Here is a 56,891-nt window from a genome sequence, read left to right on the forward strand (position 1 = left end):
TTGAACTTGTGGATGAAAATCCTGATTTCGTTGTTGTTGGTTTAGATCGTGACATCACATATGAAAAATTAGCAAAAGCGTGTCTTGCTGTGCGTAACGGCGCGACGTTTATTTCTACAAATGGAGACATTGCCATTCCGACTGAGCGCGGATTGTTACCAGGTAACGGCTCATTAACATCAGTTGTAGCAGTATCAACAGGTGTGGATCCAATCTTTATCGGAAAACCAGAATCAATCATTATGGAACAAGCTTTAAAAGTTCTTGGCATAGAAAAAAATGAAGCATTAATGGTTGGGGATAACTATGATACAGACATTTTAGCAGGAATAAATGCTGGCATGCATACGCTTCTTGTCCACACTGGAGTCACAACTGTGGAGAAGTTAACAGAATATGAAGTACAACCAACGCAAGTTGTGCATAACTTGACGGAGTGGATTGAGAAGATGTAATGAAAAACAGGTAACCGAAGAGGTTACCTGTTTTTTTTATTAAAACGCACGATTCACAACATCTTTAACTTCTTCAAGATATTGTTTACGCACACCATCATCCACAGAAGGGACACTCGTATAGAATGTGTGCTCAATTGTTTCAATGCCTGTAAATTCAAAAATACCAACATCCACTGTTTTCTTCATTGCGTCAAACATCCCGCCTGCTGTGTATGCTTCTTTCGTATTGCCCATTGTAGATAATAACAATCCTTTTTTACCGCTTAATAACTTTTCAATGCCTTTTTCACCATAAGCATAAGCAAAGCCGTGGCTAAATACACGGTCAACGTATCCTTTTAAAATAGCAGGAAGTCCCGCCCACCAAACTGGATAAATGAATGTAATGCTATCAGCCCAAGAGATATGCTCTTGCTCTTCTTTAATATCTTCTGGTGTGTTTCCTTGAGAAAATGAGATGAAATCGGAAGCGCCTAATACTGGATTGAAGTTTAATTCGTATAGATCGCGAACGCGTACTTCATGACCTTTTTCTTCTAATTCACTTTTTACCGTTTCTAAAATTGCATGGTTGAAGCTTTCTGTATTTGGGTGTGCATAAACGATTACATGTTTCATTGTTCTTCCTCCTATTTTGTGGATATGTGAATAGTTATTTGTATATATGTAACCATTATGGTTACTCCTTTTATGGAAGTCAAGTAATACATATGTATAAAAAGACGCTCAAAAATCGCCTTTTTATACCCCGCTCATACAAAGTACAAAGAAGACAAATAAAATAATGACAAGACCAATGCCGAAGTTAAATACGAGAGTGCTATCCATATATGTAGCCTCCTTGTTTGAAAGTAAAAAGCACTCTAGTTAAGAGTGCTTTTTTATTTTGAATCTACTTTATAACTTTTAGAAAGTGATTCATGCTTGTAATGATTTACATTATTTTATGTATTTATACTTTGAAATGAGTAAGTCCTTGTGGGATATAGAAAAAAAGACACTCTTTCGAGTGTCTTTTAAGATGACAAAATGTGCCAATTGCTTGAGGTTGATAAGACGCTAATTTCCGTGTTAGCGCCTTTTCTTTAATCAAGAAGTGTAGCAACAGCGATTCAAATAAATTGTACCATTTGTTTAATTGTGGTGCGTATGCAATTGTGCATATTTTAATCATGAGGTAGGTAATGAACTGTGAATAATTTGAAGTGATTTATTTACGATTTCTTCTGCGGCATATATGCCGATTGCGTCTGTTTTTAAAATATAGGATTGTAAGTTATCATGCATTGCTCCTAACTCACCATGAAGTGGTGCGAAGGCATGGTTCGCCTTTTCAAGCATGCATAAATCAAGTAAAGAATCCCCAGCTGTAATAATCGTATCTATTTGCAAAATTTCTTTTATATATTGCACGGCATCCCATTTGTTAATTGGTTTTGGTACAAAGTATAGCTTCCTACCTTGAAGTGAATGATTCCAGCCTTGTTTGTCTAACCAGGAAGTGAAGGATGATAATTCATCATAAGGAATGTTCTCCCGTTTAATGATGCAATAATGGAATAGATCATCGGCTGTTTTTTGTGATATAACCCAATCTTTATGAGCAATTTGTCCAAACTCCTTTAGTATGTCGTTTCTCTCTATACATTCAACCGATAGTCTTTCTTTTACTGTCCTGTTCCAAGTACCATCTTGTTTACCGTTATGAAGGATATTACCGCCGTTACTTGTAATGGCGTATTCGGGAATGATTTCGTTTTGGAATAAAGTAATACGCTGAAACTGCTCAATAGTTCTTGTTGTAACTGGGATGAAATGTGAGTGCAGTTGTAATTTTTTTAGTAGTGAAATGGTTTTATGTGATATGAAAGAAATTTCTTTCCCATCTAAAGTTTCAATGAGTTGAATTGATTCATCTTCTATAGGGGCACGAAACGATTTCCGGGAATAAATAAGCGTTTGATCAAGATCACTGGCAAAAATCATAACGTTTCCCTCCTAAGAGGCTTAATGAGCCCGCAACATGAATAAGTCATATTCTCATAGATTTCAATAGGGACATTCTTTTCTTTAGCGAGAAGTAAAATATGCTTTAAATCGGGATTGTTTTGCTTACATATTAAAATTTTCCACGGTATTCTCCGGAGTAATACGCGAGTTGTTTCGCCGACTCCTGGTTTAATTAAGTTAATATCGTCAATTTCAAAGTGACTTTGGATAGACTGTATATCTTTTAATCCTTGCCAAGAGGGATCAGTGTAAGTTGAAGTAATATAACGTAATTGATTATCTATATGAGAATGAACAGAAGGGAATAAATCTGTCACCTCATCAACGAAGAAATTTGATAAGTCTTCTTGTTCTAGCTCTTTATAATATTTAACACCATGAAAATCATTTGGACCAATATAGGTATTATTTAGTACAGTGCGGCTAATGAGTCCAGAGACGGTTGCATTTAAGCAAGCGCTAGGAATAAGAAAATCTTCACGTGTACCGTAAATTGAAGTACAGTAACCGGGATCAGCAAGCACAGCCATACAATGAGAAATGTGTGTATTATTTCGTTCGTTAAATGTGTGTACTGCATATTCTAATTCTTTTTTTATTGCACCTTTCCCAGTCCATCCATCAATGAATTGAATTGTTTCTTTAGGGTGATGTTCCAAAATATAATGGAGTGCATTTTCATCAATACCGCGTCCGCGAACAATAGAAATACAATAGTGAGGTACATCAAGGTTGTATTGATAGCGTATGTAGCGTTTTATAAGAATGCCAATAGGTGTACCAGCACGAGCTAATGAAACGAGGACAAGGTTAGTTCCTTTAGTCTGTATAATTTGTTCGGCGACAACTCCAACAGCGATGGCTAGTTTGTGTTTGTATTGTTGCAGAGAAGAAAAGAATAAATCCATATACGCTTTAGATGGTTTATATTCCATTGGTAACATTTCAGAATAATGTGTGCCAGCTTGAATTGCTTGTTCTCTAGTTTCTGTGGAACTTTCTTTCATTAAATCACTAATATCTTTTAATAGAAAAATAGCATCATTTGGATCATAACTACTAATGTGAGAATTTACTTTTACCATAATTATCAACCTTCCTTTTCTATGCTATTTGAAAATGAGACGATATGAATAAAAGGAATAACTGTTTGTAACTGCTGTAGAAGAGGAGATAGGGCCTCTTCTCCTAAATCACGTTCAATAAAAACAAATACTTCATCGTAATCATGAGGTGAAATATTATAAAAGTAATTTGTAATAGTAGAATCTTCAGGACTTGGATATGAGAAATGATTATGAATGGCGTAGTTCACATCATTTGAAACAGGATGGATAGGGCTTCTTGTTGTAGATTGATATAAAATATTATCACCCATTTCAGCAGCAATTTTCATTGGGATATACATAAATTCACCCGTTCCGAGGCAGAGTGTTCGTTTTCCACTTCTTTCTCTTTTTAAAGTTTTTCCTGCTTCTTGAGCGAAAGAATGAATGTGCTGTTGTTCATATGCTGAAATGCCAAATCGCCCAGTATATTTTATATAATTTGATGTATAGGGTAATTTTGGGCAGGTAAGGGTATGTTTTTTGAAATCAGGTTTTGTTTCTTCAATTTGAATATCTGTTTTGGCAATATTCAATGGTTGGCCAGTTGTATGAATACTGCCTTCTAATAAAGAAATAACATGAATCTTAATTTGAAGTTCGTCTTCTAATTGTTTAAATTGTCTTCTATTAGTATGAGAACGCCAGTCTAATAAAGAAGCAATAATATATTCTTCTCGTGGGAATTTATTTTGAATCGATCTAATAATATTTAATGCTGTTTTTCCTGTTGTCATCTCATCATCTACGAGAACAATAGGATTGCTGTTTTGAAAAAAGCTTTCATCCACATAACAACGGTGCGATGTTGCATGAGAATGTTCTTCCTCAAATGTAATGACAGATTCTAGGTGGGGTATCGATTCCCTAGTTGTATGTACATACTTTGCATTTTGAAAGCATTGAAACATAGAATGACCAAGTGCTGTCGCTGTCTCAGCGAATCCGATGAACAAAACTTCTTCTTGCAGAGGATATTGATAACGAAATACTTCCTCTGGGATTTCATGAATTTCTAATGAAATGAGATTTAAAATTTCTTTTTGAAATGGATGAGAAGTATTATGTAGCATTTCCATATATCTTGTAGCGAGAGCAAATCCACTTGATAGAGAGACTGCAGGTTTAATAGGAAGATGCTTTCCAAGGATTGTACTCACAAATAAAAAACTACGTTTCTTATTTATTCTAGCAGCCATTTGAAAAAGATTGTCTAGCGCTAAGTTATATGGATTATCACGTACTTCTACATGAACTTGTATATTATTTAAAACGTTATACGTGTTGCTTTGCGTTTGTAATAAGGAGATCGGTGAATTGTTTGTTTTCATGTAGCACCCCATAAATATTAGATTTTAAAATGGTTTTGCGAGCCCAGCCATAATGCGGCTTTACTTCATTCATTTTGTTAGAAAAACTGCTTTTTAGCACTCCATTATACGTATCTGCATTTTGTAAAATTGACCTCGCATCTAAATAATCTTCCATTGTGACAATGTGCATTGCCTGTACAACTTTAATATGAGATGGGTGAATAACTGTCTTTCCGATTAAGCCATTTGCATGGTCAAGTGATACCTCTTGAATGAGCCCTTCTTCATGATCATTAGAAAAATATTCCCATACACATCCTGAAATAATATATTCATTTGTTGCCCTTGAGAAAACGTTAATAATGTCTGAAATACAATCACGGACAACAGTAATATGATAGATAGGTGTGTATTTATTGCGCCGAATACTAAATATACTTGAAAAATCAGTAGCACCAATACGTACATTTAAGATGTAATCGTGATAAGAATCTAGTAAATCTTTTATTTGTAATAATGATTCTGCCCGTGTTTCCTTATACATAATTTCTGGTGATTCTAAAATCGGCATGCCATATAGCGATAATGAGTATAACTCGTTTATACATGCAAGCTGATCGATATAAGTCTTTCCGTTAATCGGTGTGAATTTTGGAAAGACAAAACCACATAAACAATGAACAGCACTACCTAATTCAGTAACAATTGTCTTCATTTGACTTGGCTGTCGAACTCTAATAAAAAGAAGTGGGATGTCTGCTTGATTTAGTATGTTGGCACTGACTAAGTTGGCTATTTGCTGTATTTGAACGACGATGTTTTGCTCTGCAAGTTTTACTTCTTCATCGCTGATAGCGTCCTCTAGACAAAGAATAATTGAGGTAGCATCCACATGTTTCTTTCTAATTATATCTTCCGCAATCGTTTCTTTCGTGCCAGGAGTATATAGTGTAGCGCCTAGTGCGTAAGCTAGTTGTTCTTTTCCTATATTTTTTGAAAAACTAAGAGGTTCTTTATAGAAAAAATTTTGCCGTTCTTCTGAGGAGAGATAAGAAAAGTAATTCAAATTGTCACCACCTTATTTGTAATGATTCTGTTTAATCGTAACATAATAAGAGAAATCTTCCATAAAATGAAGCGAGAAATTAAAAAAATATATTGAGAAAGATGAATTATAAGATGAATATCGAATATTGTTAATAGAAATATAATAGGGGGAAAGAGAAAGTGGATATACATAAGTTAACAGAGGAAGAAGCAAATGAGATAAATACGTGGGCGTACGAGGAACCATATAATTTATATAGTTTTTCAGGCGAGAAAGAAGTAATAAGAGAATTATTAGATGGAACTTATTATGGCTGTTGTAACGATCAAGAAGAGTTCATCGGCTATTTTTGTTTTGGAGAAAATGCACAAGTACCAGGTGGAAGAGATGCTAATTTATATGGTGGAGAAGATGTGATTGATATCGGAATTGGCATGAAGCCAGATTTAACAGGGAAGGGAATGGGAGAAATGTTTTTTCAAGCTGGAATAGCGTTTGCTGCTAAGGAATTTAATTCGAAGATGTTTCGATTAAGTGTAGCAACATTTAATACAAGAGCGATTACGTTATATAAAAATATCGGATTTAAGCAAGGGTCTATTTTTTTGAGTCGTGGAAGAGAATTTATGCTTATGGAATACGAAAGACCGTCAGCATGAAACTGACGGTCTAGAAAACATTATTATTCCGAGTGATCAGCTCGGTGCGCTAAACGGCTTGAGGCAGCGGCAGCAATTCCGCCAACGATATCGTCAAGGAACGTGTGCACTTTTCCAGTTGATTTATCATTTAAGTATTCTAAAATACCAGGTTTTAATTTATCGATATATCCAAAGTTCGTGAAACCGATAGATCCGTATACATTCACGATAGAAAGTGCGATAACTTCATCAATTCCGTATAAGCCTTCATCACGTTTTACGATATCTTGTAACGGCTCACTTAGCATTCCTTTTTCAGCAAGAACATCGAGTTCGATACCTGTAATCAGTGCGTTTTGTACTTCACGTTTTGATAGTACACGTTCTACATTATAACGGCATTCTGACATCTCTAAATTTGGATGATATTTTTTTTGAAGAAAATGAACAAGTTCAGCAATATCGTCAATTGTTACACCGCGTTCTTGTAATAGTTGTAATGCTCTTTCTTGTAGTTGATTTGATTCTTTCATGTTTATCACCTTTTTTTCTTTTTAGTATTTGTATACGTTTCGTTGCTTTATCATGTGCATAGGAATGAAAGGCGAGCACAAGCTCATATATATAAAGAAAAACCATAGGTGGCGACTGCGATGATTCAGCATATTTATGAGCATTATCACATGCATGTTAAAGAATTAATCCCCCTTGGCCCCTATAAAAGCTTTTGGATTCGCAACAAAATTTATGTACTTGTTCCAATTGGAGAAATGGAGGAAGAAGTACTTGTAGAGATGAAAAAGCTCAGTGATTATATGAACCAGCAAGGGGATATAACTGTAGCGACTTTCGTTCCGACTATACACGGCTACTATGTAAGTGAGATAGAAGAACAAAATTACTGCTTATTAAAAGGTATGCGCACGTTAGAACGACATGCTATGTCATTAGGAAGTGAGCTTTCTATATTCCATAAACGAGGTGCATTCTTTCCAGAAGAAATTGAGCAATTAAGCCGTATTGGTGAATGGAAAGCGTTATGGGAAAAAAGGCTCGATCAATTAGAAAAGTTTTGGCAATCACAAGTGATGAACCACCCTTCAGATGTATTCGATCAATTGTTTATTGAATCCTTCCCGTATTACTTAGGAGTTGCAGAAAATGCAATTCAATATGTTGTCGATACAGAAATGGATGATACGCCGCAACTAACGGATGCAGCAACAATTTGCCAAGAACGATTCACACCTTTATTATGGCATCAAACGAAGCGGCTCAAACTTCCTTTTGATTGGGTGTATGATCACCCAACTCGAGATATGGCAGAATTAATTCGCTATATGATGATAGAAAAAAAGAAAGACTGGGAGCAAACAATAATTCAATTTGTTACAGATTATGAACGTAATTATTCGCTATCCTCATTTGGCTGGCGCTTATTATTTGCAAGGCTCTTGTTCCCGCTGCACTATTTTGAAACGGTCGAACGATATTACCAAACTGGAAACGAAGAACAAAAAAGCATATATAGAGATCGCTTAGAAGCCATTTTACACGATGTGAACCGCTCAGAGCAATTTATGAAGCATTTTTATGGCTCACTTCGTTTACCAGTAGATAAGCTTGGGATTAGAAAATTAGATTGGCTATCTTAAACGTATAAAAAAGAGACCGCTGGAGGTCTCTTTTTTATACCACAATTTTATGTAATACATTATGCCCCTACCTGTTGATCTGTACATATATTTAAAACGAATTGATGTTTTTCGAGTTTTTCATTTACTTTACCCAATAATTCTTGCTGGATTTCTTTAAATAAAAATTGATAGCTTGTATTCCATGTTGGTATAACGGATGAAAGGCCTAATAAATACTCTTTTTTCTTTTCTAGTTCTTGAATTGTTAAAAAAGTGTTCCCCATTTTTGGCATGTGTCATCCCCCTATGTTTTCTTACTGTATATGTGTGAACGATTCACTATATAGTATTAATTATCGCATTTTTTGAGAAGGATTTCCAATTTTGTTTTATGATGTTAACGGATAAATGTGATTTGAATAAAAAAAGGAGACCAAATTTGGTCTCCTTTTAGAAGGCGATTCTGAACGAGCCGCTTCCGCTTTTAGATTAAAATACTTGTTCTACTTCGATAACGCCTGGTACTTCTTCAAGTAACGCGCGCTCGATACCAGCTTTTAGTGTGATTGTAGAACTTGGGCAGCTTCCGCATGCACCCATAAGGCGTAGTTTTACGATACCTTCTTCAATGTCTACTAATTCAACGTCTCCGCCATCGCGAAGTAAGAATGGACGTAATTTATCTAATACTTCTAATACTTGTTCTTGCATATGTGGGTTTTCCATTTTTATCGACTCCTTTCATCAGTTTTATTATAATCAAGATAGAGGGGAAAATCTATTTTTTCTCTTCTTGTTTTATTGTCGAAATATTGTATCGTGTTTTTTCAGTATAGGGGTATGGAATAAGTTTGTAAAATGATGTGCTTATGTAATAAGACATCTGAATATACTGTTGGAACAAGAAGTGGGGGAGAAGAAATGGTTAATGTGCAAGTGTATGGGACGAAAGTAATTTGTGCGAGCTGCGTCGGAATGCCATCTTCAACAGAAACGTTTGAATGGTTACAAGCGGCAATTGGTCGTAAATATGAAGGACAAGAAAATAAATTTAATTTCGAGTATATTGATTTTCAAGAAGAACAAGAAGATGAAGATAAGAAAGCATTCGCTGAGCGCGTAGTGGAAGAAGATTTATTTTATCCGGTCGTTCTTATAAATGGAGAAATTGTTGGAGAAGGAAATCCTCGCTTGAAGGATGTTTACGAAGAAATCGAGAAATATTTATAAAACAAGAAGTCTTTGCGAATTTGCAAAGGCTTTTTTTATTGGAGGGATAGATGTGAAAAATGGAGTGAAGCATGCGTTACCAACGGAAGTACAACAGTTAATGGAGCGGTACACAGTAGAATTAAAAGAAATTTTTTTAGATGAAAAAATAGTCGGGGTATATATTTACGGATCCATCGCACTAGGTGCATTTCATAAGGAAACGAGCGATGTTGATTTTGTTACAGTGATAAGTGATTCCGTGAATGAAGCTGAAAAACAGCAGCTTGTGGAACTACATAAGAAACTTAGTGATAATACGCTAGGTAAAAGAATGGACGGTATGTATATTCCGCTTGTTGATTTAGGGAAATACAATGATGAAATAAACGAGTATGTGTATTGTGCAGATGGTAAAGCTAATGTTGGTCATTGGGACATTAATGCGGTCACATGGTGGACGTTGAAAAATCAAGGCATTACAGTTACCGGAAAAGAAGCAGAAGATCTTCCGTTGCAAATACAATGGAATGATGTAGTAAATACGATGAAATATAACGTAGAACAGTACTGGAGTGAAAAGGCGAAACAACCATATTTATTCTTTGTAGAAGAGTGGGTAGAATCAGCTGTCGTTACGATGGGACGTATTTTATATACACTAGATTATAAAACAATCGTTTCAAAAGATAGAGGATTGCAATACTTGTTAGAAAGTTCAGCGGAAGAATGGGAGCTTTTATTAAAAGAAGTAGAGCGAATACGGCACAATCCAAAAGAAAAGCGAATGCTCTCAAGGTGGAGAAGGGCAGATATGACGAAGAGGTACTTACTGCATTTAATTGAGACGTGTAGAGAGAAATGGTAGTAGCTTTTTATTTTGCATAATTTCATTTGCAAAAATGTCCTATATAGTTGAGGTAGGACTTATAATAAGTCCTATTTTTTGAAAAATTAAAAATAGATTAACGAAATGTGGAATTAAAGTTATGAAATAACAAATTGTAACCCCCTGTTTTTATTTAACAAATCTAAAAATTAAATCATCCCCTAAACACCTTACTTCCTTGCGAATAATGAGTTACTATTAATATATCTATATAATACATTTAGTATTGAACAAGACAGAAGGAGACATGTTATGGGATTTTTAGAAGTCGTAGGGAGTTTGTTATTTTTTGCATCACTTGTTTTATTAGTAATTTCATTAGTAAGTAAAATTAGAAAAAAACCAGCAAAAATATGGATAAAAAGAGCTATTATTTCATTTGTATTAGCAATGGTAGTATTAGGATTTAATGTCTCATTTTTAGGTGGAATAGCGGTAATATTTTTCTTTATGGGCTTATATGGTTTAGCTAAAATCATTCAACTATTGGTTAAAAAGAAAGATGGTAAAAAGAAATTTGCTATTCTTATGGTCATAGGATTTGTAGGATACTCTATTTTTGATAGTTCTTTTTTATTAAATGCAACTTACAATAAGCCTGCTGAAAAAGTTGCAAATGCAAAACAAGAAGAAAAGAAAGAAGAAAAGAAAGAAAAGGTTACATACAAGAAATATGGTATCGAAGAAATAAAATCGATGTTTACAGTCGGAATGACTAAAGAAGATTTTTCTAATAAAAAAGAAGAAGCAAGTCTTAATAATCGCTCCTTTGAAGATTACGAAGGATATTCTGTATACACTTTCAATTCCTCTGAAGGTAAAATAGCGGCTGTTGTTTTAAATAAGACTGCTGTTACAAAGATTGAAGTTTTTGAAAATGAGGATTCTATTGCAAACTTTATTAAAGAGGAAGAAGTTAGAATTAAAGAAGAGCAAAGGATTATTAAAGAAAAAGAGCAGGAAGAGTTAAAGAAAAAACTTGAAGAATCATACAATAATAGTAAACAAAAACTAGAAGGATCTGGAGATTCTGTTACAAGTAAAATTAATTTGAATTCAGGTTTAGCATTCTTTGAGTTTACCAATCAAGGTTCAAGAAACTTCATCGTTCATCTAAAAGATTCTTCGGGTACAGCTACTCAATTATTAGTAAATACTATTGGGAGCTATAAAGGAACAGTCCAAACAACGGTTCCTTCATCTGGAGAGTACTATTTAGAAGTGAAATCAAGTGGAGGTTGGAGTAGCTCGGTAACCCAAAAGGCTTCTCCAAATACAGAAAAAGCACCAGGCACAGTTAGCGGTCATGGGGACGATGTGGTATTTATCGAAGTACCAAGTGGTAACCACATAATTAAACTTAAACATACGGGCTCAAGAAACTTTATTATTAAAGTGAATGATAAAAACTTGCTTGTTAACAAAATTGGAAGTTATGAGGGCTCAGCTTCTCAAGTATTCCAAGACACAGGAATGTATAGCTTTGGTGTTAAAGCTGACGGAGATTGGAGCATTACAATAGAATAAAAAAAGCGGTCATAGGGATATGACCGCTTTTTTTATTTGAATGAGATTATAATCAATACAATTTATAGAAGTAATAAAGCATCGGAATTTCATTTGAAATTTCACCTTAAAAAAATCGTTTACTGTTATTTCATGTTGTTACATACCGTAAAAGTACTTTACAAGGAATGAGAATTCGACAGATAATATAAAAAAATATGTAGGCGGGGAAGCGGATGAGTAAATATAAATTACATATAGATAAAGAACAACTATGGAAAGGCTGCGTTTTAAATTCGATTGCCCATGCAATTAATGTAGCGCATTGTCCAGATTTCTCACATGAAAGTTCATGGGATGGATTTAACTATAGTATGCAAAATACTCAAGGCGGACAAGGGACAATTACGTTTCATCCGAATTACACGATCGTATGTCTTCAAGATGTGAATAGCGAGAGAATTGATGAGTGGATTGATGCGGAAAATTATTTTGAAGGGGCACCTTCGGAAGTAATGGATATTGCGAAAGAAGAAGCACTTCAATACGTATTAGAAGAAGTAGAAGGCGAAACAGTTCCTTTTATTACAACTGCATTTTGGATTGAGGATAGTGGTGCGTATTCAATTGATTCATTTGAAGAGATGGAAGAGCACGGCGGATTCTTATTAGAAATTCCATTACTTGATACAGAATCAGCAATGGAAAGACTGGAAGAAGAGTATGAACTGACAGAGGAACAAATAGAGCTTTTACAACTCGTGTATGAGAGAAAAATCAAAAATCCAAACGAGAAAATTATGTTGTCTAAAGAAGAAGTAGCGATGATTGGAACGGAAGATAGTGAAGGATTGGAAGTTAGTAAGGAGTCATTTGAAGAAATGAATATTACTTGGGAGTTGTAGGGGAGGATAACATGTTTCCGATTGGTGATCAGCCCAAGATTATGAAAGACTTAGCAAGTATAGCTGGTGATTTAGAAGAAGTAGCGATTGAGGGGAAAACAAAAAATATAGAACGACTAGCATCTTTGCAAGTTAAAAAGTTATGGGTGTTCACAGTAAATCAAAAGCAGTTTGATCATATTCTTACGTATGTTTGTCCCGATATATTATACGTTTACGAAATGAGGGTCGAGGATTTAAGTAGCCTTCAGAAATTGTCTAATTTACAACAGTTGTATATGTGCTGGAATACAAAAGCGAAGACGTTATGGGATATTGATTATAATAAAAAGCTCAAATCCTTACTAATTGATGATTTTTCTAAGTTAGAAGATTTAAGTGCTTTAAGTAAGTGCACACAACTCAATACTTTCTATATGGGTGGTGGGATAAATACAGCGATGAAAGTACAAACTTTAAAACCACTCGCTGAATTACAGCAGTTGCAAAAGCTTACTTTGATGAATTTAAAGGTTAAAGATGATTCATTAGAACCGTTAATGCAATTGAAAAATTTAAAAGAGTTAAGCATATCTAATCAATTTAAGGTGGAAGAGTATGCAAAACTTTCTGTAGCATTGCCATATACGGTATGCGAGTCTTTTAAACCTTACGTATATATGAACGATGCAATAGATGGGAAAAATATAATGGTGACTGGGAGAAGAAGGCCAGTCCTTAATTCAAAAACGGATACTGTGAAGATGCAAAAATATGAAGAACAATTTAAAAAGTTACAAAAGGAATATAAAGCACTAGTAGAAAGCAAAATGTGAAATCATATTGCACTTTCTACTAGTTTTTTTATATACATATCAATTTCATGAAAGAATACGAGCTCTTTTTCCTCGGTATTCAGATGCACGGAGCAATGTAAATATTGCTGTAAATAGCGATTAGCTTGTTCGTACTGTTTTAATTTGGAGAAAGAAAAACAAGTAAGAAGCAGAAACGCTTTTTCTCGTAATATTGAAACGACAGCTAGTACCGGAGTAATGGAATGTATATTCATTTCCACTAGATTTTCATAAGACGCTCACGTTTGAAACCAGTCGAAAATAGTAGAAAGGTAATTCGGAATAGCGATAGTTTCATGTGAAACATTATGCAATAACTGGTTCTGTTTGATATGCATAGGCTCTATTCTCGTTTGTAGAATGCAATCGAATATTGAAATGTTTTCTTTTAATTGTAATTGGTCCGTAATAAGCTGCGGGAGACCGATAGGGTGGACTCCTATATTTATATAGAATTCATCTCCAAACTGGCTTTTTTGTATGTTAATGAGCTTATAAAATCCGTTTTCAGCTTTGAAAAATGTATGTCTTTTTTTCTTAAAGCCGAGTGGTTTTAAAGTGGCGTGTAAATTTGTAATGAAATCTTGATCCTTTTTAGAGCGAGACTTATTCCTCGTCATATTCATACGTAGTTAAGTTTTGTAAGAAACTTTCAAAGTTAGGTGCTAATTCAATAATTTCCTCAAACTCATTATCGATAAATATAACTGGAGGATTTTCAGCTACATTTCGATAGTCTAATGCAATCCATGTATGTCCATCACCAGATAAAAGTACGATATTATCAGGCATTTCCCATTCTCGAATTAAATAGCGACTCTCTAAAATACTAGATTCATTTTCATCAAAAGAAATACCATATAAACCAGATACATTAACGTGATCGTCTGCCCAAGAATTTGGCTTTGAAGTAGGGTGAGTATCAAGACGAAGAGTTCCCCCATTTTGTTCTTTTAGAAGGTTTATGTATGATTCTGGAAGCTTTACGTTCAGTACCTCTTCTGCTTTTTTGATTAGTTCGTCGTTAATGGGTGCTAGTTTTAAATAGTCATCTTCTGCCCAAATTGTACTCTTCATATTCGGTCACCTCAAATAATAGTTTTAAGAATCTTATGTCATATATTATAGTTAGTTTAGATAACGCGCAATAGAGGGAGAAAATAATGAAAAAGTTTCAAATCGAACTAAATAAACTGCCAACAGAAAATGTCGGAGAAATAGTACTTAGTATAGATGAGAGTATTGTATTTCAAGAAAAGACGGACATAATAGACCCGATTTGTCAGTTGTTTGATGCTTGTATCGAGGTTTTTAAATATGATGACGCTACAATTTTCTTAAATGAATATGAAAAAAAGATGGAATTTAAGAAGAAAGATGGGGAGTTTCTCATTATTAATCAGAGAGGCAAGAAGTTAGCTAGTGTTGATAGCGAGCAATTTTTACGAGTACTCTTTTCGTTTCTTAAAAAGGAGATAGGGCAGATTTACATGAGTGGAGTTGATTCTTTTCGAATCAAAGATGCTTACCATAGAATGTTAGGAATTGATCCATTTGTTCCTAAACTTGTAAATGGAAATGATGAAATTATGTATCGAACTTATCATTCTACAAGTGACAAGTATGAATTAAAATGGAAGTATTTAAAAGGGAGAGAGGTTGACCCGATATTTACTCCGGTACTATCTCATGATAAGAAGAGTATCTTTTATGTAGAGGGAAATAACCACAGAATTCGTAAACTCGATAGTGAAACGAAAGAAGAAATTTGGCAGTGCCATATTCCAATAGTAGAAGATTGTAATTGCATAACTGTGAATGGTGTCACAATTATTTGGCATGCGAATCGATTTGGAGAAAGTATGGCGAAATTGTACGCTATTTCATCAAGTTGTGGGGAGCTTCTATGGGATTTAGAAATAGAAGGGCATATTATACAAGATGTAAAAACTACGGGAGAAGAGTTACCACGTTTACTAGTTATTACACAAGAAGGCTACAATGTTTTATTAGAGCTTGAAAGTGGAGTGAAATTATGGGAAAAGAATGTCCGAGTCGGGGGAGAAATGGCGCAGTGTCATCTTGGCTCAGATTACTATGTGTTAGCAGGAAATTCCTTTGATGAAGATGGGGAAGCTGATGTATATAGTAACGTTGCAATTGCCATTCAATTATTAGACGCTTCTACACTATGGAAACAAATGATGGAAGATTGTAATCCAAATGAACCAGTTACTTTAACTAATGAACATTTTATATGTGTAGCAATAGATTCATTACAAAAGTGGGAATATGGAAAAGAAGGTTGTAACTTAATTTTTGAAAAAGCCTTTGATGAGGTACAGTATTCTTACATTGCATCAATGGAATCAAAAATACTATTAACAAGAACTGAGTATGAATATGAAGATGTAAGTAGACAAATACAATGTTATGACCATAAGAGCGGTCAAAAATTATATGAAGTAAATATGCCTTTTGAAATTGAATTACCTCCATTTCTTGCTGGAGAGATGATGGTATTGTCCTTAGGAGAAGGCAGAATTTGCGGTATTAATATTCAAACAGGTAAAGTGATTTGGAACAATACGACTCTACATGATGTTACAAAGGTTCTGTTATATAAAGATGGAGAAATTTACATTGCTACTTCAAATTTAGAATTAATCATACTTGATGCTGAATGTGGCGAAGTGAAAGATATAATTAAACTCCCTAAAAATGTTGTTGTAATAGATTTTATTGTATCAATTGAGGAAGTTAATAATGGACTATTCATTAGTTGTGTAAGTGGAAATATGTTTGAAATAGTAGAAGGCTAATTTGTGAGTTTTCTTAAGTCGAGATGTTTGTTTTAAAATAGTAGTATATATTCACTAAAAAAGATGTATAAAAATGATTTTGATGCATCCTTTTTAGTGAATATATAAAATAATTAACTTGGTGTATTAAAGGTATGATACATGATTATTTTAATATATTTAAAAGTAAAATGAAATAAGAAACAGATAATTGTCGGAATATATTCGATTTCCGTTCATTTTTATGAAATATGTGTCCTTTTTGTTAGATTCCTTTATTTTGTACATATACAATAAATGTATATAGAAATAAGAAAAGGATGATGTACGTGAAGGACACTGTTTTACAAGAAACAATTTCTCAGCAAGAATTACATAAAGTTGTTCAAAAAAATACAGCTTATTATGATTTTAAGTGGGGTAAAGTAGAAAATCCTGCGCAAGGGAATACATGGAATTGGGTAGCCTTTTTCTTCCCAACCTTTTGGTTAGCTTATCGTAAAATGTATAAGTTATTTATTATATTTGCGTTATTGGCTATACCTAGTATAGTTATACCCCCTTTTATAGATATTCCAGATGGGATTTATGTAACATTTAGTTTAGCTCTTCAATTAGGAATGATGATATTTACTGGATGGCAAGGAAACCGTTTATATTATAAGCATGCTGTTCGTGTTTTTCGTAAGGGAGAAGATGCGTCTGATCATGAGAAGGCGTATTTCTTACAATCAAAGGGCGGCGTTAGTGTAGCTGGTATGATTGGTTTACAGATTATAGTCGGGATTGTGTTTGGTTTAGCTGCGTTAGGGCTGTCCTTTTTACCAACTGAGCCGAATATTAAAAACGTTGTTCGTTCAAGTGATGAAGGGGTTACTTTAGAGATTATGACTGATAATCCAACTTGGAAGTTTGTGAAGAAAGAAAAAGAGTATGACGTAGTAGAGTTTACTGGTTATGATTATACAGAGAAGAAAAATGTGAAAATTAAATTTGCTGTTTATTTCGATGAAGATTATTTCGAGTGGCAAGAGGTATATGAAAATAATAAGAAGTTAAGTGAAGAAGAAGTAGAAGAATATCAAATTTATATTGAAGAAAATAATTGGGGTTTCTAGAGGGAACTCGTTCATTTTGAAAAGAAGAATCTTGTGAAGATTCTTCTTTTGTTTATTAGGGGAGAGAGAAATGATTTCAGCATTAATAGAAGCTCTAATAGGATCTATTAGTTTAAGTACGGGTTTACACACGAAAAAGATTGATGCTAACATACTTTATTTGCAGCAGTATGAGTGGTTTCGAATGATGTATGAAGACGAGAAGTATCAAAAGTTATTTATTACGAACTACAAAGTTCGCTCATATTTACAAAGTAAGCTGAGAGTTCGATTGCTGGTAAAAAATAAAAATGCACAACGAAGATTTTTAAAATTAGTAGAAGAGCAAATGGAAAAAAGGCATACGAATTGAAATTTTGTAAAATACAATAAAAAATGAGAATTTGAGGTAGGGTTGTCAATAACGTGAGACTATGGCACTATAAAGAAATGCTATACAAATTTTATTTATCGAGATGTAAACATCAATTTTGATTTTTACGTATAAATAATGAACGGAGGAAATGAATTTATGGCTACTTTACCAAATTGTCCAAAATGTAATTCAGAATATACGTATGAGGATGGCGTTCTTTTCGTATGTCCAGAATGTGCTCATGAGTGGGGCCAAGACGCAGAAGCTGAAAATAATGATGGTGCAAAAGTTGTAAAAGATGCGAACGGAAACGTTCTTCAAGATGGCGACGCTGTTACTGTTATTAAAGATTTAAAAGTAAAAGGAACTTCTTCAGTTGTGAAGATCGGTACGAAAGTAAAGAGTATCCGTCTAGTTGATGGCGATCACGATATCGATTGTAAAATCGACGGTTTCGGAGCTATGAAGTTAAAATCACAGTTCGTTAAGAAGGCGTAAGACAATAAAAAGAGGGGGCGAATAGCCTCCTCTTTTTATTATGTCACTTTTTGTCGGTAAATCGATATTTCGTGCAAAATCGTTGATATATTCTAAGTTATGATAGATATATTTGAAAAATCGTTGATATATTGCAAGTTATGATAGATATATTGAAAAAATCGTTGATATAATTTCACTCACCGAGAACAGGGCATCATTTACTGAGCGAAAGTTACGATTCACTTCGCATCATAGTCAACCTCTTTCAACTGACATCGCTTATTAAAGAACGTTTTATATCCAAGCTGTAAAAAGATAATGACAGCGAAAGCGGTACTTCCTGAAATACCGAGTATGATAGCGATTTGATATTGAATGGCTGTGAATGGTGATACACCGGATAATATTTGACCAGTCATCATGCCTGGTAAGCTTATAATTCCCATTCCGACCATAGAATTAATTGTTGGTAAAATAGCAGAATCAAAAGCGTCTCGAATGAGCGGAGCAGCTGCTTCTTTCGGTGTTGCGCCGAGCATAAGTGCACCTTCAATTTGACCTCTTTGCGATTTCATATTGTTTAAGAACGTATTTGCGCCGAGAGAAACACCAGTCATGGCATTACCGACTAACATTCCCGTAATAGGGACGATATATTGCGGAGCATACCAAGGGTCATGACCGATAATAACAAAGATAAATAGTAGAAGTGGCCCAATTGATCCAGCGACCATGGAAAGGGCGGCTACTCGTTTTAATTCTTTAGACATTGGGATATTAACTCGTTTATAAATATTAAAAATTGCAAAGGTAGTAATAGAAGTAATGAGAGCAATTGTATAAAATGGATTACTGTTTTCAAATACGTATGTAAGGACATATGCAACAAGTACGAGCTGAATCGTCATACGGAATGTTGCGAGCGCGATTTGTTTTTCACGAGGTATTCCTTTTAATTTTACAAGTCCAATTAAGATAAGGATAAAAATATAGGCAGCCGCCAGTTGCCAAATTTGGAGTTCAATAACGCCCTTCAATAGAGAGCACTTCCTTTCTAGTTGCACCGTTTGTTTTACTAATTTCAATAATGTCGTCTGCAATTTCTTTTGGAAGTTGTTGCGAGTGTGTGATGAAGATAACTGTTTTTTTCTTTTTTCGTGCTAGTTCAGTAAATTGTTTCATAACGCGGCGTTCTGTATCATTGTCTAGTGCTGAAGTGGGTTCATCTAATAAATAGACAGGCGGATCCATAAGTACAATACGAGCAAAGGCAAGTCTTTGTTTTTCACCGCCGGATAATGAGGAGGCGCTATCTTCTAATTGCTTGTCTAAGCTAACGGTTTGTAATGCACTCCGCAGGGCATCATCATTTGGAAATGGTTTTTCAGAAAGACGAAGTCCCGTTAATAGGTTTTCTTTAACGGTTCCATCAAAAATAGGTGGAGTTTGCCCAAGCATAACTACGTCACGACGTAATTGAATAGGCGGATAATCAGAAATTAACTTTCCGTTATATTCAATTGTACCGGATGTTGGAGATTGTAAATCGTTTAACATGCGAAGCAATGTGCTTTTTCCACTTCCACTTTCACCGATAATGCAAGTGATTTTTTCATTTTGAATCTGTAAATAAGGAATGTGTAGGATATCTTTATATATAACGTCTTTTAATATAAACATAAATCGCTCCTTTCTGATTCTATTTATATCGTATCAAAAAAGGGAGGATAAGGGTTATAAAGAGCAACGTTTTTTCTTCATCTTGAGTTTTATTAATAAGTTAAGTAAACGATCTAATTCTTGGCTGAAAGAAATCACTTTATTATGAGTTAATCCGTATCGTTCAACGAGATAGATTAACTCTTTCTTTTTCGCTTCTATTCGATTGTTTAGTTTCGATAAGTTCATAAGTTGAATGTAATGCCTCCTACAAAAGTATTTATCACATAAAAAATAAGACCGAATGAATTCGGTCTTAAAGGAAATAATAAGACAACTTACAAATAGCATACACTGTTTATCAATAGTTTTTAATATAAAAATGAAAAATAAATCATTATACATATTGAGAAAGATGTGTCTGATAATTTTTAAAAACTGATGCAAAGAGGCTGTCTACATAGTAGACAGCCTGTAAGATATTAACCCTTATGATATTTGTACATCCAAAGTAGACCGGATTTTAATAATCTTGGTACACGTCCCATTAATGGTTGGTTTGCAAGTAAACCGAAGCCATGCTTCTTACCAAGAGAGCCGAGAACACCTTTTAATTTGATTATAGGTAGTTCGTCAGGAAGTGGTTCATTGTTCCAACGTTTTAATAATATTTGGACAATTTGCTCTCCTTGACCTTCAGCAAGTTGGGCAGATGGAGCGTGTGGAAGTGCTGCGCAATCTCCTACAACATACACGTGCTCGTTATTTGGAATATTATGATATTTAGTTAAGACAACCCGTCCGCTACCATCTTGTTCAACTGGAAGGTTTCGAACAACTTCATTTGCTTGAATACCAGCTGTCCAGACGATTGCATCACATTCAAGTGGTTCATCGTGGTTATACACAATATTTGGTTCCACTTTTGTAATGTTAGAGTTTCTTATAATAGTAACTTTATGTTTTACGAACCATTCTTCTACGTATCTACTTAATTTCTCTGGATACGGGAATAAAATTCTATCTTTTCGATCAAATAAATAGATTTTTAAATCAGAACGGCTTTCGCGAAGTTCACTGGCAACTTCCACACCACTTAAGCCAGCGCCAACGACAGCTACTGTTGCATTTGGTTCTAGACTATTTAATTGTTCATATGTCTTACGTGTTTGTTCAATCGATTGTAGGCTATGTGTATATTCTTTCGCCCCAGGAACGTTATGATATTTATCCTCACAGCCAAGACCGATAATTAAATCATCATATTGGATCGCTTCGCCGCCATCGAGATGAACAGCTTTTTCTTCGAGATCAATATTTGTTATTGTGCCGTATTGAATATTGAGTCGTGGGTGCTCGGGAAACGGTATACGAATATGTGTTTCTGAAATAGTACCCGCAACTAATGCATAATATTCAGTTTTGAAGCAATGATATGGTACTTTGTCGATTAATGTCACTTGTACATCATCTGGAAGTTGGTTGCTTGGAAGTAGCCTTTGTAGAATTCTCATTCCACCGTAGCCGCCACCTAGTATTACGAGGTGTTTCATGATGGATTACCCCTTTTCTGTTGAAATATCCCCTAATCATAAAATTTTATATTAATAAAATATTTTGACTTTACTCAATCAAATTATATCGAATTTGTGAACAAATAACAATGCATGAATGAATACTCTGTTGTACAATAAGAAGAAAAGTAAAGTAAACTGTTTTGCCTTTTTAGTTACTATTTTATTGCAAGTAGCATGTTATATAAAATAAAACCATCTACTTTGAAGTGAAATAGTGAAGTAACTAAATAGTTTAGGATGTATAACGAAAACAACAAGAGACAGCTTAGTTTTCTTCTTATAGATGGAGTCAGAAGGTAATTTGTTTTGTAGTACAGGGGGGAGAATTTTGATTAAACCATTAATTGAATTTTGTGTAGGTAACCTTGCAAGTGGTTCACAAGCAGCTTTAGAGAAATTAGAAAAAGATCCGAATTTAGATGTAATGGAGTATGGTTGTTTAGGATATTGTGGCATTTGTTTTGAAGGACCGTTTGCACTTGTAAATGGTGAAGTTGTACAAGGTGCTACAGTAGAAGAACTGGTCAATAATGTATATGATTATTTGGATGAAAATCCAATGTTTTAAGGTGTTGCAATCAGCAGCACCTTTTTCATTAGATAAAATGTTATTTCGTAGGGGAGTTTAATACTATAGATAAATAAAAAAAGGCCCTTTTTAGAAGGGCTTTTTTCTTACACAATGTGTGTAAGAGTGGCTCATCGCCAAACGTTGTCAAATATGAGAAACGGGGGACATTCATATTGTGTTCTAAAAGCATGCATTCTATACTTAAAATAACAAATTATTTTTGGAGTGAATATAAATGAGCCAATTTTCTTTTACAAAAATGCATGGTCTTGGCAATAGTTATATATATGTAAATATGTTTGAAGAACAAATTCCTGAAGAAGATTTAGTTCTTGTGGCGGAAAAGGTTTCAAATATTAATACTGGTATTGGAGCAGATGGGATGATTTTAATTTGTCCATCTGACGTAGCTCCGGTGAAAATGCGCATGTTTAATAATGATGGTTCAGAAGGAAAGAGTTGTGGTAACGGTTTACGATGCGTAGCGAAATATGCGTATGAGCATAAACTAGTAGAAGAAACAGTTTTCACAATTGAAACGTTAGCTGGTATTGTAACAGCGGAAGTAACGGTAGAAGAAGGGAAAGTTACATTAGCGAAAATCGATATGGGAGCACCGCGTTTAACACGTGCAGAAATACCGATGCTTGGTGAAGGTGAAACACCATTTATTCGTGAAAACTTCTTATACAATAATCATCGCTATGCATTTACAGCTGTTTCAATGGGGAATCCGCATGCGGTTATTTTTGTTGATGATGTAGAGCAAGCACCTCTTACAACACTTGGTCCAGTCCTGGAGACACATGAAATGTTCCCAGAGCGAGTAAATGTTGAATTCATCGAGATTTTGAATGATGCAGAGATGAATTTCCGCGTTTGGGAACGTGGATCTGGTGTAACGCAAGCTTGCGGAACAGGAGCGTGCGCTGCAGTTGTCGCTGCTATTTTAAATGGAAAGATGGAACGTGGTAAGGAAATTACAGTCCATTTAGCTGGCGGCGATTTAATGATTGCTTGGACTGAAGAAGGAAACGTGTTGATGAAAGGGCCTGCGGAAGTAATTTGCCGCGGAGTGTATGAGTACAAGATAGAAGCGTAAAGATGTATAATAGAATGAGAACAGAAAGGATGGTGTATTTCATGATTGAAGTAACAGAACAAGCAGCTTTTCAAATTAAAGATATGTTAAAAGATGCTGAAGATGGAGAGAAGTACGTGCGCCTTGCTGTACACGGCGGCGGATGTACTGGCCTTTCTTACGGCTTAGGATTTGAAGTAGAACCAAAAGAAGACGACACAGTTCTTGAGTTTTTCGGTGTTGAATTTGTTATCGATACAGAAAGTGCTCCAATTGTTAAAGGAGTAAAAATTGATTATAAACAATCGATGCTTGGCGGCGGATTCACAATCGACAATCCAAACGCAATCGCATCATGCGGATGCGGATCATCTTTCCGTACAGCGACGAATGCTGGTAAGCCAGAAGAGTGCTAAGTTTTTAGCCGAAATAGAAAAAGACCTTTTTAGCGATGGAATAAAATCGTTAAGGAGGTCTTTTCTTTTGCCGTAAAATCCTGATTGGTACGGGCTAATTAAAGTTTCACTTTATCTTTGCATAGATGCATGTATCAGCTAGTTGTTTACCGTCAGCTGAAAAATCTTCATTACGCAATATCCCTTCAAGTTCAAAGCCTAGTTTTTCAGGAATCGCACGACTTTTCGTGTTATTACATTCACATTGGATTTCAATCCTTCTAAATTTGAATAACTGAAATCCAAGGTTTGTTAACACACTTACTGTTTCTGTCATATATCCACTGCCACTAAATTGCGTGTTAATCCAATATCCAATTTCGCATTTAGAAACCTTCCAATTAATTCGATGAAGGCTAGCCGTTCCAACAAAATCATTCGTCTCCTTATGGTAGATAAGATAGCGAAAGCTTTCTCTTTTCAAAAAATCTATATGTGCATTTCTCAGAAGAATTTCCGTTTCTTCAACAGTAGGAATGGACTGAAATAAAGACAACCATTGCTTTAATTCATTAATGGAATCTTTAATAGCTTGTTGTACTATATCCCCTTCACCTGCTTGAAGTGGTGCTCGAAGAATGAGTCTGTCTGTTTCTATTTGTAACGGAACATCTAATAAAATAGGATTCATATTATTTCTCCTCTCGAAACCTTTAAATTATGACAGAATGAAACTTATATCATAAAAAAACTTTCACCCAAAAGAAATAATTCTTGAGGACGAGAGTCGCAATTTATAATAAATGAATTGAAAAATACTTTATCTCACTAATAGAAAATCACGTCACAGCATCACTATTAGTTATTATAGAACTGTGTGAAGTACAGGAATATAGTAAAGCTTATCTTCCCATAAAGGAACCTCTCAAAAACGAGTAAACAATAAATATATATTCAATTCATCATTTAGAAATCCCTTTTCACATATTGAAAACTAAACTATCAGTTGGTACAGCAGCATTAGGTTGTTAAACTAATGCATATGTTAATTGAATAAGGAATTATTATTTTTTAAACTGCTTTAAATTGAACGCATAATTCAAGATTGATTATCTATACACAATCGCATCATGCAGATTTGGATCATCTTTCCGTACAGCGACGAATGCTGGTAAGCCAGAAGAGTGCTAAGTTTTTAGCCAAAATAGGAAAGACCTTTTTAGCGATAGAATAAAATCGTTAGGAAGGTCTTTTATTTTGGCGTTAAAACAGAAAATGCATGTAAAGTTACTTTAGAATTTAATTTAAATGTTATTATATATGGGATATATGATTAATCGAGTTTCATATTGTTCGTTTTAAGATAAGATTATGCAACAGAAATGTAAATGAATAGGAGAAATATACTATTTATTAGTTATATTTAATGTTAATATTTGTAACGAAGATGATTGGTGACCATGTTTGGATTAGCTGTAGCTGCATCGGTTATGACTAATAGGTAGATTTATTCCATAAAAGCCCGATTGGTGAGGGCTGATTAAAGTTTCACTTTATATAAAAAAGGTGCATGAGGGAGAAGGCTATAGCAAATTGTATAGAACTGAATAGTTCCGTATTAATTAAAATACGTTGATTACTAAATATTAAAAAATACCGGGGGGATTAGAGTGAAGTCATTTAAGAGAGTACTTATAGTAGGGATGGCGTTGACTACAGTATCGATTTTGGGAGCTTGTTCTAGCGATACAGACGTATTAACAAAAGTAGGAGTAAAGCAACCAGCGAAGGCGGAAGGTGACGTACTAAAAGAACAGAAGAAAACACCTATGACTACGAGTAAACGTGAAAGTATTAAAAATGAGGACGCTCCATCATCACAGAAGCGTTACATTTCTCATGATGAATCTAAAAAGATTGAGGAAGGTATGATGTATACGGATATTCTTAATACGATTGACTACGGTGGTGAGAACATAAAACATTATAATAACAATGAAAAACGCGTATTTTATACTGAAAAAGATACGGATGGTACATATGAAATTATGGTTGAATTAAATACATATGGTTACGTTGTGAATATTGAACGTACTGCTATAAAGGATACAGAGAAAGATACAGAGAAGGATACAGAGAAAGGTAAAGAGAATCGGGTATCTACGAAACGTATTGAAGAGCCTGTAAAGGAATATGAAGAAAAAAACGATCGTGTACCGTGGTATAAAGATGTAAATAACAATTCGGCAGCAGTAAGTTACAATCACTATTTGAAAATCAAAAAAGGTATGCCTGCGAATCAGGTAAAAGCTGCAATTGGACAGCCACATGTGATTGAGAAATATAAATCTTATTCAGTATATGACTATACTGGTTATGGTGGAGAAGGATCATTACGTGTAATCTTTGAACCGAATGGAACTGTTACGGATGTAGTGGAAGACGGTTTACCACGATAATAAATTAGTTACGGAAGAGTTGTAGTAAAGTTTTCGTTGATTTTATAAAGTTTTTGGGAGCATACCCGAATATAGATGGAAAGTGTTTTTATTAGCCATGTTAACTATAGTATCAGTATTTACCGAAGTTTCTTCCAAATTCAATAGCGTTATTGTGGATGTTGTTGTCGTATTATTCTTGTTGGTATATATCGCAGTAGGACAGCGGTTGTAACTGAACGTAAGAGGACGCGTAGTAGCAGCTTCCTTTTGAAAGAAGGAGGAAAATATGATGGAGGATATTCTTGAATTCATAGGGAGATACGTAATTAAACCTATTATTAGTTTAGTGAGATATCTTGTAATAGAGATTATAATTGAGGGCATAATAGAAGGCGTAATAAACGGTATAAGGAAATTACGTGATAAGTGGCGAAATTGGCGTGAAAGACGTTATTGGCGGTAGTGTAGGTGATGAGTGTGCGAAACAAAAACGTTATACAGAAGTTATGAAGAAGTTTAATGAAATAATAGAAAACGACTTGCATTTAGAATCTGTACTCGTTCCAATTGGTGATGGAATGACGATTTCTAAAGTGAAGAAATAATTATTATCTTACAAAAGTGTAATGTTCATGTCATGTTTTTGAATTTCTTCTTTAAGCTCTGCGCTTTAAGATAAGAATATAAGAAAAACATATGAGGTGAAGGAAATGAAAAGATACATTGCACTATTTAGTATTTTAGTTGTATTTGCAAGTCTGTTAGTTGGTTGTGATTTAAACCGTATGGGTAAAGATGAGTATTATGTTCAAATTACAGTAGATGGAAAAGAATTTGATAGTAAAGCTAGTGATGGGCAGAAATTTAAAGATTATGAATATAAGCTGACTGGCTTTGATAAAGACGGTAAAGAGAAAGAATTGGAATTCACAGCACAAAAAAACCTTCGTAAAGAAGCATTCCTACGCGTATACAACTCAGATAAAAAAGGTGTAACAGCTTGGGAAGAAGTGAAGAAAGACGAGCTTCCAGCGAAAGTGAAAGAAAAATTAGGCGTGAAATAAGACAGATAGAAAAGGAATTGACGAACAGGGTCAATTCCTTTTTTTGCTTTCAAATTCTTCTTCTGAAAAGACTTTAAATCCGTATCTTTTAAATAAAGCAGTAGTTACCCCGTAACCAGTTTGCTTATTACCGTTAAATTCTCCAGTATAAATCGTAGAACTACCACAAGATGGACTACGTTCCTTTAAAATAATATATTCTGGTTGTAAATTTTTAATTTGTTCTAATGCTTTATAAGCGCCATTTACGAAAGCTTCTGTGACATCTTCACCATCTTTTGTCATCACTTTCGCTTTTCCGTCCAAAACGTCGTCGACATTCCCGCCAATAATTTCAGCGGAAGGGCGAGGCGTTGGTAGTCCCCCTAATACTTCAGGACAAATGAGGACGGTATCTTCTTTTTGCAGAAGCTCCTCTATTTTTGAAACGAGATTGTCATTTCCGTCATATCGACAAGCGATACCACCTAAACAAGCGCTAATTACGATCATATTTTCATCTCCATTAAAAAAATATTAAATTCCACGCCAAATTCTCTTCCTGCCTCTTACTTATAAATGAGGTGATATAGATGGGAAGCTTATATAATTTAATGAAACCATATAGTGAATTTCGAAGTAAAGAAGAGTTTAATACATATCAAAAACAAGTTTTGAAGTGCTACCGATTTCAATTGAATAAAACTGATTCTATCATTATTCATTTTTTAGGAAAGTATGCGGTGAATGAGAAACAAAAAACAGTAGGAGTCGCCTGTCCGTTAATGGAGACGATTGCGAAGAATGTTGGAAAGAGTATTCGTACAGTACGCCGTTCAATTGCAAAGTTAGAGGGACTAGGAATTATAAAGCGTGTTGCAACAAAAGAAAGACATAAGCGCGGCGGGTATAGTGCGAATTTATATATTTTTCTTATATCTGCAATTGACCGCATGGATGACCGTATGAAAATGTCCGCTTGTAAAAGTGAGGATTATGCAGCTGGCTGTAGCGGAAAGGAACAAAAAAACGAGAGGGAAACAATTCTTTCTAAAAACATTCCACAAATAAAAGAGAAAAGAAAAATAACGTACGAGCTTGATGAGACGTATTGCCGTCATGATATACCGAAGCCTTTTATATACGCACTTCTGCCGATGACGAGTAATCCGAAGAAGATTAATATATTTTGGAGTAAGGTAGAACTTGCATATAAAAAGAGCGGATTGCTAGAGCAAGGTGTTTTACTAGAGCAAATATTAGCTGATGAAGAAGTGTATGGAAATTTCATTTGGCGAGTGAAGAGTGTCGTGAGAGCTTATAAATACGGGGAAATCCGTAAAAATGTGAAGGCACTTTTATATAGTACAGTGCGAGATTTATTTTTAGAGGTTGGATTAGAATGGGGAGCAGCACTGAGAAGAAGTAAGGGGATAGCGTTATTTGATCCATTTAAAAAGGAGCCATGCGTATAATACATGACTCCAAGTAGCTAGTCGAACTTTCTTACAACTGGAACACGAATCGCTACAAATAGTACGAAGACGATAACAGCAATTGCACCGCTTTTCATAACGGTTACGATTGGAATTCCCAGTGCAAGTGCGATTGATGTGAATGCATAAGAGAGCGGGATAAAGCCCATTGATGATAGCATAAGTAAGCTCATTACGCGTCCCATCATTTCCTCTTTTACTGTCGATTGAATCATCGCCATAAGCGGAACGATAGCCATTGCAATTGTAATACCATAAAACATGCCGGCTAATAGTGCTTGCCAAAGTACGGTGCTAAAGTTGATGGCTAAGAAGAATACACCAGACAATAGCATCATGATAATACAAAAAAGACCGCGCCTACGATTAATATTTCTTAAACCGACAATGACAGCACCGATTGCCATTCCGCCGCCTACAGATGCTTCTAAGTAACTAAACTGGAGTGAATCACCATGCAGCACGTTTTTAACAAAAAGCGGGAAACCAACTTGCATCGGGCCGATCAAAAATAAGTTTAAAAAGGCGCTACAAATAAGGAAAGTTGAAAGGAATGGTGATTCCTTTACATATAAGATTCCTTCTTTAATGGAAGTGAACATACCTTTATCCGTATCTTTTAGTTCTGGCATCGTAAATTGTATTTTTTGAACGAGTATGGCCGCGACAATCAGTAATAAAATTGTAATAGAAAATATTGTCTCGTAGTTTGTGAATTTGATAAGAATTCCGCCAAGTACAGGGCCTAAGATGACCGATGCTTGGTTCGTCATTTGTGTAAGTGAATTCGCTTGTGTTAACCGGCTTTTTTCTACCAATTCCGGTAAGATAGATCCATCTGCTGACCAGAAGAAAGCATCGGCAAGTCCAAAGAATAAAGCGAATAAAGCAAATGTATATAGTGTTACATCACCAACGATAAACCATGTGAGAATGGTTGCAACAAGAATCGCTCGAATAATATTGGAGTAAAACATAATGTTTTTTTTCGGGAATTTATCAGCTACAGCGCCGCCGATAATCATAAAAATAAGCCTTGGAACACTAAGAGCTACGAAAACAACACCGAGTGAAGCTTCAAGGTTTAATGTTTTTGCTATGTACCACGTTTGTGAAAAAGTAAAAAAGGCTAAAGCAAAGCTTGAAAAAAGAGTAGCTGCCCAAAGAAAAAGGAAATTCGTATTTTTTAATAACGGTTTTCCGCTTCCTTCTAAAGCAGTTTTATTTTGTTGTAGTTCCTCCATATTGCTTCCTTTCTATGTGACAAATTTAAACTAAAAAAACAGTAAACGCCCGATTGGTGAGGGCTAATACTCAATGAGAGATGTCCCTCGCTGATTATAGTTTCACTTTATACAGTTTCTAATATTTCTATACTGCACTTTCTCATTGTAGACAATAATAATGAATTTGCACAGTGGCTATTTAACGACAAAAAAGAAGATACCAAATGGTATCTTCTTTTTTGTCGTTCAGGCTAATGCAATATAAATATCCAATTGTACGTTGGTTGGATCTGTTGCTTTTTCATCATAAAGCTCAAAGTCTGTTGTAAAAGCACGTTTATTTTCTTTCGACCATTTCCAAATATATTCCCAAGCTTCGCAAACGACTTCAGCAACTGGTCCCTTTCTCGTTGTAAATACCGCATACGTAGCGGCGGGTATTGTTAAAGTTGTCATATTTTCAGGAACTTCTTTTAGTGAAGAAACGGGCATACCGATTGTAAATGTATATGTACCAGTTTCATCTGATTCGTAGTTTGAGTAGAAAGCGAGTGTTTCTTTCGTTTGTTGATTTGGGATGTGATGCATCATTTGTTCTTGAAAGTATCGGTTCCAGAGCTCGGGAATTTTTCCTTCAGTAGATGCTTCTTTTTCATTAGTCGTCGTAACCGAAACGCCGATTGCTTGGAAAGCTTCTTTTTTTACGATAATAGGTTCTTTCATCTTTAAAATATCCCCCTTATTAAATAGAACGTTTGTTCTGTTTTATTGTAACATATTTTGGAAGGATACGGTAGCGCAATAATAAAAAACTCCTTCGCGTAAAAGGAGTTCTTTTCATTGCTATATTAAAACATACTTGAGCTATGCATCGGTTGAAGTTTTGCATTTGGATCGAAGTAAGCTTTTGCATTGTTTACTGCTGTCGGTGCTTCGCCAAATCCACAAGCGATAAGTTTTACTTTTCCTTCATATGTACAAATGTCACCAGCAGCGTAAATGCCAGGAATATTCGTTTCCATTTTTGAATTCACAAGGATGCTATTTTTTTGTATATCTAAGCCCCAGTTTTTAATTGGACCAAGAGAAGAAACGAAGCCGTAGTTTACAATTACGTCATCAACATCGATGATAACTTTTTCTTCAGTTTTTACGTGCTGAAGAACGACTTGTTCAATTTTGTCATCACCAATGAGTTCAACTGGAACATACGGTGTACTTACTTCTGCACGAGAATTCATTAAGTTTTCGACGCTATGTTCATGTGCACGGAATTTATCACGGCGATGAACGATTGTAACTTTTTCAGCAATCGGTTCTAACATCATCGTCCAGTCTACTGCGGAGTCGCCACCGCCAAATACTACGACGCGCTTGCCAGCAAATTTATTCATATCATCAACGAAATAATGTAAGTTTTTCTTTTCGTATTTTGCTGTACCTTCTAATTCTAAGCGGCGTGGTTGGAAAGCACCATTGCCGGCAGTAATGATGACTGATTTAGAATAGTGAGTTTGTTTATTCGTAACAAGTTTAAATATACCATCAGCTTGTTTTTCAAGCGTATCAACCGCTTCTTCTAAGCAAACGGTTGGATCAAATTTCTTCATTTGCTCTTTTAAGTTATCGACTAATTCTTGTGCACGCACTTTTGGAAATCCAGCCACATCATAAATGTATTTTTCAGGGTAGAGTGCGGATAATTGTCCTCCAAGTTGAGGTAAGCTTTCAATGATTTTTACACTTGCTTGTCTCATACCGCCATAAAATGCTGTGAACAGTCCCGTTGGACCACCACCAATAATTGTTATGTCGTAAACTTTTTGATTTTCTGCCACTTTCATTCCCCCTATAGATGGAATTTTGATATTGATTTCATATATTGTTCATATGTACACGAAAATCCTGCAAATGATGACACTTTCAAATAAATGATAGCATATTTGAGTTCATAATACTTCTGAAAACGACTGAATTGTGTGTAAGTTTTCGCATAGGTTCTTTTTTATTGTATAAAATATACAGAAAGGAAAATACATGAAAAAAAGGCTGAAAAACCCTTGAAAACGCTATGTTATTTTAAAATATTGATAATTCGCCAGATGCTTGAATTCTGGAATAAAACCGACTAATATAGGGAAGTATTATGTTAAATTTCTATGACAAAATTCGTACGATTTTTTGACTGCGTTTTGTTATGATATAGAATGTGATAAATTCCACATTCTTGACAAATAGAGTTTTTAGTACTTGGTATTATTTCTCATTACTATTATATAAAGAAAAGGGTTGTGATTTGGTGAAGACTCCAAAAATCGTAGTTTTAGGTGCAGGTTATGGCGGGATGATTACGACTGTTCGTCTGCAAAAAGCATTATCTGTAAATGAAGCTGAAATTACGTTAGTAAACAACAACAGCTATCACTACCAAGCGACTTGGTTACACGAGAGCGCAGCTGGTACATTACAAGATGAAAAAATCTGTCTAGATATTCAAGACGTTATTGATACAAATAAAGTGAACTTTGTACAAGACACAGTAGTAGAAATTAAAGCTGCTGAAAAACGTATTATCTTAAAAGACGGCGAGTTAGAGTATGACTACTTAGTAATCGGTCTTGGTTTCGAATCAGAAACATTCGGAATTACAGGATTAAAAGAGCATGCATTCTCAATCGCTAACATTAATGCAACTCGTGAAATTCGTGAGCATATGGAAGCTAGTTTCGCTAAATATGCAGATGAGAAGCGCGATGAGTTAGTAACAATCGTTGTTGGTGGTGCTGGATTTACTGGTATCGAGTACGTAGGAGAGCTTGCAAACCGTGTTCCTGAACTTTGCAAACAGTACAATGTACCACGTGAAAAAGCACGTATCATTTGTGTAGAAGCGGCTCCAACAGCACTTCCAGGTTTCGATCCAGCATTAGTAGAATACGCTGTAAAACAACTTGAGAAAAAAGGCGTAGAATTCCGCATCGGTACAGCAATTAAAGAAGCAACTGAAGAAGGAATTATCGTTGCAAATGGCGATGATACGGAATTAATTAAGTCTGAAACAGTAGTTTGGGCTGCAGGTGTTCGTGGTAATGGTATTGTAGAAGAGTCTGGCTTTGAAGCAATGCGCGGACGTGTAAAAGTTGATGAGTACATGCACGCTCCAGGATACGAAGAGGTATTCATGGTTGGTGATGCCGCGTTAATTATTAACGAAGAAATTAACCGTCCATACCCACCAACAGCACAAATTGCAATTCAACAAGGTTACAACATTGCACACAACTTAACTGTATTAGTTCGTGGCAAGGGCGAAATGAAAAAATTCGCATTCGATAATAAAGGATCTGTATGTTCTTTAGGTCATGACGATGCAATGGGTGTTGTTATGGGTAAAAAGTTAACAGGTTGGAAAGCTTCCTTCATGAAGAAAGTAATCGATAACCGCTACCTGTTCTTATTAGGTGGACCTTTATTAGTTCTTAAAAAAGGTAAATTAAAGTTCTTTTAATATATAGTAGAAAAAGCAGAAACGGCTAAGCGCTGTTTCTGCTTTTTTCATATTAAAAATATAGTATAATATATAAAAAAGAAAGAATATTCTGTCCGTTATGATGGAGGAGGTTATTACATCATGGAGAAACGAGGGAAGGTATGGCTAGCTGTTAGCGGTCTAGTAGCTACAAAAGATGGCAGGTGGCTATTCGTTAAGAAGAAATACAGTGGATTAAAAGGGAAATGGTCTTTACCGGCTGGTTTTGTAAATGAAGGTGAGACAGTTGATGAAGCTGTGAAACGCGAAGTGTTAGAAGAGACAGGCATTGTCGCTCATGTGAAGGGGATCATTGGTGTTCGATCGGGTGTTATTCGTGATGAAATTAGTGATAATATGATTATTTTCCTTTTGGAGCCTGAAGGAGAAAATATTATTGTACAGGAGAAAGAATTGTCTGAAGTGGCGTTCTTACATCCAGATAAGATTGCGGACGATCCGAATACGTCTGTACTTATTAAATATTTGTTAGAAGGAAAATCAGAACTACATCTTGAAGTGGACAAAACATTAAATCCAGGAGAATCATTTGGTTATACAGCTTATCACGTATTTACGGCACGTGCGAAGGAGAGGGAAAAAGAGTGAGTATACCGGTACTACTTATTTCAATGATGTTATTCTTTATTTTGTTCTTTGGAATTGGATTTTTACTCAACATGATTTTGCGGGCTACATGGGTAATGGTTATTGTGTATCCGATTGTTTGTATGCTTATTATTAATAAAGCGAGTATGTGGGATTATTTTTCAAAGCCGAAAGAAACATTTTCTTCATTTGGGACAAGTGTATCGCACTTAGGACAAGCAGACTTATTTATTCTATCTACTGGATTAGTAGGGGCTGCTTTAGCAGGAGTCGTGATCAAGAAACTTCGGAAAAGCGGATATCAAATGTTTTAATCTCCAATTCATTTGGAGATTATTTTTTTTGCATATTCCTTCATCGTATAGGGAATGATTAACGATGAAGGAGTGTGGAATATAAAAATGTTAAAACGATATTGTATTCGCATTATGATGACTTGTTTACTTGCAATTGCATTATGCGTAACATGGAATGCTTTCACAGGAGTTTCTCTATTAGAGATTGTAAAGAAATATGAGGGAACGAGTGCAAAAGAAGTACATGCAGCAGAAGTTAAGAGAAATGTTGCTCCGAGTAAAGAAGTGATAAATGCTTTAGAGCAGGCAAACGACTGGTCTAAATATCGTTCAATTGAAATGACTGCAACAGGTTATACATCGGGGATTGAGTCAACTGGTAAGAGGCCAGGGCATCCAGAGTATGGTATTACATATTCAGGTGTTAAAGTGAAAAGGGATTTATATTCCACAATTGCTGCGGACTTACGCGTATTCCCGATTGGAACGATCCTCTTCGTGCCAGGTTACGGGTATGGTGTAGTAGCTGATAAGGGCGGTGCAATAAAAGGAAACCGTCTTGATCTATATTATGATACGGTGAAAGATGTTTATAGCCAATGGGGTAAGAAAAAAGTAAATGTGTATGTAGTAAAAGTAGGAAATGGTAAGTTTACAGAAGAAGAGTTAACGATGTTAAATCAAGACGAAACGATGCAAGTGTTTCGTGGTCAATATTTAAAACAAAGATAGTCTAGTTGTAATTACGCTAGACTTTTTTTCTTGGCTTATTTCATAATAGAGGAGATTTTACACGTCATATAACTGTAGTTGGAATTGTCGCATTTTATAGAAAATAAAGTTATAATGGTGGTAGAGAAATTTAGGGGGTCTGAACATGTTTCAAGTACAAAAAGAATTAGCAGGTCATGAAGTAGTGATTGTTGCTCTATTTGAAGAAGAGAAAATGAGTAGTTTTGTACAAGAACTGGACAAAGCGTTTGAAGGACAATTACAAGTTTTACTAGAAGAGAAAGAATTATCTACGAAGAAAAAGGCCATTTCGAAAGTACATAGCTTAGGAAAAACAAATGTGAAACGTTATTACTTTGTTGGTTTAGGCAAGAAAGAGTCTTACACGACAGAAACGTTACGTGCGGCTCTTGGAAAAGCGTTTAAAACATTACAAGTAGCAAAAGTACAAGATGCAGCAATCTTACTTGATTCTTTCGTAACAGAGAAATTAGATGCGATTGATGTAGCTCATATTGCAGCAGAAGTACAAGGCCTTGGTACATATGAGTTACAAACGTATAAATCAGATAAAAAGGATCGTGAAGAGTTAGAGAAGTTCACGGCTATTACAGCGGAAGATGCACAAGAAATTGAAGCCGCATTAACAGTTGGCTACGTACATGGACGTGCAACAAACTCGGCTCGTACACTTGTAAATATGCCGCCAAACGTATTAACAGCGACAAAGCTTGCTGAGTATGCTGTTGAGTTAGCGGAGAAGTATGATATGGACTATAAAGTTCTTGAGAAAGAAGAGATGGAAGATCTTGGTATGGGTGCATTACTTGCAGTAAACCAAGGTAGTGTAGAGCCACCAAAAATGATCGCTCTTATTTATAAAGGAAAAGAAGAGTGGACGGATGTCATTGGATTCGTTGGAAAGGGTATTACATACGATACAGGTGGTTATTCTTTAAAACCACGTGAAGGCATGGTTGGTATGAAAGGTGATATGGGCGGTGCAGCTGCTGTATTAGGTGCGATGGAAATTATCGGAGAACTGCGCCCAGAACAAAATGTGATCGCTGTTATTCCTTCAACTGATAACGTTGTAAGTGGTACGGCATTTAAGCCAGACGATGTAATCACATCTATGAGCGGAAAGACAATTGAAGTATTAAATACGGATGCAGAAGGTCGTCTAGCTTTAGCTGATGGTATTACGTATGCGAAAAAACTTGGTGCAAACTACCTTGTTGATGTTGCAACATTAACAGGCGGTGTAATTGTTGCACTTGGAAACTATACGACAGGCGCAATGACAAATAATGAAGAGTTATTTGAGCAAGTGCTAGAGGCTTCTATGGAAACAGATGAGCCAATTTGGCAACTACCGATTTTTGATCGTGATAAAGAACGTGTGAGAAACAGTAAGTTTGCTGATTTAAATAACTCACCAGGCCGTGAAGGACATGCGGTTATGGCAGGTACATTCCTAGGCGAATTCGCTGAAGATACACCGTGGGTACACTTAGATATCGCTGGAACATCAGAAACAAAAGGCGCGCACGACTTAGGTCCAGCTGGAGCAACTGGTGCAATGGTACGTACACTTGCAACACTTGTGGAGCGTTTCGGAGAAGAATAAGAGTATAAGTGAAGACTGTTCCAATATTTTGGAACAGTCTTCTTTTTTATAGGTTTGTTTATCTAGCTATTTGCCGGGCAGTAAGACCCTCACCTCAAAAATTCAGCGGAAGCAAAGAAGTTAAGTGTGGATCGAGCTGCTCGTAAACTCTTGATTGGTGAGGGCTGATTAAAGTTTCACTTTATAAAGAAATCGTATACAAAATCCCATTTAAGGCAAAAGAAGTACGGCCCGTTTCTTCAGAGACAACTAATATAAGTGCATCACTCTTTTCTGATAAGCCAATTGCAGCTCTGTGCCGTGTTCCCAGCTCAGGATCAACTTCTGTACTTTTTGTTAAAGGAAGAATATTAGCAGCTGAGACAATATGATTATTTTTTACGAGAACGGCACCGTCATGAAGAGGGTTACCTGGATAAAATATTGATTCGAGTAATGGTGCAGTTAAGTGAGCGTTTAATGTCGTTCCAGTTTGAATGAAAGCTTCAAGCGTCTCGTTTCGTTCCACAACGATAAGAGCACCATGTTTTCTGGCGCTTAAATGTTGGATAGCTGTTGTAATAAAAGATGAACTTTCCGTATAAGGTGATAAATATGCCTGAATATAGTATGTAGCTGCCAATGTTTGTACATTTGCCAACATATGATGAATATCTTCCATTTTGCATAAAATGCATTCATCTTCTTTATCGATTGCGTTCCTCATAATCGATAGTTCTCTTTCAGCAATTTCAATCATTTGCTTTGTTTGTATTTTGAGCTCTTCTGACAAGCCCCATTCGTGCATAATCCTCATTCCCTTTAGTGGAGTATTTAACAATAGTGTATACAAATATTCCTAGTAAAATCCTGCTAGATTTTATAAAATATTGAGATACGGCATGTTTTTTTCATATAATAAAGGTATGACGAGCGAGAGGAGAGAGAAGAATGAATTGGAAACAAGAATTTAGTCGCTGGCTTTCTTACGCACAATTAGATGCAGAATTAAAAGAACAGCTAGAAAACATGAAGCAAGATGAGAAGAAAATCGAGGATAGCTTTTATAAAAACCTAGAGTTCGGCACAGGTGGTATGCGTGGTGAACTTGGTGCTGGTACGAACCGTTTAAACGTATATACAGTTCGTAAAGCAACAAAAGGATTAGCAAGCTTTATTGAAAAGTTAGGTGAGGAAGCGAAAAAACGAGGTGTTGTTGTAGCCTATGATTCTCGTCATAAATCACCTGAGTTTGCAATGGAAGTCGCTGCTACACTTGGTGCACGTGGTATCACAACATATGTGTTTGAAAGCTTACGTCCAACGCCAGTACTTTCTTTCGCAGTTCGTCATTTACATACAGTAAGTGGAATCGTTCTTACGGCAAGCCATAATCCGCCTGAATATAACGGATACAAAGTATACGGTGAAGATGGTGGACAGTTGCCGCCAAAAGAAGCGGATGAGTTAATTAGCTACGTAGATGCAATAGAAGATGAATTAACAGTTGAAGTCGCTGATGTAGAGCAATTAAAAGCTGACGGTTTATTACATATTATTGGACAAGAAGTAGATGATGCATATGCTGCAGAATTGAACAATGTCATCATTAATAAAGAAATGGTGGAAAAGGCCGGCAAAGACTTAAAAATCGTCTTTACACCATTACACGGAACATCAAATATTTCTGTACGCCGTGGTTTAGAAGAAGTTGGATTTACAGATGTAACAGTTGTAAAAGAGCAAGAGTTACCAGATCCAAACTTCTCTACAGTAAAATCACCGAACCCAGAAGAGCACGCCGCGTTTGAGTATGCAATTCGTGACGGTGAAAAGGTAGGCGCAGATGTATTAATCGCAACTGATCCTGACGCAGATCGCCTTGGTGTAGCTGTTCGTAATCATAATGGTGAGTTCCAAGTATTAACAGGAAACCAAACAGGTGCATTAATGCTTGATTACTTACTATCTCAAAAGAAAGAAAACGGAATACTTCCAGAGAACGGTGTCGTATTAAAAACAATCGTAACGTCTGAAATTGGCCGTACAATTGCAAAAGCGTACGGTTTAGATACAGTTGATACGTTAACTGGATTTAAATTTATCGGTGAGAAAATTAGACAGTATGAAGAAAGCGGACAATACGAATTCCAATTCGGTTATGAGGAAAGCTATGGTTATTTAATCCGTCCATTCTGCCGTGATAAAGATGCAGTACAATCTGTCCTATTTGCATGTGAAGTAGCTGCATACTACAAATCACAAGGGAAAACGTTATATGATGGTCTATTAGAAGTATTTGAGAAGTATGGTTTCTTCCGTGAAGACCTTGTATCGTTAACGTTAAAAGGAAAAGATGGAGCGGAACAAATCCAAGAGATGATGGCGACGTTCCGTGAGAATCATCCGAAAGAAGTAGCAGGCTTAACAGTCGTAGCAGTTGAAGATTATAAAGCAAGCATCATTACATCTTTACAAGATGGACATAAAGAAGAGATTCACTTACCGAAATCAAATGTGTTAAAATATCAATTAGAGGATGGTTCATGGTTCTGCCTACGTCCATCTGGAACTGAACCGAAGATTAAGTTCTACTTCGGTGTACAAGATAGTTCTTTACAAAATAGTGAACAAAAGTTACTTACTATTAAAGAAGACATTATGAATCGTTTATAATACAAAGTAATTTTAAGTAGTAAGGAACAAAAGGGAGCGAAATCTCCCTTTTGTTTTATGTAGGAAATGATTGCTATTAATTCCGACAGGAGAGAGGGTATTTTGTGATGAAAAAAGTAAGAAAAGCGATAATCCCAGCAGCTGGATTAGGAACACGTTTTTTACCAGCAACGAAAGCAATGCCGAAAGAAATGTTACCGATAGTAGATAAACCAACGATTCAATACATTGTAGAAGAAGCAGTGAAATCGGGAATCGAAGATATTATTATCGTTACTGGTAAAACAAAGCGCTCTATCGAAGATCATTTTGATAACGCATTTGAACTAGAACAAAACTTATTAGAGAAGAAAAAATATGAGTTGCTTGAAAAAGTACAAGCTTCTTCAAAAATGGTAGATATTCATTACATCCGTCAAAAAGAGCCGAAGGGACTAGGACATGCTGTTTGGTGTGCACGTAAATTCATTGGTGATGAGCCATTTGCAGTGTTACTAGGTGATGATATTGTCCAAGCTGAGAAACCATGTTTACGTCAATTAATGGATGAGTATGAAAAAACACTTTCTTCTGTTATTGGTGTACAAACTGTTCCAGAAACAGAAACACACCGTTACGGAATTATCGATCCATTAGAACAAGAAGGTCGTCGTTACCAAGTTCGCAATTTCGTTGAGAAACCAGCACAAGGTACAGCACCTTCAAACTTAGCGATTATGGGCCGTTACATTTTAACGCCTGAAATCTTTATGTTCTTAGAACAGCAACATGTCGGTGCTGGCGGTGAAATTCAGTTAACAGATGCAATCCAAAGCTTAAATGAAATCCAACGTGTATTTGCTTACGATTTCGAAGGAAAGCGCTACGATGTAGGTGAAAAGCTAGGATTCGTTCAAACGACAATTGAAATGGCCCTGCAACACCCAGAATTACGTGATGACATGGTTGCGATGATGAAGAAAATTTTAGAAGAACAAGCGAATCAAGAGTCTTAATATAAAAAAGAGTTATTTTGAAGTGACCCCTAAAAGTTAGACACGGTTATTTGATTAGGCAGCTTGATAAAAGTGAGTCCGGTATTGTACCGGGCTCATTTTTAATTTTGCCTTAATCCGTTTCGTATTATAATAATCTATATATTTTTCTAATTCTATTTTAAAGTGCTCTACATTTTCAAATTCTTTTATGTAGAGGAACTCCGATTTCATAATCCCAAAGAAATTTTCTATTACTGCGTTGTCGTAACAGTTGCCTTTTCGAGACATACTCTGGACGATAGCTCTTGATTCTAGTGTACGGACGTATTGTCTCATTTGATAATGCCATCCTTGATCCGAATGCATCAGTAGCTGGTGCGTTTCAGGTAAACGTTCCAATGCTTTCTCTAACATGTCTGAAACAAGCGAATACGTCGGTCTAGAACCAATTGTATAGGTAATAATTTCACCATTATACAAATCTAATACAGGTGATACATACAGTTTTTCTCCAAACAATTTAAACTCTGTGATGTCTGTTACCCACTTTTGATTCGGTGCATCTGTATGAAAATTACGCTCTAAAATATTAGGTGCAATTCTACCGACTTTTCCTTTATAGGATTTATATTTCTTCATACGCACAACACACTTTAACCCAAGCTCTTTCATAATGCGCTGAACCTTCTTGTGGTTCACTTTCTGGCCACGATTCGTTAATTCATCACGAATGCGACGGTAACCATAACGACCTTCATTTTCCTCATAAATCGCTTTAATCTCAGCTTTCAAATCGGCATCTACATCTGGACGATTCATTTTCTTTACTAAATCATAATACGTGCTTCGAGGAATAGTAGCTAGCTCCACGAGTGCCTTCACCGAATATTTATGCCTTAATTCATAGATTACTTGCGCTTTGTCTTGTTTTGTGATTTTTCCTTGTTTTGAACTAAGGCATTTAACTTTTTTAAGTACTCATTTTCCATCTCAAGCTGTTTAATGCGTGCTTCAAGTGCTTCGACTGACCCTTCAGCTAAATGTTGTTTTAATTGTTTATTTGAATCTTTTTTCATGGATGGACGCCCCTTTTTCTTAGATTGAAGGGCATCAATTCCTTGTGTTTCGAGCTGTTTTTTCCAAACAGAAATCGTTGAAGGGGCAGGAATATTAAAGATAGCTGCCGTCTCAAATAAGGACATACCGTTTTCAATCATAAAGTTTAGTACGTCTAGTTTAAATTGTTGTGTGTAATTTGTACATCGTTTTAGAAAAGCTTCCAGACCATTCTGTTTATATTGGTTTACCCAATTCAAAATGATTGTGTCACTTATACCGAGCGATCTACCCATTTCTCGATAACTTTCATTTCCGTTCAAATAACGTAGAACGATTTGTATTTTTTCATCAGCTGTAAATTTAGCCATAGAAAAACTGCACCTCCAATTGTTAGACTGTGTCTAACAATTGGGGTGCAGTTCATTTCAGCTTGTTGAAATAACTCTTTTTTTATTATGAAATCGTCGAATGAGAATGCTGATAAGCAGAACGACGCACAGCATAGTATATGCGAGGTGCGATAATAGCACCGATAATTGTAAATGCAATATCTTTTACTGCGAACCACATCATAATCATCCAAGCAGCTTTATAACTCATATTACCGCCCATAAAGAGATTGACTGCCCCGTACATGTAAGTAGTACCGATTATATAAGTTAAAATAATTCCTGTGAAAGAGGCAATAGCAAATGTAATGAATGTTGGTCTTTCTTTTTGTTCTACTAGTTTTCCCGATACGTAAGCAACGATAATAAATGCGATAATAAAACCACCAGTAGGATCTAAAAGTGCTCCAAATCCAGCTTTGAAGTTAGCAAAGATTGGTGCGCCGGCTACGCCAACGAGCATATATACAGTCATGGATAAGGCACCAAGTCTACTTCCAAGAAGAAGACCTGCTAAAATTGCGAAAAATGGTTGCATAGATAATGGGATGCCCGCTACTTGCAGGAATGGTGCCCAAGATACAATATTTGCACCAATGGCCATAAGAGCGACGAACATGGCAGCTAATGCTAAATCTAAAACATGAAATCTCCTCATAATGTTAACCTCCTGTTGTTTTTAGGTTAACATTATCGTAGCGAAAATATTTACTTGTTGTCAATCAAAATATTTTGATAAGAAGGCTTTAAATAGTCTCTTAGCAATGTATATGGAATACGAAATTGCGGAATTCCACTTGAATACGGAGCAATTTCATATAAAGGGAAATAAATGACGAGATTGTCTGGCTCTAAAAAGAAGTGAAACTTTTTCATACTCATTACCTTTTCAGTTGCATCAGGAAAATAAATACTTTCATTTTGTTTAATTTGTCTTACAATCTCTGCACGGATTACATCTTTATATTTATCTTTTTGTTGAAATAAATCGTCTAAGTGCAGTAGCTTTTTTTCGTTTAAATCAAATGTATTTGCCTTCCACGTATAAAGACCATGTGCTCCGCCAGTATATTGATAGTAATTCACATATAGGCTAAGAAAAGGTGGTTTGTTTAATGAGACTTTATAATCGACATTTGCTACGTACGGATGAAATGGTGTACTAGATCCTTCTGTCTCTTTATAATATTTTTTTGCTTCTTTTTCTAATTTGTTTTTAAATTTGTCAGTGGATTTTTTGTAATATAAATTGAGCTTATTTTGAAATTTAGAGTCAGAAAAGTTGTGAAAAGAAGGCCTATTTATTTGATATTCTATATAAGGTTTCTTACCTTTTTGCGTTACAGTCTTAACATCGATTGTCAGGTTAGATGCTTTGGCTGTTATTGCACAATTTGGTACAATAGTCAGCAAGGAGAACATAAGCAGTAATATACAAAATTTCTGTTTCATTTAGGTGAAGCCTCCTTATATAAGTGTTATAAGTAGTTTGAAAATAAATAGGTAAAATTATACATTTAATTAAAGTAAGAGAAGGAGGAAGCGATATGGCAAAAACTTTAATGGATTCACTTGGAATTGAGTTGTTAGAGATGACAGAAGAAAAGGTGGTTGCTACGATGCCTGTTGATGAGCGTACGCATCAGCCGTTTGGATTTTTACATGGTGGTGCATCGGTTGCATTAGCAGAAACAGTGGCAAGTGTTGGTTCATACAATTTAATTGATCAAGAAAAATGTATTTGTTTCGGATTAGAAATTAATGCAAACCACATTCGCTCAAAGAAAGATGGAATTGTAACAGCGATTGGGACACCGATACATAGAGGACAATCGACAATGGTTTGGGATGTTCGCATTATTGATGAAAATGATGATTTACTATGTATATCAAGATGTACAGTAGCAATTAAAGAAAAACGTGAAAAGTAAAAAAGAGGCGCTCTTATTGAACTGACCCCAAAAAGTTAGACAAAGAAGTTAAGCGACTGATTGGATGTGAGTCCGGTATTGTACTGGACTCATTCCATTTAACTTCACTTTAATTCTTTTGTGATTATAATAATGAATATAATTCTCTAATTCTATCTTAAAATGCTCCATACTTTCAAAATCTTTAAGATAGAATAATTCAGATTTTAATAAGCCAAAGAAGTTTTCTATGACTGCATTGTCCAAACAGTTTCCCTTACGGGACATACTTTGGATAACCTTATGTTTTTTTAGTGATTGTTGATATATCTTCATCTGATAATGCCATCCTTGATCTGAATGAAGAATAGGAGTTTCTCCATCATTTAAGCGTGTAAAGGCTTTATTAAGCATTTTTGATACAAGTGAATACACAGGTTTATTTTCTATATTGTAAGCTATAATCTCCCCGTTATATAAGTCTAAAACAGGAGATAAATATAGTTTTTTACCATGGAGATGAAATTCAGTGACATCTGTTACCCACTTTTCATTAGGCTTAGATGCATTAAATTCACGCTTCAAAATATTCTTTGCGAATTTCCCTACTTCTCCCTTATATGAACGGTATTTTTTTATACGAACCATGCATTTTAATCCAATAATATTCATTAAACGACGAACTGTTTTATGGTTTAATATATATCCACGGTTACGTAATTCTAATGTGATACGACGATAACCGTATCTACCATAATTCTCTTCAAAAATCTCTTGGATTAATTCTTTAATGTTCTTATATTTATCTGGACGTTCCATTTGTTTAATCCAGTAATAGTACGTACTGCGGGCAATACCAGCGATTTTCACAAGATCGATGATTTTGTATTCGTGCCTTAATTCATAAATTACCTGTGCTCTGTCTTGATCTATGATTTGTTCTTTTTCTGAACTAAGGCATTTAACTTTTTTAAATAATCATTTTCCATACGTAAAAGTTCATTTTCTGCTTGTAGTGCTTCTATAGACCCCTCAACTAGCACTGTATCTTTTTTGGGTTGCACCTTAACCTTCTTATTTTTCATAGCTGGACGTCCCTTCCGCTTTGAACGTAGGGCATCCACACCATTTGAATCATAAGCTACTTTCCATCTACGAATTATTTCAGGAGAGGAAATATTAAAAATTGCCGCTGTTTCTCTAATAGATGTCCCTTGCGTATCCATATATTTAAGCACATCTAGTTTATACTGAAGCGAATAAGTTGTATAGCGTTTTTCAAAAGCTTTTTCTCCAAATGCCTCATATTGTTTGATCCACTGATAAATTACACTAGAATGAATCCCTAGAGATTTAGCAAGCCTTTTTCCACCATCTATTCCATTAAAATATTGTTTTACTATCTGTATCTTTTCTTTAGGAGAAAACTTTCCCATAAAAAAATACACCTCCAATTGTTAATTGTGTCTAACAATTGGGGTGCACATCATATGAGCAGCCTCTTTTTCTTATAATTAGAACTGGATTTTCTTCTCTAAGAAACCTTTTAGTTCGCTAATTGGCATACGAACTTGTTCCATTGTGTCACGGTCACGTACTGTAACAGCTTTGTCTTCAACTGAGTCGAAGTCGTATGTGATACAGAATGGTGTACCGATTTCGTCTTGACGACGGTAACGTTTACCGATAGAACCAGTTTCATCAAAGTCTACCATGAAGTCTTTAGCTAATTCTGCAAATACTTCAGTAGCACCTTCAGATAGCTTTTTAGATAATGGTAAGATAGCTGCTTTGTATGGTGCTAAAGCAGGGTGGAAACGAAGAACTGTACGAGAATCGTTTTCTAATTGTTCTTCTTCATATGCATCACATAAGAATGCTAATGTTACGCGGTCTGCGCCTAAAGATGGCTCGATGCAGTATGGTACGTAACGCTCATTCGTTTGTGGATCGATATAGTTAAAGTCTTCGTTTGAGTGTTCCATGTGACGTTTTAAGTCGAAGTCTGTACGAGATGCAACGCCCCAAAGTTCGCCCCAACCGAATGGGAATTTGAATTCAATGTCAGTTGTTGCATTACTGTAGTGAGATAACTCTTCTTCACCGTGGTCACGAAGACGCATGCTCTCTTCAGTCATACCAAGTGAAAGTAACCAGTTTTTACAAGTTTCACGCCAGAATGCGAACCACTCTAAATCTTCACCAGGCTTACAGAAGAATTCAAGTTCCATTTGTTCGAATTCACGTGTACGGAATGTGAAGTTACCAGGCGTGATTTCGTTACGGAAACTCTTACCGATTTGGCCAATACCAAATGGAAGCTTTTTACGCATAGAGCGTTGAACGTTTTTGAAGTTTACGAAAATACCTTGTGCTGTTTCAGGACGAAGGAAAATTTCGTTTGTGCTAGACTCTGTAACACCTTGGAATGTTTTGAACATTAAGTTGAACTGACGGATTTCAGTGAATTCTTCACTACCGCAATCAGGACATTTTACTTCATGTTCTTTCATTAAGTCAGCCATTTGGTCGAAAGTAAGACCGTCAACAACCATTTCAATGCCTTTTGCATCTAAAGCATCCTCAATTAATTTGTCAGCACGGTGACGAGCTTTACATTTTTTACAGTCGATCATTGGATCGTTGAAGTTACCAACGTGACCAGAAGCGATCCAAGTTTTAGGGTTCATTAAAATAGCTGCGTCTAAACCAACGTTGTGTGGAGATTCTTGAATGAATTTTTTCCACCAAGCTTTTTTAACGTTATTTTTTAATTCGATTCCAAGTGGACCGTAATCCCAAGTGTTTGCAAGACCACCGTAAATTTCAGAACCAGGGAAAACAAAACCGCGATGTTTCGCTAAGTTTACAACTTGTTCCATTGAATACATAAGAAAATCCTCCTTTTGAAAGTTAACGTATTGGCGATGATATACTCTGATACTTTGGAAACGAGCAGTATATGCTAAAAAGAACATAAAAAAACGCTCATCCCAAGGCTTATTTGCCTAGGGACGAGCGTTTGCCCGCGGTTCCACCCTAGTTGATACACAAAAGGTGCATCCACTTTATCATGTATTGCTCGGGACTGCCGTTTCCTTGCGGTTTCAGGCTTTCACTATCCCTGAATCGCTTTTTATGCAAGTACTTATAAGTCCGTCATCGCTACTTATATTAATAATAATGAACATATTCTAACACGTTCTTTTTTAAATCTCAATAGAGGAACGTGTCTATCTATGATAGAGTCTCGCCTATTTTTTCATTATTTATTCCGTAATTTTGTTTAATATGCTTAATTGCTTCACGCTTACTTAATGGAGCGAGTTCATTGTTTTGCACGTATTCCCAAACTACATCCGGATTTGTTTTTGCATATTCACGAAGGACCCAGCCAATCGCTTTTTGAATGAAAAATTCTTTTGAAGAATGTAGTTGCCCAATAATCCAGAAAAGAAGTTCTTCATCCATCTTTTGTTTATATTTCAGTTGGAATAAAATAGCGGCACGTTGTAACCATATGTTATCTGATGCAATCCATTTTGGAATATACGCAGAAATTAATTCTGGGTGTTTTAAAAAGATAGTACCTAAGAATGTAGGGACGATGCTATCGACAGAGTCCCACCAAGATTTTGTGACAATAAGTTCTTCTAAGAAGGGGATATGAGTTTCGTTTATATGCTTTTTATATTTTTGCATGATATCAAGTGCGGCCGCTTGGAATTCACGTTCTGGTAAGTCCCAAAGCTCGCGTACAATAATTTGGAAGTCTTTTTTATCTGGGAGAGTATGTATTTGAATGACGTCTTTTAATAATTGGCGCCTTTCCGGTGTTTGAATACCTAGAAATGGGAAGTGATTTTTCATATAACGAGTCATAGGTTCTGCTTTTTCAGGATTTTGATGAGCTGTAAAATGCTCTTGTAATGCTTTTACAAATGGATGCATACGTGTTTCTCCTCTCTTATTCTCTTTCTTCTCTTATTATACAAAGAGTTTGGATAAATTTTAAAACATAACTTGCAATGTAATGAAATATGTTGAAAGTAGAGAGGAGAGGATAAGATGGAGGATCAAGGCGTACTAGCAGGTTTCTTTGCTCTTAGTTTTGCGTTTATTCTTGTTGTATTGATTTGGGCAATTATTGCGTATTTATTAACGGCTTTTGCACTGTATACGATGGCGAAAAATGATGGTGCAACGGATGGTGCTCTTGCGTTTATTCCTTTTTTAAATAGTAAGATATGGGGTGATTTAGCAAAAGACAAATTACCGGATTTCTTAAAAGAAGAAGCGGGATGGAAAGTATTCGGCATATATGTCGCATGTTTCATTTTTAACTTCGTACCAATTCTATATTTATTAGCAACAGCTGTATCGATTGTGCTGTCTATTTATCTTATCTACGCAATTTTAGATAGATACGGAACGAATTCTATATTGTTTACGATTATTCATACAATCACATTTTCGGTTTTCTTACCGATTCATTTATTTATTATTCGAAATGAACCGGTGAGATATAAAGAGTAGATTTTTCGTTTCTGTTGATAAGTCGATATATTTTAGATATAAGTAAAAAAGCGCCCTGATTATCAGGGCGCTTTTTCTACTACATAAGGTAGCGTAAATAAATATAAATGTGAGAAATGATTAATGAAACGATCATAATTGGGAAACCGACTTTTAGGAATTCCATGTAACTAAATTTATGTCCTTCGCGGCTCGCGATACCTGCAACTATTACGTTAGCAGAAGCTCCGATTAATGTTCCGTTTCCGCCGAGACAAGCACCTAGTGCTAATGCCCACCATAATACATCGATTTGTGCGTCAGATGGTGATAAGCCTAGCCCAACTGCCATATCGTTAATAAGTGGAATCATTGTTGCGACAAATGGGATGTTATCAATTGTTGCAGAGGCGATACCAGATACCCATAAAATAAGGATGGATGCGTAAGAAATATCTCCGCCTGTTATACCAATTACTTTTTGAGCTAACATTTTGATAAGACCGATATCGATAAGCCCTCCAACAAGTACGAATAGCCCTGCGAAGAAGAAGATTGTTACCCACTCTACGCTTGCAAATACTTCTTCAATTTCATGCTCTTTCACACCAATTAACATAAGTACAGTAGCACCAGTTAAGGCAATGATAGCCGCATCAATATGGAAAATAGAATGAGTCATGAAACCTACAATTGTAAGTCCAAGTACCGTTAAAGATTTTTTCATTAATACTGGATCTTTAATGTATTGTTTTTCATCTAAGCTCATTAATTTTTTGACTTGTACAGGATCGGCAATTAATTGTTTGCGGTACATGAAGTAAAGTATTGTTGCTGTAACTCCAATAATAATAATTACGATTGGTGCTAGATTCAATAGGAAAGCATTGAAGTCTAAATGTTTATTGGCAGAACCAATCATAATGTTAGGTGGATCACCAATTAATGTTGCCGTTCCCCCAATGTTTGAAAAAATAATTTCAGAAAGTAAATAAGGAACAGGATTTACTTGCAGTATGCGCGTAATAGATAAAGTAACTGGAACAACAAGAAGTACAGTTGTAACGTTATCTAAAAATGCGGAGCCAAGCGCAGTAAGTAGGGAAAGGGAAATTAAAATTTTAATTGGATTTCCTTGTGCCCTTTTTGCTGCTTTAATGGCAACGTATTGGAAAACACCTGATTTACTCGTAATGTTCACCAAAATCATCATACCGATGAGTAGCGTAATCGTTCCCCATTCAATATGTTTCGTAAAGGCGTTATGTAAATCGACGACCCCCACAATTACCATGAGTGCTGCACCAAGAAGTGCGATGACAGCGCGATTAATTTTTTCAGAAATAATAATGGCATATGTAATTAAAAAGACTGCGATAGCAAAATAATACTGCCAGTTAGCGAGTTCTTGCGTTGTTTCGTGCAAAAATCTCATCTCCTTTCATTCATTTTTCTTAGTGTGTCAAATATTAACTAGATGAAACACACATAACGTCATTATAAAGTAGAAAAACTGCGGATGTAAATGAAAGGAGGGATTTTGTCATATTTTCTGCATAGGTCATTTTTTCTTATTTTTTAAAATATTTGTGGGCATTTGACATATATATAAGATACATCCAATCTGAATATTTAAAATGGAATTAGCATTCGAGCTTGTTCGTGTAGGAGTGTCAAATAGAAAGGAATGACAAAAATGATAAGGAAGGGATCGTATGGATGAACAACGATTTTTATTTTTAGACTTTGAGTTTACGATGCCCCAGCATAGAAAAAAACCGAAAGGATTTTTTCCGGAAATTATTGAGGTAGGACTCGTTTCAGTTGCTGGCTGTAAGGTGGAAGATACGTATTCATCACATGTCAGGCCGAAAACATTTCCCTCCTTAACGGATCGATGTAAGAAGTTTTTAGGAATAAAACAAGAAGTCGTGGATAAAGGGATTTCATTTCCTGAACTCGTTAAGAAGCTTGCAGAATACGAAACGAAATGTAAACCGACAATTGTAACGTGGGGAAATATGGATATGAAAGTGCTGAAGCATAATTGTGAAATGGCAGGGATAGCTTTTCCATTCTTCGGGCAGTGTCGTGATTTATCGCTTGAGTATAAGAAGTTTTTTGGGGAAAGAAATCAAACAGGATTATGGAAAGCAATTGAGGCGTACGGAAAAGTAGGGACAGGGAAGCATCATTGTGCGCTTGATGATGCGATGACGACGTACAATATTTTTAAACTAGTAGAAAAAGATAAAGAGTATTTAGTAAAACCAGCACCACCAACATTAGGAGAACTCGTTGATTTTTCAAAAGTGTTAAAGAAAGTGAGCACACAGTAACGACCAAATTGCACATTATGTAATTTGGTCGTTTTGTTTTTTTAGAGTTTGTAGTCCTTCTTTAACTGTTCTAATGTTTCTAGACTACGCTCTGCAAAAGGTGAATCATCTTCAGAAAATGAATTCATTTGAGTTTCTAATGCTAATTTTAGTGACTCGGTATAATCAGGAATTTCTCCTTCATATTTCTTTACCATTTGCTGTGGAATGTTCGTTTGCTCACGAAAAGCTAAAGCGCGTCTTTCATGGAAAAATGGTACGTCAGCTTGTTTTACGTTATGTAAGTCACCTTGCACCGGATGTTTTAAAACAGCTAATACTTTTACGACATAACTACCAGGACGGCTATTTGTAATTTCGCCGATGTATTTTCCTGTTTTATAAATACCAGTAACGATTTCACCAATTTCAAATGTTTCTCTCATATTTTTCACCTCAAGTTTATAGTAAGGAAAGTAGGAGGAGGAGTCAAAGAAATCATTCACTTTCGGAACGCCCCTTGAGAATATGAACTGGTTCAACTATAATTTAAAGACATATAACAGAAAATTCTGATGTTTTTTGAATCCTATAATTAAGGAGTGTTCGTTATGATGCCTTTATATTTTCCGGAAGATAAAACAGAATATATTATTCCAGGGATTGTGTGCGTTCTATTTATTATCGGTGCTATTGCCACGTGGCGCATGTTTATTCGTATATCAAAAAGAGAAGCAGAGCGATTACAGAAAGTTGAAGAAAAACTATTAGCTGAAAAGAAACAGTAACGCATTTTTGTATGTTTCCCTCTATGCTCGGACAATCTAAGGGCAGAATATATTTTGGAGGGAATGGAATGAAGAAACGGCTTTTTTTCAGTTGTTGTTTATTATTTCTGATGGCAGGTTGTGACCAAGGAAAGCCGAAAGAAATTGAAGTGAAATTACATAATGCTTCAGGAGATGAAGTAGGGACTGCGAAAGTAGTTCAGCAAACAAGTGGAGTGAAAATTACGATTAAAGGGGAAGGTTTCACGCCAGGACCACACGGACTACATGTACATGAAATCGGAGAGTGTAAGGCACCTCGTTTTGAATCATCCGGGAATCATTTTAATCCTGATGATAAAAAACATGGTCTTCTTAATCCGAAGGGTGCAGAAAACGGTGATTTACCGAACGTAATTGCAGACGGTTCTGGAAAGATCAAGGCAGAAATCGACGCGCCGCACATAACGCTTGAAGAAGGAAAAACAACGATTCATAGAAAAGATGGAGCGTCTATTATTATTACAGAAAACGCTGATGATGGTATGACACAACCAACAGGTAAATCAGGTGATCGAATTGCTTGTGGTGTCATTGTAAAAAAAGCATCGGATATGAAGAAAAAGTAAAAGCTACCGTGCATGGTAGCTTTTTTTGTGAAACGTAATTGAAAAGATATGGATAAAGGAGGTTGTCCTAAAATGATTTATGACAGCCTCTTTTCTTATTATGAAAACGTATGACGCAGTCTGTTCAAAATTTCTTCTAAAACAGATCTTGGACAGCCGATGTTAATTCGAATATGTTCTTCCCCACCTAACCCGTATTTCTCACCAGGTTCAACGATGATTTTTCCTTTTTCCTCAAGTAATGCAGTACGCTCGTTTTGAGAAAGCTTTAGACGAGAACAATCAATCCATAATAAAAAGCTACCTTCTGGCTTCGTTACGGAAAGAACAGGTATGTGAGTTTTAATATATTCATAAGCAAATTGAGCATTATCTTCTATATATAATCGAATTTCGTTTAGCCAATCATTACATTCTGTATAGGCACTTTGCATCGCTGTGTAGGCGAAGATATTTAACCCGTGGAAGCCTTGTCTATATTGGATAGCTGTAAAGGCGTGACGGAGTTTTTCGTTTGGAATGATAATAATCGACGCTTGTAATCCAGCGATATTAAATGTTTTACTTGGAGCCATACAAGTGATAGTGCGTTCTGCTAATTCTTCAGATAAGGAAGCGAACGGTGTATGTGTATGGTCTGCATAAATGATATCGGAATGAATTTCATCCGCGACAACGATTACGTTATATTTAGTACATAACGATCCGAGCTGCACAAGTTCCTCTTTCGTCCAAACGCGTCCGATTGGATTATGAGGGCTACAAAGAAGCATGAGTTTGACGCCTTGCTGAAACTGCTTTTCTAAATGCTCGAAGTCTATCACATATGTATCATTTTGTTTCTGTAATGGACTCACGCATAACTGTCTATTATTTGTTGTGACCATTTCGAAAAATGGAGGATAAATAGGTGGTTGTACGAGAACGGATTCGTTTTCTTTTGTAAAAGCCTGTATGCTCGTACTAAGAGCTGGAACGATCCCTGCACTAAAGACGATCCATTCTTTTTGAATGTCCCAGTCGTATTGTTGTTTTGTCCAGTTACAAATAATATCCCCAATATTTTCAGGGGGAAGTGTGTAGCCAAAAATCGGATGTTCGATCCGTTGTTTTAAGGCAGTTTGAATTGGTTTTGGTACTTCAAAATCCATATCAGCAATCCAAGCATGGATAAGTTCTTCGTTTTTATATGTATCCCATTTTATACTATGCGTTCCACGTCGATTGATTGCTTTATGAAATAGTTGCATAAGTTTGCCCCCTTCTTCTGTAAAACCAATAAGTTACGAAAGTTCTCTCTCTTCTTATAGAATAGCTGATGTGATAGGATAAAGAAAAGTATTAAAAAGTGAAAAGGCGGGAAGCGAATGGGTACATATGAAAAGATGATAGAGGTTGTGAAGAATTGGGATCCGTTTCAAATGGGACCGGAGTTTTATGAAACAGAAGCGAGCGATGTTGTGAACGTCATAAGTGTGTTTGATGATCCAAAATACATCGCAAAGAAGATTCAACATATATACTTTATGTCTTTTGAGGAAGTACCTGCGCTTGAAAAATGTGAGAAGTTAGCTGTGGAATTACTTGTAATAAAAGAAGGCGGAAGTTGTTCATTATAGGCTGTCGGAATTTCCGACAGCCTTTTTTATATTATCCCGCTATTTACTTGGTAGTAAGACCCCACCTCAAAATTCAGCGGAAGCAAAGAAGTTAGGTGGGGACTGATTAAAGTTTCACTTTATTGCGCAGAAAAAGCGATAATTTCTTCATAAACATGTTTAGGCTTTTCTTCAGGTAGTAAATGTCCTGTATTTTCGTAAGAAATAAATTTTGAATTCGGTAAATCTTTGTGTAGACGATGACCTACATGTACAGGGACGACGCGGTCTTTTTCACCCCAAATGAGCAAGATAGGTGTTTCGATTTTTTGTAATTCAGTTGAAGATAAGTCACCTTCACGGTCTCGTATCATGCGAGTTAAAGCGGGAAATATACGGTCGTCATAAAAAGGAGCGGAGTAACCTTTTTTCATTTCATCGTCAATTAATGAGTGATCATGAACGACATTCATTAAGTTATGAACAATACCGCGTCTAATAATCCAGTTCTTTACGTATAAATGAAAGAACGGTAAATAAGAAGAGTATAGTAAAGGTAAGGTTGCGCGTGCTAAATAGCTAGAGCTGCATAGTAAAATCGTTTTTGAAATGAGTTCAGGACGTATACGGTTTACATAGAGAGAAATTTGCCCACCCATAGAGTGCCCAACTAATACAATGTTTGAGAGAGATAAATGTTCAATTAAATCAATAATAATCGTTGCTAAATTGTGATAAGAATACTTAAACAGATGAGACTTATCACTTTTTCCGAACGGTGGTAAATCAAGAGCAATCACTGTTCCTGCTTTCGATAGTAAGGGAATGAGACGACGGTAACTAAATGAGGAAGATAAAAAGCCGTGAACGAGTACGAAAGTAGGACGTTCTGTTTTGTTATCGTGTTCATACAATTCGTAATGAATAGTAGTGCCGCGAGTGGAAAAAGTGAAATAAGGACAAGTATATTCGTGATTCATTTTTTGTCACTCCATTGATTTTTGTTCATATCATCTCCAAGGAAGAAGAAAATATGTTAACAAAAAAAGGCAAGATGACGATGTCATCTTGCCTTTCGTTTATTCAGTATTACCCGCGAACAATATTAGGCGGTGTTTTTCCTTGTAATCCTGCAACTAAATTTTCAGCGGCGGTCATAGCCATTTGCTGCCTAGTTTTTAATGTTGCAGATCCGATGTGTGGTAAAGTCACAACATTTTGTAATGATAAGAGTGGATTATCTTTTTGAATCGGCTCTTGTGTAAATGTATCGATACCTGCTGCAAAGATTTTCTTTTCTGTTAAAGCATGGATTAACGCTTCTTCATCTACTGTTTTCCCGCGAGAAGCATTAATGAAGATTGCTGTTTCTTTCATTAATGAAAATTCCTTTTCTCCGATAAGGTGATATGTTTCATCTGTTAATGGAGTAAGAAGAACAATAAAGTCAGACTGCTCCAGTAGCGTCTGTAAATCACAATATGTAGCATCGAATTTTTGTTCAGCTTCTTCTTTACGACGGCGGTTATAGTAAAGAAGATTCATATCAAATCCGAATTTTGCTCGTTTTGCAACGGCTTCTCCAATTCGGCCCATACCGATAATACCAATTGTGCTATGGTGTACATCTAGTCCGAAGTGTTCTTTTCCAATTTCAGCGTTCCATTCACCATTTTTCACATAAGAATCGAGTTCGCAAACACGGCGCCCAGCAGATAACATAAGGGCGAAAACGAGATCAGCTACTGTATCATCTAATACGTATGGTGTATTCGTTCCGATAACATTTCGGTTTTTCATCGCTTGTAAATCAAAATTATCGTAACCGACAGAAATGTTGCTCACTACTTTTAAGTTAGGAGCCACTGTCAGTAATTCTTCATTAATAGCAGATCCGAAATTTAATAACCCATCTTTATCTTGTATTTTTTCTAATAGAACATCACGGGGTACTTTCTCATTTTGATCCCATTTTTCATAATCACAGTGTTCTGATAAATAGTTTTCTACAAATGTTGGAACTGGTTCAGCAATATAAACTTTTGGTTTCACGATTCCATCCCCTTTCGCTTTATCACGCATTTTTCCACTGATTAAAGTTTCACTTTATTTTGACATAATTCAATAGAAAAATCTTCTTTTCAAACTGGAAAGGGTATTTGTATAATTTAAACACAAACGAAAAGGAAGGATGATTTATATGGTGACAGAAAAAGAATTAGAATTATTAGCTTGTCTTGAAAAGAGTAGTCGATTATCTGTAGATACATTAGCGAAGCTGTTAAATATAGAGGTAGAAGAAGTAAAGAAGATGGTTGCGAGGTTAGAAAATGAAAAGATTATTGTGGATTATGTAACACATATTGATTGGACGAAGGTGAAAGAACATACAGGTTTAACGGCAATGATCGATGTGAAAGTTACGCCAAAGCATGGCGTTGGGTTTGATGCGGTTGCTGAACAAATTTATCGTTATTCAGAAGTGAAATCCGTTTATTTAATGTCAGGGACATATGATCTTTCTATTACATTAGAAGGGAAAACGATGGGAGAAGTAGCGATGTTTGTTTCTGAGAAATTAGCAACAATTGAATCTGTTGTTTCTACAACTACTCATTTCATTTTGAAGAAGTATAAACATGAGGGCGTTATTTATGAAAAAGACGATGATGATAAGCGAATTTTGGTGACACCATGAAGCAATTTGAACTATCTAGATCAGCAGAATCTTTAAAACCATCTGGTATTCGAAAATTTTTTGATTTAGCAGCAAATATGAAAGGTGTTATTTCCCTCGGGGTAGGAGAGCCGGATTTTGTTACACCTTGGAATGTAAGGCAAGCATGTATTCGTTCTTTGGAACAAGGGTATACGTCATATACAGCAAATGCAGGATTATTGGAGCTCCGTCAAGAAATAGCAAAGTATCTAAAAAAACAATTTGCAGTATCTTATGATCCAAGTGATGAAATCATTGTTACAGTTGGAGCGAGCCAGGCGTTAGATGTAGCGATGCGCGCCATTATAAATCCTGATGATGAAGTGCTCATTATTGAACCGAGCTTCGTTTCTTATGCACCACTTGTGACATTAGCTGGAGGAGTTCCGGTTCCTGTGGCGACTACGTTAGAAAACGAGTTTAAAGTACAACCAGAACAAATTGAAGCAGCTATTACAGCGAAAACAAAGGCAATTTTGCTTTGTTCACCAAATAACCCGACAGGTGCAATGCTAAATAAATCCGAGCTTGAAGAAATAGCAGTGATTGTTGAGAAGTACAATCTAATCGTATTATCTGATGAAATTTATGCAGAACTTGTATACGACGAAGTATATACAAGTTTCGCGAGTATTAAAAATATGCGTGAGCATACGATTTTAATTTCAGGATTTTCAAAAGGATTTGCGATGACAGGATGGCGCCTCGGTATGATTGCAGCTCCTGTTCAATTTTCAGAATTAATGCTCAAAATCCAT

64 protein-coding genes and 2 pseudogenes (2 of these 66 only partly in view) are annotated in these 56,891 nt (G+C 35.7%); 35 read left to right on the top strand and 31 right to left on the bottom strand.

What is annotated here, in order from left to right:
* A protein-coding gene (locus tag MHI28_RS22020) for a TIGR01457 family HAD-type hydrolase (RefSeq protein ID WP_000276467.1) crosses the window boundary here: on the top strand, positions 1-455 show its 3' portion. Its footprint begins 310 nt before the window's first position; 455 of the gene's 765 nt are visible here — the last part of the coding sequence; the start codon falls outside the window, past its left edge; the stop codon is at positions 453-455.
* 39 nt (positions 456-494) lie between these two features.
* Here MHI28_RS22020 and MHI28_RS22025 read toward each other — a convergent pair whose 3' ends face one another.
* The 5 genes from MHI28_RS22025 to MHI28_RS22045 form a co-directional block, all read right to left on the bottom strand.
* On the bottom strand, positions 495-1,076 hold the full coding sequence (locus MHI28_RS22025) for an NAD(P)H-dependent oxidoreductase (RefSeq protein WP_000683427.1): 582 nt from the start codon (positions 1,074-1,076) through the stop codon (positions 495-497).
* Between the two features lie 552 nt (positions 1,077-1,628).
* Positions 1,629-2,444 carry an HAD family hydrolase gene (locus MHI28_RS22030; protein WP_000575387.1) on the bottom strand — a complete coding sequence of 272 codons (816 nt, stop codon included), beginning with the start codon at positions 2,442-2,444 and terminating at the stop codon, positions 1,629-1,631.
* Positions 2,441-3,553: a cysteine protease StiP family protein gene (locus MHI28_RS22035; RefSeq protein WP_000241496.1), complete on the bottom strand. Its 1,113-nt coding sequence runs from the start codon at positions 3,551-3,553 to the stop codon at positions 2,441-2,443. Before MHI28_RS22035 ends, MHI28_RS22030 begins: the two co-directional genes overlap by 4 nt.
* A 5-nt stretch (positions 3,554-3,558) precedes the next feature.
* Entirely contained in the window at positions 3,559-4,905 is a 1,347-nt protein-coding gene (locus MHI28_RS22040) for a phosphoribosyltransferase family protein (RefSeq protein WP_000856296.1), read from the bottom strand.
* On the bottom strand, positions 4,850-5,953 hold the full coding sequence (locus tag MHI28_RS22045; RefSeq protein ID WP_001106085.1) for an HpcH/HpaI aldolase/citrate lyase family protein: 1,104 nt from the start codon (positions 5,951-5,953) through the stop codon (positions 4,850-4,852). Before MHI28_RS22045 ends, MHI28_RS22040 begins: the two co-directional genes overlap by 56 nt.
* 161 nt (positions 5,954-6,114) lie before the next feature.
* Here MHI28_RS22045 and MHI28_RS22050 point away from each other — a divergent pair, with 161 nt between their 5' ends.
* On the top strand, positions 6,115-6,594 hold the full coding sequence (locus MHI28_RS22050; protein ID WP_000351143.1) for a GNAT family N-acetyltransferase: 480 nt from the start codon (positions 6,115-6,117) through the stop codon (positions 6,592-6,594).
* 23 nt (positions 6,595-6,617) lie between these two features.
* Here the strand turns inward: MHI28_RS22050 and MHI28_RS22055 are convergent, their stop codons facing one another.
* Positions 6,618-7,109, bottom strand: a complete 492-nt coding sequence (locus tag MHI28_RS22055; protein WP_000665102.1) for a phosphatidylglycerophosphatase A family protein — start codon at positions 7,107-7,109, stop codon at positions 6,618-6,620.
* Between the two features lie 120 nt (positions 7,110-7,229).
* Between MHI28_RS22055 and yutH the strand changes: the two genes are divergently transcribed.
* The gene (yutH, locus tag MHI28_RS22060) at positions 7,230-8,231 is read left to right on the top strand and encodes a spore coat putative kinase YutH (RefSeq protein ID WP_000614219.1); all 1,002 of its coding nucleotides are present in this window, start codon (positions 7,230-7,232) and stop codon (positions 8,229-8,231) included.
* A 59-nt stretch (positions 8,232-8,290) separates the two neighbouring features.
* Here the strand turns inward: yutH and MHI28_RS22065 are convergent, their stop codons facing one another.
* Positions 8,291-8,506: a hypothetical protein gene (locus tag MHI28_RS22065; protein WP_001125497.1), complete on the bottom strand. Its 216-nt coding sequence runs from the start codon at positions 8,504-8,506 to the stop codon at positions 8,291-8,293.
* A gap of 196 nt (positions 8,507-8,702) precedes the next feature.
* Positions 8,703-8,939, bottom strand: a complete 237-nt coding sequence (locus tag MHI28_RS22070; protein WP_000431159.1) for a NifU family protein — start codon at positions 8,937-8,939, stop codon at positions 8,703-8,705.
* A gap of 195 nt (positions 8,940-9,134) precedes the next feature.
* On the opposite strand from MHI28_RS22070, the gene MHI28_RS22075 reads away from it, so the two are divergent.
* From MHI28_RS22075 to MHI28_RS22095, 5 genes are all read left to right on the top strand, one after another.
* Positions 9,135-9,443, top strand: coding sequence for a YuzD family protein (locus MHI28_RS22075; protein WP_000248589.1), 309 nt, complete (start codon positions 9,135-9,137; stop codon positions 9,441-9,443).
* Between the two features lie 52 nt (positions 9,444-9,495).
* Complete coding sequence (locus tag MHI28_RS22080) at positions 9,496-10,290, top strand: nucleotidyltransferase domain-containing protein (RefSeq protein ID WP_002162985.1); 795 nt, start codon at positions 9,496-9,498, stop codon at positions 10,288-10,290.
* A 273-nt stretch (positions 10,291-10,563) separates the two neighbouring features.
* The gene (locus MHI28_RS22085) at positions 10,564-11,838 is read left to right on the top strand and encodes a tripartite tricarboxylate transporter TctB family protein (RefSeq protein ID WP_000506013.1); all 1,275 of its coding nucleotides are present in this window, start codon (positions 10,564-10,566) and stop codon (positions 11,836-11,838) included.
* A 215-nt stretch (positions 11,839-12,053) separates the two neighbouring features.
* On the top strand, positions 12,054-12,722 hold the full coding sequence (locus MHI28_RS22090) for a hypothetical protein (protein ID WP_000049691.1): 669 nt from the start codon (positions 12,054-12,056) through the stop codon (positions 12,720-12,722).
* 11 nt (positions 12,723-12,733) lie between these two features.
* Positions 12,734-13,537: a hypothetical protein gene (locus tag MHI28_RS22095; protein ID WP_000483947.1), complete on the top strand. Its 804-nt coding sequence runs from the start codon at positions 12,734-12,736 to the stop codon at positions 13,535-13,537.
* A 2-nt stretch (positions 13,538-13,539) separates the two neighbouring features.
* Here MHI28_RS22095 and MHI28_RS22100 read toward each other — a convergent pair.
* Positions 13,540-14,178: pseudogene (locus tag MHI28_RS22100) on the bottom strand (DUF4304 domain-containing protein).
* Positions 14,165-14,635, bottom strand: coding sequence for an SMI1/KNR4 family protein (locus MHI28_RS22105; RefSeq protein ID WP_000843111.1), 471 nt, complete (start codon positions 14,633-14,635; stop codon positions 14,165-14,167). The pseudogene MHI28_RS22100 and the gene MHI28_RS22105 overlap by 14 nt, the downstream one beginning before the upstream one ends.
* An 86-nt stretch (positions 14,636-14,721) precedes the next feature.
* On the opposite strand from MHI28_RS22105, the gene MHI28_RS22110 reads away from it, so the two are divergent.
* The 4 genes from MHI28_RS22110 (at position 14,722) to phnA (ending at position 18,330) form a co-directional block, all read left to right on the top strand.
* Positions 14,722-16,380 carry an outer membrane protein assembly factor BamB family protein gene (locus tag MHI28_RS22110; protein ID WP_000714473.1) on the top strand — a complete coding sequence of 553 codons (1,659 nt, stop codon included), beginning with the start codon at positions 14,722-14,724 and terminating at the stop codon, positions 16,378-16,380.
* Between the two features lie 299 nt (positions 16,381-16,679).
* Entirely contained in the window at positions 16,680-17,477 is a 798-nt protein-coding gene (locus MHI28_RS22115; protein WP_003280627.1) for a DUF2628 domain-containing protein, read from the top strand.
* A gap of 70 nt (positions 17,478-17,547) precedes the next feature.
* On the top strand, positions 17,548-17,829 hold the full coding sequence (locus tag MHI28_RS22120; RefSeq protein ID WP_000622254.1) for a hypothetical protein: 282 nt from the start codon (positions 17,548-17,550) through the stop codon (positions 17,827-17,829).
* Positions 17,830-17,988: 159 nt separating this feature from the next.
* Positions 17,989-18,330 (top strand): alkylphosphonate utilization operon protein PhnA, encoded by a 342-nt coding sequence (gene phnA, locus MHI28_RS22125; RefSeq protein ID WP_000212735.1) that lies wholly within the window; start codon positions 17,989-17,991, stop codon positions 18,328-18,330.
* Positions 18,331-18,551: 221 nt separating this feature from the next.
* On the opposite strand, the gene MHI28_RS22130 is transcribed toward phnA, so the two are convergent.
* From MHI28_RS22130 to MHI28_RS22145, 4 genes are all read right to left on the bottom strand, one after another.
* The gene (locus tag MHI28_RS22130; RefSeq protein ID WP_000679259.1) at positions 18,552-19,349 is read right to left on the bottom strand and encodes an ABC transporter permease; all 798 of its coding nucleotides are present in this window, start codon (positions 19,347-19,349) and stop codon (positions 18,552-18,554) included.
* Complete coding sequence (locus MHI28_RS22135) at positions 19,333-19,992, bottom strand: ABC transporter ATP-binding protein (protein ID WP_000470267.1); 660 nt, start codon at positions 19,990-19,992, stop codon at positions 19,333-19,335. The genes MHI28_RS22130 and MHI28_RS22135 overlap by 17 nt, the downstream gene beginning before the upstream one ends.
* 54 nt (positions 19,993-20,046) lie before the next feature.
* Positions 20,047-20,220 (bottom strand): aspartyl-phosphate phosphatase Spo0E family protein, encoded by a 174-nt coding sequence (locus MHI28_RS22140; RefSeq protein ID WP_001054092.1) that lies wholly within the window; start codon positions 20,218-20,220, stop codon positions 20,047-20,049.
* A gap of 233 nt (positions 20,221-20,453) precedes the next feature.
* Positions 20,454-21,524 carry an NAD(P)/FAD-dependent oxidoreductase gene (locus MHI28_RS22145; protein WP_000682066.1) on the bottom strand — a complete coding sequence of 357 codons (1,071 nt, stop codon included), beginning with the start codon at positions 21,522-21,524 and terminating at the stop codon, positions 20,454-20,456.
* 352 nt (positions 21,525-21,876) lie between these two features.
* On the opposite strand from MHI28_RS22145, the gene MHI28_RS22150 reads away from it, so the two are divergent.
* The 3 genes from MHI28_RS22150 (at position 21,877) to MHI28_RS22160 (ending at position 23,616) form a co-directional block, all read left to right on the top strand.
* Positions 21,877-22,116 carry a YuzB family protein gene (locus MHI28_RS22150; protein ID WP_000595025.1) on the top strand — a complete coding sequence of 80 codons (240 nt, stop codon included), beginning with the start codon at positions 21,877-21,879 and terminating at the stop codon, positions 22,114-22,116.
* A gap of 238 nt (positions 22,117-22,354) precedes the next feature.
* Positions 22,355-23,221: a diaminopimelate epimerase gene (dapF, locus tag MHI28_RS22155; RefSeq protein WP_000077409.1), complete on the top strand. Its 867-nt coding sequence runs from the start codon at positions 22,355-22,357 to the stop codon at positions 23,219-23,221.
* 41 nt (positions 23,222-23,262) lie between these two features.
* A complete protein-coding gene (locus MHI28_RS22160) occupies positions 23,263-23,616 on the top strand; it encodes a HesB/IscA family protein (protein WP_000573830.1) in 354 nt (117 codons plus the stop codon).
* A gap of 106 nt (positions 23,617-23,722) precedes the next feature.
* Here MHI28_RS22160 and MHI28_RS22165 read toward each other — a convergent pair whose 3' ends face one another.
* On the bottom strand, positions 23,723-24,286 hold the full coding sequence (locus tag MHI28_RS22165; protein WP_001068191.1) for a GNAT family N-acetyltransferase: 564 nt from the start codon (positions 24,284-24,286) through the stop codon (positions 23,723-23,725).
* Between the two features lie 422 nt (positions 24,287-24,708).
* Between MHI28_RS22165 and MHI28_RS22170 the strand changes: the two are divergent.
* The 4 genes and pseudogenes from MHI28_RS22170 to MHI28_RS22190 form a co-directional block, all read left to right on the top strand.
* Positions 24,709-24,786 (top strand): annotated as a pseudogene (locus MHI28_RS22170) (hypothetical protein); the annotation flags it as partial.
* 479 nt (positions 24,787-25,265) lie between these two features.
* The gene (locus MHI28_RS22175) at positions 25,266-26,054 is read left to right on the top strand and encodes a hypothetical protein (protein ID WP_000834610.1); all 789 of its coding nucleotides are present in this window, start codon (positions 25,266-25,268) and stop codon (positions 26,052-26,054) included.
* Positions 26,055-26,455: 401 nt separating this feature from the next.
* A complete protein-coding gene (locus MHI28_RS22185) occupies positions 26,456-26,641 on the top strand; it encodes a methyltransferase (protein WP_002083726.1) in 186 nt (61 codons plus the stop codon).
* Between the two features lie 105 nt (positions 26,642-26,746).
* Complete coding sequence (locus MHI28_RS22190) at positions 26,747-27,100, top strand: YxeA family protein (protein WP_000833144.1); 354 nt, start codon at positions 26,747-26,749, stop codon at positions 27,098-27,100.
* 30 nt (positions 27,101-27,130) lie between these two features.
* On the opposite strand, the gene MHI28_RS22195 is transcribed toward MHI28_RS22190, so the two are convergent.
* A complete protein-coding gene (locus MHI28_RS22195) occupies positions 27,131-27,592 on the bottom strand; it encodes a DUF523 domain-containing protein (RefSeq protein WP_340828300.1) in 462 nt (153 codons plus the stop codon).
* Positions 27,593-27,672: 80 nt separating this feature from the next.
* On the opposite strand from MHI28_RS22195, the gene MHI28_RS22200 reads away from it, so the two are divergent.
* On the top strand, positions 27,673-28,554 hold the full coding sequence (locus tag MHI28_RS22200; RefSeq protein ID WP_000535257.1) for a helix-turn-helix domain-containing protein: 882 nt from the start codon (positions 27,673-27,675) through the stop codon (positions 28,552-28,554).
* Between the two features lie 17 nt (positions 28,555-28,571).
* On the opposite strand, the gene MHI28_RS22205 is transcribed toward MHI28_RS22200, so the two are convergent.
* From MHI28_RS22205 to MHI28_RS22215, 3 genes are all read right to left on the bottom strand, one after another.
* Positions 28,572-29,819 carry an MFS transporter gene (locus tag MHI28_RS22205; protein ID WP_000391930.1) on the bottom strand — a complete coding sequence of 416 codons (1,248 nt, stop codon included), beginning with the start codon at positions 29,817-29,819 and terminating at the stop codon, positions 28,572-28,574.
* Positions 29,820-30,047: 228 nt separating this feature from the next.
* Positions 30,048-30,524, bottom strand: coding sequence for a GyrI-like domain-containing protein (locus MHI28_RS22210; RefSeq protein ID WP_000662574.1), 477 nt, complete (start codon positions 30,522-30,524; stop codon positions 30,048-30,050).
* A gap of 125 nt (positions 30,525-30,649) precedes the next feature.
* Positions 30,650-31,639: an NAD(P)/FAD-dependent oxidoreductase gene (locus MHI28_RS22215; protein ID WP_000829785.1), complete on the bottom strand. Its 990-nt coding sequence runs from the start codon at positions 31,637-31,639 to the stop codon at positions 30,650-30,652.
* Positions 31,640-32,100: 461 nt separating this feature from the next.
* Here MHI28_RS22215 and MHI28_RS22220 point away from each other — a divergent pair, with 461 nt between their 5' ends.
* The 5 genes from MHI28_RS22220 to pepA all read left to right on the top strand — a co-directional run bounded on the left by MHI28_RS22220 (position 32,101) and on the right by pepA (position 36,597).
* Positions 32,101-33,309 (top strand): NAD(P)/FAD-dependent oxidoreductase, encoded by a 1,209-nt coding sequence (locus tag MHI28_RS22220; protein ID WP_000856602.1) that lies wholly within the window; start codon positions 32,101-32,103, stop codon positions 33,307-33,309.
* 123 nt (positions 33,310-33,432) lie between these two features.
* Complete coding sequence (locus MHI28_RS22225) at positions 33,433-33,939, top strand: NUDIX hydrolase (protein WP_000415306.1); 507 nt, start codon at positions 33,433-33,435, stop codon at positions 33,937-33,939.
* Positions 33,936-34,253 (top strand): YuiB family protein, encoded by a 318-nt coding sequence (locus MHI28_RS22230; protein WP_000027012.1) that lies wholly within the window; start codon positions 33,936-33,938, stop codon positions 34,251-34,253. Before MHI28_RS22225 ends, MHI28_RS22230 begins: the two co-directional genes overlap by 4 nt.
* Before the next feature lie 87 nt (positions 34,254-34,340).
* Entirely contained in the window at positions 34,341-34,967 is a 627-nt protein-coding gene (locus tag MHI28_RS22235; protein ID WP_000920103.1) for a 3D domain-containing protein, read from the top strand.
* Positions 34,968-35,112: 145 nt separating this feature from the next.
* Entirely contained in the window at positions 35,113-36,597 is a 1,485-nt protein-coding gene (gene pepA / locus MHI28_RS22240; RefSeq protein ID WP_000487966.1) for a cytosol aminopeptidase, read from the top strand.
* A gap of 181 nt (positions 36,598-36,778) precedes the next feature.
* On the opposite strand, the gene cdaS is transcribed toward pepA, so the two are convergent.
* Positions 36,779-37,384, bottom strand: a complete 606-nt coding sequence (cdaS, locus tag MHI28_RS22245) for a sporulation-specific diadenylate cyclase CdaS (RefSeq protein WP_000545255.1) — start codon at positions 37,382-37,384, stop codon at positions 36,779-36,781.
* Positions 37,385-37,527: 143 nt separating this feature from the next.
* Between cdaS and MHI28_RS22250 the strand changes: the two genes are divergently transcribed.
* Both MHI28_RS22250 and galU read left to right on the top strand, forming a co-directional pair.
* Positions 37,528-39,252: a phospho-sugar mutase gene (locus tag MHI28_RS22250; RefSeq protein ID WP_001104213.1), complete on the top strand. Its 1,725-nt coding sequence runs from the start codon at positions 37,528-37,530 to the stop codon at positions 39,250-39,252.
* A gap of 107 nt (positions 39,253-39,359) precedes the next feature.
* Positions 39,360-40,247, top strand: coding sequence for a UTP--glucose-1-phosphate uridylyltransferase GalU (gene galU, locus MHI28_RS22255; protein ID WP_000757823.1), 888 nt, complete (start codon positions 39,360-39,362; stop codon positions 40,245-40,247).
* 54 nt (positions 40,248-40,301) lie between these two features.
* On the opposite strand, the gene MHI28_RS22260 is transcribed toward galU, so the two are convergent.
* The 3 genes from MHI28_RS22260 to MHI28_RS22270 form a co-directional block, all read right to left on the bottom strand.
* Positions 40,302-41,656, bottom strand: a protein-coding gene (locus MHI28_RS22260) for an IS3 family transposase (protein ID WP_208730123.1) whose coding sequence is annotated in 2 segments (ribosomal slippage) — positions 40,302-41,203 and positions 41,203-41,656 — 1,356 coding nt in all. Because the reading frame shifts where the segments join, the coding sequence is not laid out codon by codon here.
* Positions 41,657-41,741: 85 nt separating this feature from the next.
* Positions 41,742-42,335 carry a biotin transporter BioY gene (locus MHI28_RS22265; protein WP_001252163.1) on the bottom strand — a complete coding sequence of 198 codons (594 nt, stop codon included), beginning with the start codon at positions 42,333-42,335 and terminating at the stop codon, positions 41,742-41,744.
* A 50-nt stretch (positions 42,336-42,385) separates the two neighbouring features.
* A complete protein-coding gene (locus tag MHI28_RS22270) occupies positions 42,386-43,129 on the bottom strand; it encodes a DUF3298 and DUF4163 domain-containing protein (RefSeq protein WP_000810328.1) in 744 nt (247 codons plus the stop codon).
* Positions 43,130-43,224: 95 nt separating this feature from the next.
* On the opposite strand from MHI28_RS22270, the gene MHI28_RS22275 reads away from it, so the two are divergent.
* A complete protein-coding gene (locus tag MHI28_RS22275; RefSeq protein WP_001140616.1) occupies positions 43,225-43,608 on the top strand; it encodes a hotdog fold thioesterase in 384 nt (127 codons plus the stop codon).
* A 48-nt stretch (positions 43,609-43,656) separates the two neighbouring features.
* On the opposite strand, the gene MHI28_RS22280 is transcribed toward MHI28_RS22275, so the two are convergent.
* The 3 genes from MHI28_RS22280 to MHI28_RS22290 form a co-directional block, all read right to left on the bottom strand.
* A protein-coding gene (locus tag MHI28_RS22280; protein ID WP_327947199.1) for an IS3 family transposase occupies positions 43,657-45,023 on the bottom strand; the annotation gives its coding sequence in 2 pieces (ribosomal slippage) (positions 43,657-44,561 and positions 44,561-45,023; 1,368 coding nt in all).
* Between the two features lie 78 nt (positions 45,024-45,101).
* The gene (locus MHI28_RS22285; protein WP_000287148.1) at positions 45,102-46,478 is read right to left on the bottom strand and encodes a glycine--tRNA ligase; all 1,377 of its coding nucleotides are present in this window, start codon (positions 46,476-46,478) and stop codon (positions 45,102-45,104) included.
* A gap of 346 nt (positions 46,479-46,824) precedes the next feature.
* Positions 46,825-47,538, bottom strand: a complete 714-nt coding sequence (locus MHI28_RS22290) for a DNA alkylation repair protein (protein WP_000553316.1) — start codon at positions 47,536-47,538, stop codon at positions 46,825-46,827.
* 117 nt (positions 47,539-47,655) lie between these two features.
* Here MHI28_RS22290 and MHI28_RS22295 point away from each other — a divergent pair, with 117 nt between their 5' ends.
* A complete protein-coding gene (locus MHI28_RS22295; RefSeq protein WP_000390065.1) occupies positions 47,656-48,123 on the top strand; it encodes a hypothetical protein in 468 nt (155 codons plus the stop codon).
* Positions 48,124-48,202: 79 nt separating this feature from the next.
* Here MHI28_RS22295 and MHI28_RS22300 read toward each other — a convergent pair whose 3' ends face one another.
* Positions 48,203-49,528, bottom strand: coding sequence for an ArsB/NhaD family transporter (locus MHI28_RS22300; RefSeq protein WP_000545235.1), 1,326 nt, complete (start codon positions 49,526-49,528; stop codon positions 48,203-48,205).
* 289 nt (positions 49,529-49,817) lie between these two features.
* Between MHI28_RS22300 and kapD the strand changes: the two genes are divergently transcribed.
* Positions 49,818-50,441, top strand: a complete 624-nt coding sequence (gene kapD, locus MHI28_RS22305; RefSeq protein WP_000344356.1) for a 3'-5' exonuclease KapD — start codon at positions 49,818-49,820, stop codon at positions 50,439-50,441.
* A gap of 41 nt (positions 50,442-50,482) precedes the next feature.
* On the opposite strand, the gene MHI28_RS22310 is transcribed toward kapD, so the two are convergent.
* A complete protein-coding gene (locus MHI28_RS22310; RefSeq protein ID WP_001209326.1) occupies positions 50,483-50,866 on the bottom strand; it encodes a kinase-associated lipoprotein B in 384 nt (127 codons plus the stop codon).
* A 165-nt stretch (positions 50,867-51,031) separates the two neighbouring features.
* Between MHI28_RS22310 and MHI28_RS22315 the strand changes: the two genes are divergently transcribed.
* Positions 51,032-51,208 (top strand): hypothetical protein, encoded by a 177-nt coding sequence (locus MHI28_RS22315; RefSeq protein ID WP_000982756.1) that lies wholly within the window; start codon positions 51,032-51,034, stop codon positions 51,206-51,208.
* Between the two features lie 68 nt (positions 51,209-51,276).
* On the top strand, positions 51,277-51,816 hold the full coding sequence (sodC, locus tag MHI28_RS22320) for a superoxide dismutase [Cu-Zn] (RefSeq protein WP_000746518.1): 540 nt from the start codon (positions 51,277-51,279) through the stop codon (positions 51,814-51,816).
* A 98-nt stretch (positions 51,817-51,914) separates the two neighbouring features.
* Here the strand turns inward: sodC and MHI28_RS22325 are convergent, their stop codons facing one another.
* Positions 51,915-53,066, bottom strand: a complete 1,152-nt coding sequence (locus MHI28_RS22325; RefSeq protein ID WP_001175812.1) for a MalY/PatB family protein — start codon at positions 53,064-53,066, stop codon at positions 51,915-51,917.
* Positions 53,067-53,183: 117 nt separating this feature from the next.
* Here MHI28_RS22325 and MHI28_RS22330 point away from each other — a divergent pair, with 117 nt between their 5' ends.
* Complete coding sequence (locus MHI28_RS22330) at positions 53,184-53,435, top strand: YugE family protein (RefSeq protein ID WP_000537641.1); 252 nt, start codon at positions 53,184-53,186, stop codon at positions 53,433-53,435.
* A 119-nt stretch (positions 53,436-53,554) separates the two neighbouring features.
* Here the strand turns inward: MHI28_RS22330 and MHI28_RS22335 are convergent, their stop codons facing one another.
* Positions 53,555-54,394, bottom strand: coding sequence for an alpha/beta fold hydrolase (locus MHI28_RS22335; protein WP_001015203.1), 840 nt, complete (start codon positions 54,392-54,394; stop codon positions 53,555-53,557).
* A gap of 109 nt (positions 54,395-54,503) precedes the next feature.
* A complete protein-coding gene (locus MHI28_RS22340; protein ID WP_001205002.1) occupies positions 54,504-55,496 on the bottom strand; it encodes a 2-hydroxyacid dehydrogenase in 993 nt (330 codons plus the stop codon).
* 118 nt (positions 55,497-55,614) lie between these two features.
* Between MHI28_RS22340 and MHI28_RS22345 the strand changes: the two genes are divergently transcribed.
* Both MHI28_RS22345 and MHI28_RS22350 read left to right on the top strand, forming a co-directional pair.
* Entirely contained in the window at positions 55,615-56,112 is a 498-nt protein-coding gene (locus MHI28_RS22345; protein ID WP_000255695.1) for an Lrp/AsnC family transcriptional regulator, read from the top strand.
* On the top strand, positions 56,109-56,891 hold the 5' portion of the coding sequence (locus MHI28_RS22350) for an aminotransferase (RefSeq protein WP_000808529.1). It continues 408 nt past the right edge of the window; the window shows 783 of its 1,191 coding nt (coding positions 1-783); its start codon is at positions 56,109-56,111; the stop codon falls past the right edge of the window. Before MHI28_RS22345 ends, MHI28_RS22350 begins: the two co-directional genes overlap by 4 nt.

Source organism: Bacillus sp. FSL K6-0268 (assembly GCF_038005425.1).
Taxonomy (GTDB): Bacteria; Bacillota; Bacilli; order Bacillales; family Bacillaceae_G; genus Bacillus_A; species Bacillus_A thuringiensis_S.

Bases quoted from the DNA above. Each gene is read 5' to 3' on its own strand.
- MHI28_RS22270 (WP_000810328.1), bottom strand. From the start codon at position 43,129: ATGAAACAGAAATTTTGTATATTACTGCTTATGTTCTCCTTGCTGACT.
- kapD (WP_000344356.1), top strand. From the start codon at position 49,818: ATGGATGAACAACGATTTTTATTTTTAGACTTTGAGTTTACGATGCCC.
- MHI28_RS22030 (WP_000575387.1), bottom strand. From the start codon at position 2,444: ATGATTTTTGCCAGTGATCTTGATCAAACGCTTATTTATTCCCGGAAA.
- MHI28_RS22335 (WP_001015203.1), bottom strand. From the start codon at position 54,394: ATGAATCACGAATATACTTGTCCTTATTTCACTTTTTCCACTCGCGGC.
- MHI28_RS22035 (WP_000241496.1), bottom strand. From the start codon at position 3,553: ATGGTAAAAGTAAATTCTCACATTAGTAGTTATGATCCAAATGATGCT.
- MHI28_RS22105 (WP_000843111.1), bottom strand. From the start codon at position 14,635: ATGAAGAGTACAATTTGGGCAGAAGATGACTATTTAAAACTAGCACCC.
- MHI28_RS22275 (WP_001140616.1), top strand. From the start codon at position 43,225: ATGGCAAAAACTTTAATGGATTCACTTGGAATTGAGTTGTTAGAGATG.
- cdaS (WP_000545255.1), bottom strand. From the start codon at position 37,384: ATGCACGAATGGGGCTTGTCAGAAGAGCTCAAAATACAAACAAAGCAA.
- MHI28_RS22095 (WP_000483947.1), top strand. From the start codon at position 12,734: ATGTTTCCGATTGGTGATCAGCCCAAGATTATGAAAGACTTAGCAAGT.
- MHI28_RS22200 (WP_000535257.1), top strand. From the start codon at position 27,673: ATGGGAAGCTTATATAATTTAATGAAACCATATAGTGAATTTCGAAGT.
- MHI28_RS22055 (WP_000665102.1), bottom strand. From the start codon at position 7,109: ATGAAAGAATCAAATCAACTACAAGAAAGAGCATTACAACTATTACAA.
- MHI28_RS22235 (WP_000920103.1), top strand. From the start codon at position 34,341: ATGTTAAAACGATATTGTATTCGCATTATGATGACTTGTTTACTTGCA.
- MHI28_RS22225 (WP_000415306.1), top strand. From the start codon at position 33,433: ATGGAGAAACGAGGGAAGGTATGGCTAGCTGTTAGCGGTCTAGTAGCT.
- dapF (WP_000077409.1), top strand. From the start codon at position 22,355: ATGAGCCAATTTTCTTTTACAAAAATGCATGGTCTTGGCAATAGTTAT.
- MHI28_RS22120 (WP_000622254.1), top strand. From the start codon at position 17,548: ATGATTTCAGCATTAATAGAAGCTCTAATAGGATCTATTAGTTTAAGT.
- MHI28_RS22140 (WP_001054092.1), bottom strand. From the start codon at position 20,220: ATGAACTTATCGAAACTAAACAATCGAATAGAAGCGAAAAAGAAAGAG.
- MHI28_RS22315 (WP_000982756.1), top strand. From the start codon at position 51,032: ATGATGCCTTTATATTTTCCGGAAGATAAAACAGAATATATTATTCCA.
- MHI28_RS22210 (WP_000662574.1), bottom strand. From the start codon at position 30,524: ATGAAAGAACCTATTATCGTAAAAAAAGAAGCTTTCCAAGCAATCGGC.
- pepA (WP_000487966.1), top strand. From the start codon at position 35,113: ATGTTTCAAGTACAAAAAGAATTAGCAGGTCATGAAGTAGTGATTGTT.
- MHI28_RS22025 (WP_000683427.1), bottom strand. From the start codon at position 1,076: ATGAAACATGTAATCGTTTATGCACACCCAAATACAGAAAGCTTCAAC.
- phnA (WP_000212735.1), top strand. From the start codon at position 17,989: ATGGCTACTTTACCAAATTGTCCAAAATGTAATTCAGAATATACGTAT.
- MHI28_RS22165 (WP_001068191.1), bottom strand. From the start codon at position 24,286: ATGAATCCTATTTTATTAGATGTTCCGTTACAAATAGAAACAGACAGA.
- MHI28_RS22195 (WP_340828300.1), bottom strand. From the start codon at position 27,592: ATGATCGTAATTAGCGCTTGTTTAGGTGGTATCGCTTGTCGATATGAC.
- MHI28_RS22040 (WP_000856296.1), bottom strand. From the start codon at position 4,905: ATGAAAACAAACAATTCACCGATCTCCTTATTACAAACGCAAAGCAAC.
- MHI28_RS22145 (WP_000682066.1), bottom strand. From the start codon at position 21,524: ATGAAACACCTCGTAATACTAGGTGGCGGCTACGGTGGAATGAGAATT.
- MHI28_RS22265 (WP_001252163.1), bottom strand. From the start codon at position 42,335: ATGAGGAGATTTCATGTTTTAGATTTAGCATTAGCTGCCATGTTCGTC.
- MHI28_RS22340 (WP_001205002.1), bottom strand. From the start codon at position 55,496: ATGCGTGATAAAGCGAAAGGGGATGGAATCGTGAAACCAAAAGTTTAT.
- MHI28_RS22160 (WP_000573830.1), top strand. From the start codon at position 23,263: ATGATTGAAGTAACAGAACAAGCAGCTTTTCAAATTAAAGATATGTTA.
- MHI28_RS22295 (WP_000390065.1), top strand. From the start codon at position 47,656: ATGGAGGATCAAGGCGTACTAGCAGGTTTCTTTGCTCTTAGTTTTGCG.
- MHI28_RS22135 (WP_000470267.1), bottom strand. From the start codon at position 19,992: ATGTTTATATTAAAAGACGTTATATATAAAGATATCCTACACATTCCT.
- MHI28_RS22330 (WP_000537641.1), top strand. From the start codon at position 53,184: ATGGGTACATATGAAAAGATGATAGAGGTTGTGAAGAATTGGGATCCG.
- MHI28_RS22075 (WP_000248589.1), top strand. From the start codon at position 9,135: ATGGTTAATGTGCAAGTGTATGGGACGAAAGTAATTTGTGCGAGCTGC.
- MHI28_RS22090 (WP_000049691.1), top strand. From the start codon at position 12,054: ATGAGTAAATATAAATTACATATAGATAAAGAACAACTATGGAAAGGC.
- MHI28_RS22310 (WP_001209326.1), bottom strand. From the start codon at position 50,866: ATGAGAGAAACATTTGAAATTGGTGAAATCGTTACTGGTATTTATAAA.
- MHI28_RS22325 (WP_001175812.1), bottom strand. From the start codon at position 53,066: ATGCAACTATTTCATAAAGCAATCAATCGACGTGGAACGCATAGTATA.
- MHI28_RS22115 (WP_003280627.1), top strand. From the start codon at position 16,680: ATGATGTACGTGAAGGACACTGTTTTACAAGAAACAATTTCTCAGCAA.
- sodC (WP_000746518.1), top strand. From the start codon at position 51,277: ATGAAGAAACGGCTTTTTTTCAGTTGTTGTTTATTATTTCTGATGGCA.
- MHI28_RS22110 (WP_000714473.1), top strand. From the start codon at position 14,722: ATGAAAAAGTTTCAAATCGAACTAAATAAACTGCCAACAGAAAATGTC.
- galU (WP_000757823.1), top strand. From the start codon at position 39,360: ATGAAAAAAGTAAGAAAAGCGATAATCCCAGCAGCTGGATTAGGAACA.
- MHI28_RS22290 (WP_000553316.1), bottom strand. From the start codon at position 47,538: ATGCATCCATTTGTAAAAGCATTACAAGAGCATTTTACAGCTCATCAA.
- MHI28_RS22065 (WP_001125497.1), bottom strand. From the start codon at position 8,506: ATGCCAAAAATGGGGAACACTTTTTTAACAATTCAAGAACTAGAAAAG.
- MHI28_RS22085 (WP_000506013.1), top strand. From the start codon at position 10,564: ATGGGATTTTTAGAAGTCGTAGGGAGTTTGTTATTTTTTGCATCACTT.
- yutH (WP_000614219.1), top strand. From the start codon at position 7,230: ATGATTCAGCATATTTATGAGCATTATCACATGCATGTTAAAGAATTA.
- MHI28_RS22190 (WP_000833144.1), top strand. From the start codon at position 26,747: ATGAAAAGATACATTGCACTATTTAGTATTTTAGTTGTATTTGCAAGT.
- MHI28_RS22070 (WP_000431159.1), bottom strand. From the start codon at position 8,939: ATGGAAAACCCACATATGCAAGAACAAGTATTAGAAGTATTAGATAAA.
- MHI28_RS22345 (WP_000255695.1), top strand. From the start codon at position 55,615: ATGGTGACAGAAAAAGAATTAGAATTATTAGCTTGTCTTGAAAAGAGT.
- MHI28_RS22205 (WP_000391930.1), bottom strand. From the start codon at position 29,819: ATGGAGGAACTACAACAAAATAAAACTGCTTTAGAAGGAAGCGGAAAA.
- MHI28_RS22250 (WP_001104213.1), top strand. From the start codon at position 37,528: ATGAATTGGAAACAAGAATTTAGTCGCTGGCTTTCTTACGCACAATTA.
- MHI28_RS22285 (WP_000287148.1), bottom strand. From the start codon at position 46,478: ATGTATTCAATGGAACAAGTTGTAAACTTAGCGAAACATCGCGGTTTT.